Here is a 57,671-nt window from a genome sequence, read left to right as displayed (position 1 = left end):
ATTGATCCGGAGGATTTGAGCCCGGATGAAAATCTTGTGGAAATTTTCAAATCTTACTTCGATGTCCCGGAACTTAATTTCGGGCTTATGCTTTTTGATAAGAAAGATCAGAAACTCGGCAGACTTCCGATCTACGAAAATGTTTTCACCCATCATGTCCTGGATTTCTGGATCAATGCATTTGACGAGGAAACCCGGAAAAACACTTTTACCAATTTAAATCACAATTCCAAACCAATCGTCATCTCGAATGTTGATAACCTGGATGACAGCATCAAACAACTTCCTTCTTTCAGTATTTTAAGGGACAACAATATCAACAGCTTCATGGTAATTCCTATCATGAAGGATAACGAGCTTCTGGCCATTATGGAATTTACATCTCCGCAAGCCAACAGTTTCAACGGTTTAAAGCTGAAAAAAATGGAATTTTTCACGGATATGATCCTATTTTCCCTGAACAGATTCAGCTTTGAAAAAAACTACCAGATAGAAGCTATCATCCAGCGTGAATATACTTCCATCCACGACAGTGTAGTGTGGAAATTCAGAAATGAAGCCGAAAAATATTTCAATGCTTCACTGGGAAAAAAAATGTACACACTGAAACAGATCTCCTTCAAAAACCTGACACCACTATTCGGGTTCTCGGATATCCGTTCCTCTTCAGAGAAGCGCTTTAATCTGATGCTTGAAGACCTCAACCAGCAGCTTGAAAGCCTTCATGATATTTTCACACTGATCAATTCCGATTCAGAAAAATACCTTCTGGCTCTTGATGTTTTTGAAAATGAATTGAACAACGAAATCAAAGCTGATACGGAACAACGCCTTCAGAGACTTTTGAGAGAGGAAGTCCATCCTTATCTGCAGGGAAAGCTGGAACTGAAAACCGACAGGGAAATAAAAAATAAAATCAAAGATTATTTTGTGCAGGTTTTTGCTCAAACTGATCTGTTTTATGCCAACAGAAAAAATTTAGATGATTCCATAACGCTGGTCAACAGAAAACTTGCCGACATGCTGGATGAAAGCCAGGTCAAAGCCCAGCAAATTTTTCCGCATTATTATGAGAGGTTTAAATCTGATGGTGTAGAGCACAATCTGTATATCGGACATAATATTGCTCCGGATCTCAGCTATACATCCAAAGTGGTTCACAAATTAAGATATTGGCAGCTGAAGACGATCTGCAGTATGGAGCGTGAATTCCAGACCTTTAAAAAAGATCTGCCGATACAGCTTGATATTGCCTCACTGCTTTTTGTTTATAACGAAAAGATAGATATCCGCTTCAGAATGGATGAAAAACGTTTTGATGTAGATGGTGCCTACAATTCGTATTATGAGATTGTAAAAAAACGTCTGGATAAAGCCCATGTCAAAGATTCTTCAGAAAGAATTACCTGTCCCGGAAAAATTACCATCGTTTATTTCGGTATGGAAAACCAGAAAGAATACCTGGAATACATCAACAAGCTTCAGAAAAAAGGAATTCTGCAGAATGATATAGAGTTTTTAAAAGTTGAGGATTTGCAGGGAATTACGGGATTGCTGGCGTTGAGAGTTTCTCTCACCCACGATTAATCTATAAAATAAGAATCCGGCTTTTTCAACTATTTCATCATCGAAAATTTCTCTTTAAAAAGTTCACTGTCTTACAATCCCATATTTATTTTATTAAAGCGAAAGAAAAGCATAGGCGAAAGAAAGTACGGAAATAATAATTCCTGCCATAAAGATCTTATACGTTATAGATAAAAGCTTGTATTTTCTGTCAAGGACCTTCCCCAGGAAATAAAGGTCTTTCACCATAGAATCGTAGATATAATCTCTATCCTTGATGAGATCTTTCATGGCATCTTGAAAATCTCCAAATATCATTTGATGAAAGTTTCCAAAAAACAGCAGGTTTACTTTTCTATCTGTAATATCCTGCGCCGTAAAATTGGTTTTCGTTACATTCGGTTTTGTGGACAGGATCGCAAATATGATAGTCAGAACACTTGAAGTAAGCAATACAAAGCTAGGAATGATCAGGTGTGCATTCTTTGGGGTATCCAATTTAGGAACCAGCACAGAAAGACAAACTGAAATAATGATAGCATTAACCGAAAGAAGAATATTCGCCTTACTGTCAGCAATATCACTCAGCCTAGTATGATTGTTCAATGTTACCCTGAACAAAGTATCTACACTTCGGTCAGGCTTTGTCTCTTTTGGTTCTTTCTTATTGTCTGAATTTTCTTTTTTATCCTCTTCTTTTTCAAGTTTTTTTTCTATTTTCTTGATGTTTTTCTTTTTCAGAGGCTCCCAGTTTTCTTTTGCATATTCTGTGTAATAATGATGCTTGTTTTTAAGCATTTCAAGATTTCCGGCGTTCCATTCATCATTGGAGAAGCATTTTACATTGGTAAGCTCCCATTCTTTTCTCAGCGCATCGGAAATATCATTATAGTCGTGGCTGGCAAAATGACTGCAGTCCGCATCTTTTACAATCTTTTCCAGAAGGTTCTGCGGTTCATAGGTTATTTTAGTGGCCAGGATCAATTGAGAAACATCCTGAATAAAGCTTTCAGGATAATTTTCCTTCTTCAGAAAATCGGTCAGGATGGCTACTCCTTTTTCTTCATGATTCTGTGCACATTCTACGTAACCCGTATCGTGGAACCAGAGTGCCAGAAGCACCTTCTCCTGATCCTCTTTGGAAACAGGCGTATTTCGCATGATCTCTTCGGCCTTGTTTACCGTATAGGTCGTGTGAATAAAATTATGATAAAAGTATACAGAAGATAACTTATCTTTGAATAAGATTTCTACATAATCTTTAGCTTTGTGTAAAATATTCATCCCTGAATTTTTGTTAATGTAAATTTATGAATTTATCCTTTAAAACTCATTTAAAAAAAACCTCTATTGCCTTTCGGACAGTATTATCTGCAGGAGTTCTCTATTCGTGCGCAACATATAACGTAAAAAAGGGTAAAAACTTATTTGAAATAAACAATTCTGATGTAAAATCTGAAAATGATTTTAAAATTTTTCTGATCGGGGATGCCGGAAATGCAGATGAGCCTCAGGCGCAGAACACCTTAAATTTACTCAAAAACAAACTGGATTCAGCAGACAGCAACTCCATGCTGATCTTCCTGGGGGACAATATCTATCCCAATGGATTGCCTAAAGAATCTGATAAAGAGTATGCGTTGGCTAAGCAAAAACTGGAAAACCAGCTTGCCATTGCCAAAAATTTTAAGGGAAAAACACTGGTTATTCCGGGAAATCATGACTGGAACAGCGGCCTGGACGGATTAAAAGGACAGGAAGATCTGGTGAAAGCCTATTTCAATGATAAGAAAGCTTTTCTTCCTAAAAATTCCTGCGGAATTGATGACATCAATTTATCAAAAGATATTAAACTTATTGTCTTAGATACCGAATGGGCGCTTGCAAACTGGGATCAATATCCCGGGATCAATAAAAACTGTACAATTAAAACACGTGAAGATTTCTTCACAGAGTTTAAAGATCTTGTTACCAAAAACCAGGATAAAAAGATTATTGTTGCCCTGCATCATCCTGTGATCAGCAGCGGAACGCATGCAGGATTCAATTCTGCAAAAGCACATCTTTACCCGTTGAAAAGTAAGATTCCTTTTCCCATTGCAGCAAGTTTCATCAATATATTAAGAAGTTCTTCAGGAGCAAATCCGGAGGATATTAATAATCAGCACTATGCAGATCTGGCCAACCGTTTAAAAAGCATTGTTCAGGATAAGGAAAATATTATTTTTGTTTCCGGACATGATCATAATCTGCAATATCATGAAGAAAGGAATATCAGGCAAATTATTAGCGGTGCAGGTTCTAAAACGGATCCTGCCACTATTGCTGAAAAAACCGATTTTTCATACGGAGGAAGTGGATTTGCCGTTCTGAATATCAGAAAAGACCAGAGCACAGATGTAGAATATTTTTCAACAAAAGATAACAACATTAAAAGGCTTGCCCATATTTCTGTGATCTCAAAACCGGATGCTTTTGTGAATAATTATCCGAAAGATTTTCCGGCCACTGCCACTTCAAGTATTTATCCGGTAAAGCTTACTCAAAAAGGACCTGTTTACCGTTGGCTGTGGGGCGAGCATTACCGGAAATATTATGGCATTCCAATTGAGGCACCTACGGCAGATCTGGCTTCCCTGAATGGTGGCTTTACTCCTTTCAGAGAAGGCGGAGGCAATCAGTCGAACAGCTTAAGGCTGAAAGCGGCAGACGGACAGGAATTTGTAATGCGGGGCGTGAAAAAAAGCGCCGTCCGTTTTCTGAATAATATGGCTTTCAAAAAGAGCACTTTCGGGAACGAGCTGAACAATACATTTCCTGAAAAATTTCTGCTCGATTTTTACACGACCAATCATCCATTTACCCCTTTTTCAGTAGGAAATATGGCTGATAAGCTCGGTATCTTCCATAGTAATCCGAAATTATATTACATTCCGAAGCAATATGCTTTAGGAGAATATAATAAAAATTATGGTGATGAAATGTACATGATTGAAGAACGCTTTTCTTCTGACCCTAAAACACTGGCTTCGCTGGACAATGCTAAAGATATTGTTTCTACGGATGATGTTCTGAAAAATTTCACCAAAAATTATAAGTATTCCGTAGATCGTGAATCGTACATAAGAGCAAGGATATTTGATATGCTGATCGGTGATTGGGACAGGCATTCAGATCAATGGAAATGGGCGGAATATCAGGATGGCGACAATGTAGTTTATAAACCGATCCCGAAGGACAGGGATCAGGCTTTCAGCCGGTATGACGGTGCCGCCTTCAAGCTTATTATGAATGTTCCGGCTATCCGTCATATGAAGACTTTTAAAGAGGAGATCAAAAATGTAAAGTGGATCAATATGGAACCGTATCCGCTGGACCTTATCTTTTTAAAGGGTGCTTCACAGGAAGAATGGACTGTGCAGGCAAAGTATATCCAGGAACATCTTACTGATGCGGATATTGATGATGCATTCAGCAATCTTCCTAAAGAAGTAAAAGATGAGACCATTGCCGATATCCAACGTAAATTAAAAATCAGAAAAACAAAGCTGCAGGATTACGCCGCCCAATATTATGATGTCCTGCAGGAAAAAGTTCCTCTTGCCGGGACGGTGAATCCGGATAAGTTCGTCATTACAAAAACGGCACATTCCATCAATGTAAAGCAGTATAAATTAGACAAAAATAAAGAGAACCCTGAACTGGTTTTTGAAAAAACGTACGAGGATTCCCAAACAAAGGAGCTCTGGATTTATGGTCTTGAAGATGATGATATTTATGAAGTATCAGGAGAAGGAAGACCTAAAACGAGTATCAGGCTGATTGGCGGTTACAACCATGATGTCTACAATATTGCAGACGGAAAAAGTGTGAAGATTTATGATTTTAAAAGTCAGAAAAACACTTACAACGGTTCCGGAAAGAAAAATATTTCTGATGATTACGATATCAACACCTACAATTATAAGCATCCGAAATATAATTTCTTTGCCGGCTATCCAAATGCAGATTACAACCCGGATGACGGTGTGATCTTAGGAGTTCTGGCTAATTATACGGTGAATAACTTCATCCGCGATCCTTATACTCAAAAGCATAGTCTTAAAGTTAATTTTTATACTGCAACCGGAGGATTTAATGCAGCTTATAAAGGAATTTTCAAAAAAGCAATATCCGGATGGGATTTCAATCTTGATGCGGCTTATACAACACCCCGGTTTTCCGAAAATTTCTTCGGACTGTCCAATGAAAGTAAATACGACAAGGAAAATACGGAGAGGGAATACAACCGGGCAAGGATTTCTAAGTTCAATTTTGCCCCTTCTATCTCTAAGAAGAGCTGGATGAACCTTCAGCATCAGTTTCAGTTGACCTTTGAGGATAATAAGGTACAGAGAAACGGTGACCGTTTTATAGATCAGTCACCGGACGTGAGACCTGAAGTTTTCAAAAGCCAGCAGTTTGCTGGGGCCAATTATACCTTCAGCTTCAAAAACCTTGATAATAATGCCTTCCCGACTTTGGGACTGGAATTACTGATGAATGCAGACTGGAAAACCAATCTGTCCAATACCAAGAAAAACTTCTTCACCCTGAACGGAACACTGACGATAGACCACAGACTTGACAAAAGAGGAAATTTTGTGTTTGCGAATTCCAGCAATGCCATGTGGATCAGCAATAATAATTTCGAATTCTACCAGGCAGCAAGCATAGGCGGCAATAATGGGATGAGGGCTTTCCGGAATGACAGGTTTTCAGGTAAATCTTATTTCACCAACAATTCTGAGATCCGCTGGGATTTTGGGAGAGTAAGAAACAATATTATTCCTGCCAATATGGGTGTACTGGTTGGATATGATCTTGGACGTGTCTGGAACGATGGTGAGGATTCTAAAAAGTGGCATCAGTCTGTAGGAGCAGGATTCTGGCTGAGCGTTGTAGAAATGTTTTCTGCAAGACTGAATTACTTCTATGGTTCTGACGGAGGAAGAATTTCTGCCGGAGTAGGAATGACTTTTTAAATTTTATCGCTTTCTTATATTTAATTCTATATTAATTATACAAAAGAGGGACAATTTTTTGTCCCTCTTGTTTTGTATTAATGCCGGATTTAAGCTTTTGCATCTGTCATTATTTAGTTTTGGAGTCAAATTCAAACCTATATACATTTCCGCCTGTTTCCTTATCTTTTTCGTCCGCGATCAGCAGAGTTTTATCATCCAGGAAAACAACAGCTTCTTTCTGCGAATTATGATTTAAAGATACTTTCTCAATTTTCGCAGTATTAAAATTATCAGTTGTGAACCCGGAAAGTACATGAATGTTTTTATGGGTAAGCAGAACGATTTTATCATTGGTACTGTTGATGGCGGCAGAAGTGATGGCAGCATCACTGTATTTCCCTGCAAGCTTAAGTTTTCCTATCAATTTGGCTTCAAAATCCCCTTCTTTATTAGGAATCTGAAATACAAGGAAAGTTCCGTCAAAACCTTTGCTTCTGTTTTTGGTGAAAAGATAGAAGTTTCCGTTCATTTCTACGAAAGCTTCACAGTCATACAGCCAGTTTGATTTCTTTGGAGGAAATTCAGTCTGCCCTTCGTAATGAAATTTTGTTGTCTGAACAACTTTTGTTGTTTTCTGGGAAGCATCCTTTAAATCCAGCTTTAAAATAGCCAGATTCTGTCTGTTGTTATCATTATTTCCAAAATCACCGAGGTAAATATTTCCCTGGGCATCTTTGGTAATATCTTCCCAATCGTTGTTTTCAGCATTTTCTACCAAAACATCCGTTACCAGCTTGCCCTGCTTATCCAAACCGTAAACTACATTTTTATTTCCCTGATCTTCTATCGCCCAAATGGTATTTTTATCCTGAGACAGAACGATTCCTGAAACTTCTTTCAATTTTTTCGGAAGGGAAAATTCAACTTTGATTTCGTCGGTTTTAGGAGAATCCTGTGCTTTTGGATTACAACTCCATAATAAGAGTGCAGATAGGGTAAGAATACGCAGCATAGCTATTTTTTTAATTTTTAAAACTGAAAATACGGATACCGTATATTTTTCTCTAAGGTATTAAATAATCTTGTTGATAACGAGACTTGTTTTTGGGTTCCATCAATCGTAATAAGAATTAATCGGTTTGCAGGATCAAAGAACACGATGAGCCATGCAAAACCTATTCCAATAAGGATTCTCGGAATACTTCTATGTCAGGGCTTTATTTATGACAGCAGTTTTGCTTTTTCCCACAATACGTCCATTTCTTCCAAAGACAGGTCGGCCAGCTTTAGATTTGATTCCTCTGCCAGCACTTCCATTTTCTGGAATCTTGAGATAAATTTTAAATTGGTTCTTTCCAATGCAGAATCCGGATTCAGTCCTGAAATTCTTGCATAGTTGATGAGTGAGAAAAATACATCGCCCAACTCCAGCTCTTTTTTATCTGAATCGGTTTCTGCATGAAATTCCTGAATTTCTTCATCTACTTTTTTCCATGCATCTTCTGCATCGTGAAATTCAAATCCAATTCCTTTTACTTTATCCTGAATCCTGTAGGCTTTTACCAAACTTGGAAGACTTTTCGGTACACCACCTAAAATCGATTTATTCCCTTCTTTCAGCTTCAGCTTCTCCCAATTCTGCTTTACTTCTTCTTCATCTTTCACTTCTGTATCACCATAAATATGGGGATGACGGAAAATCAGTTTCTCGTTTAAAGAATTGATGACATCTGCAATATCGAAACTTTCTTTTTCAGAACCAATTTTGGCATAAAAAACAAGATGAAGCAGAACATCACCCAGCTCTTTTTTGATTTCCTGCAAATCTTCCTGCAGAATAGCATCTGAAAGCTCGTAGGTTTCTTCAAGGGTTAAATGACGGAGGGATTGCAGGGTTTGCTTCTGATCCCATGGGCATTTTTCGCGCAGATCATCCATGATGTCCAATAATCTTCCGAAGGCTTCTAATTTTTCTTGTCTGGTATTCATAATTGAGGATTCAAAGTGATGCAAATTTAGGGTAAATCTTTATTTAATTAAGTTCTGTCTTGAAACAAAAGAACGGAAAATAAAGCTTAGGAGTTTGTGTTTAAAATAAAAACCCTGTCAAGATTTTTGACAGGGTTCTGTATTTACAATCGGGATAAATTATCCCTTCTTAGTATGTGTACTTTTTGGAGTGGCTTTAGCTGCAGAAGTAGCTTTTACTTTTGGAGCTGCAGGCTTTTCTGCTTTTAAAGCTGCTTTTTTAGGAGCTTCTTTTTCAATGCTCACTTCTTCCTTTGCACCATCCAGTGTTTCAGGCTCTGCTTTTACGAAGCTCTCAGGAGTAATGTATCCTGCTTTCTGAAGAAGGTTATACCACTGAGCCAATTTTTTGATATCTGAAGCATATACTCTTTCTGTATCATAGTTAGGAAGAGAAGCCGTCATGAATTCTTTCAGAACATCATCGGAAGATTTGTGAGAAATCGTTTCTTTATAATCGTAGTTTTTAGCAATATTTTCAAAAACCTCGAACAAAGGAACTTCTTTATCAAATGTAAACATAGCGATATTATCCAATAAACTCACCTGACTTGAGTTTCCAATGCTTACTTTTTTCTTAGTCGTAACATCTTCAATGATAAAACCGTTTCTTAGTTGAGAAACTAATTTGAAAAGTCCTGGCTTTCCAGAAATTGAAATTATTTTTTCTAACAGCATAATTTTATTTTTTGTAAATTCTGCAATAGGCACGGGGCTTTTTGCTGTTTATTATTTTGTTTTTTAATCCTTGTTTAAATTACTTTGGAAATCTCATTTTATAGCTGATGCTTACATCACCCTGTGAGATTTTTGCCAGCTTACCTTTTACGAGTTTCTTCTTCAATATACTCAGATGATCGGTAAACAGCACGCCTTCAATATGATCATATTCATGCTGAATTACGCGGGCTCTAATATCGGAAAAAGTTTCTGTATGTTTCACAAAATTTTCGTCATAATATTCAATAACGATTGTTCCTTTTCTCTTCACATCTTCTCTTACGTCCGGAATAGAAAGGCATCCTTCATTGAATTTCCATTCTTCACCAGATTCTTCAAGGATTCTTGCGTTAATGAAAACTTTTTTAAACTCAGCCAGCTCGTCTTTGATGTCTTCATAATCTTCGTCATCTGCAAGTGGCGTTACATCAATCACAAACAATCGCAGGTCCAAACCGATTTGTGGTGCTGCAAGCCCTATGCCATTCGCACTGTACATCGTTTCGAACATATTATCTATAAGTTCCTGTAAACCGGGATAATCTTTGTCTATATCTTTCCCTACTTTTCTTAAAACAGGATCCCCAAAAGCTCTTATCGGTAAAATCATCTTATTCTTTGTTCTAAAAAATTCTGCAATATAATTGTTGCACTTACTTTATCTATTAATCCCTTTTCCTGTCTCTTTTTTTTACTTTTCCCGCTTTGGGAGATAAAAAAAGAAGCCATTTTAGAGGTAAATCTTTCATCTAAACGGTGGACCGTGATACCGGAAAATTCCTTCTGAAATTCTTCAATGAATTTTAAAATATCTGTCTCCACTTCGGAAATATTTCCTTTCAAATCTGTAGGAAGGCCTACTACCACATCATCCACTTTGTTTTCTGTGAAATATTTTCTCAGAAACTCCATCAAAAACCGGGTTTCGATAGTATCCAGACTACTTGCAATAATCTGCATATCATCTGTTGCAGCGATACCGCAGCGTGCCTTTCCATAGTCTATTGCAAGGATCTGTCCCATAAGTGTGCAAATTTAGTAAAATTTAATGATTTTATTCATAACGCAGTTTTTTTATAAAAATCATGTTTTATTCCATTATTTTTTTTATAATTTTAATCTTCCAAAAAACGAAAATATGAAGAAACTCATCCTCGTAAGACATGCGAAAAGCGACTGGCCGGAAGAAACGGAGGACTTCGACAGACCTTTGGCAGACAAAGGATTGAAAGATGCTATGAACATGTCCAGATTCATGAAAAACAATAATATTTCTATTGACCAGTTTGTTTCCAGCCCGGCTGTGCGTGCCCTGAATACGTGTAAAATCTTTAACCAAGCCTATCAGCTTAATGTCTCTACGGAGGATAAGCTTTATAATCCCTCGGAAAGAAATTTTGAATCTGTGATCTATGACCTGGATGACAATGTGAACTCTGTAGCTTTTTTCTCCCATAACAATGGAATTTCCAATTTTGCGAATTCCATTTCAGAAGATATTTTCCATTTCCCCACCTGTGGAGTTGCCGGTTTTGAAATAGACTGTAATTCATGGTCTGAATTTGATGGCGCCAAGAAAAGACTCCTGTTCTTTTATGAGCCAGGGAAAATTTAATTGTATCTTTTTGACTATCCTACTCCTTTTTTCATGTGCTAAAAAGGATAGGACCTATATTGAAACTATTGTGGTAAATGATGTTAAGCTTCCCAAGGCAAGACCTGGTGACTGGCGATATTCCCGTGATGAAAAATTCCAGACTTTTGAGGATTTTCAGAAACTAGAGAAAATAAAGCCGGAGCCCCAAAAAAACACAATTTATCTTCAGCCTATCGGAGAATTCAATGAGCTGCAGAAAAAGGAGATAGACCTTACCAAAGAATATTTAAGCAAATATTTTCAGCTTAAAACAAGGGTTCTTCCTGTTTTACCCAACAGTATTTTTCCAAAAGCAGCAAGAAGAATCTTTAAAGACGGTCAGGAACAGATTCTGGCAGGTTATGTACTGAACAGTATTCTGATTAAACAAAAACCTAAAGATGCGGTAGTTGTTATGGGAATTACTGAGAAAGATCTTTTTCCAAAACCTGAATGGAATTATGTATTTGGGCAGGCTTCTTATGAAGACGGTGTTGGGGTAACTTCTATGTATCGGTTTTCTGATGGTCATCTGTCTGATCTTAACTTCAATGAAAGCCTTAAAAGACTGATCAAAATAAGTTCACATGAAATCGGGCATATGTTCGGAATCAGTCATTGCCTCAATGCAAATTGTGTAATGAATGGAACCAATAGCCTTTCTGAAACTGATTATCATTTTGCAAGAGCATGTTCACTTTGTCAGCAGAAATTAAATTCAAGCCTCCATTATAATCATAAGAAACGACTTTTGGATCTGAAAGACTTTTTTGAAAAACAGCATTTGAATTCTGAATATTCACTTGCCAAAGAGGATTTTAATTTGCTCAGATAATCTAAAAAAATCCTTATATAATGTTTTGGCTAGCCAAATGTATTATTCATAAAAAAGCGGGCTAAAGCCCGCTCCTATTGAATTTTATATTTTTTGTGATTGATAATTTTGCTCAGCAATTATATTTTATCCCAATTTACTTTCTTTTGAGATCCAGATCATCAAAGTCAAAACTGAAATCTGTAACATCCGAAATAGGCTTTAGCTTTGCAGACTCTGCCTTTCCATTTTCATCATAGCTGAAAATAATATAAGCATCAGCGTCATAACTTCTGTCGTCCCATTTTACAATAAAAGAATTACTGGAATAGGGAAGCAGTTCTCCTTTCAGTCTTGGAGAGTTTTGGCAGGAAATTCTGTATGTATTTCCCTGTTGAGAAATTTCTACATCGCCAAACCATTGGTCACTGTATTTTCCTGCAAATTGTTCGGCTTTCGGCTGAAGATTTTTTTCTTTTTTAAAGGCTTCTGATTTGGCGTAAGCTTCTTTTTTCTGCTTATCATATTCGGCATTTACTTTTGCCATTCTTTCACCATAGGTTTTCAGCCAGTTTCTGTCTGCTACTCCCAGGTAAGAATCTTTTACCGTGTTGGTAATTGTATTAAAAGCGGCTCCGGACTGTTGGTTCGTTAATACTACGATTCCCAATTTCAGATCCGGAATCAGTGTAAATTGGGTAACAGTACCTATTAATCCTCCCGTATGCTGAATCTGCTTGTGTCCTTTCACATCACTTAAAAACCATCCTAACCCATATCCGTAAAAGCTCGTATCGTAAGGATTTTTTAAAGCAACTTTATCCGGGATCTGCAGACTCCATAGCTGCTGTACATTTTTATCTGAAACTAATTTTTTACCGTCTTTGGTTGTGAAATTATTTAAAAGAAAATCTGCCCAGGTGGTCATATCCTTAATATTACTCATGATTCCTCCTGCTGCATTCCCTGTTTCATTCCAATCGTGCGGAACGGCAACAGCTTTCCCGTCTACAGGAGCATAGGCATCAATTTTGTTTGATACGGCTTTAGCTCTGCTGTAGCTTCCAAAACTGGAAGTCATTCCAACTGGCTTCATAATTCTCTGCTCAATAAATTCGGCCCAGCTCAGCCCGGAAATCCTGTGGATCACTTCTCCCGCTACAATAAACATAATATTGTTATAATCCAGTGTCGTTCTGAAAGGGTTTTCAGGTTTCAGATATCTTACATTGTGAACAATATCATTTACCGTCAGGTTCCCACCTTCAGGGAAGAACATCAGGTCACCCTGTCCCAAGCCTAATCCAGCTCTGTGGGTTACAAGATCTTTAATGGTTACGTTTTGGGAAACATAGGGATCATACATCTGAAATTCCGGAATATATTTTGAAACTTTATCGTCCCAGCTCAATTTTCCTTCATCGGCTAAAATAGCCAGTGCAGTGCAGGTAAACCCTTTTGAATTAGATGCAATTCCTACCAATGTATTATCATCCATCGGCTGTTTGGTGGTTAAAGAACGTTGTCCGAAACCTTTGGAATAAATCACTTTTCCGTCTTTTATGATTCCTACTGACATTCCAGGAACATCAAAAGTTTTTAAAGTACTCTGGATCAGTTCATCCAATTTTTTTTCTTCAACCTGGGCATTGAAAAGCCCTATGGCTAAAAGAAAAAGTAAAAGAGAAAATTTCTGCTTCATTTTTTTTAATTTTCTCAAATTTAGTAAATATTAGGCGATGCAGGCTTCTCCTGTAAAACTTTGTGTATTTAAAAATAATCTGACCCTTAATAGAAAATAAATCTTTCCTAAATTTGTAAAAATTTCAAATCTTCATGACGAAAATTCTTCTTCTCTCCGATTCCCATTCCTATATAGATGACAGGATTTTAGAATATGCCCGTCAGGCGGATGAAATCTGGCATTGCGGGGATTTCGGAAGTATAGAAGTGATTGAAGAACTGGAAAAAATAAAACCTTTAAAGGGTGTTTACGGAAATATAGACAATGCGAAGATCAGAGCTGAATTTCCTGAAGTGAACCGTTTTTTCTGCGAAGATCTTGAAGTTTTAATGATCCATATCGGTGGATATCCCGGAAAATATACGCCGCTGACAAACAGAGAAATTTCTGCAAAGGCTCCAAAGCTGTTTATTTCAGGACATTCCCATATTTTAAAAGCCATGTTTGACCAAAAGAATAATCTCCTTCACCTGAATCCCGGAGCCTGTGGAAAACAGGGATGGCATAAAACGAGGACCATGATGCGTTTCGTAGTGGAAGGTGAAGAGATCAAAGATTTGGAAATCATTGAACTGGGACCTAAGATTTAATTTTGAAAACAATAAAAGAAGGAGTACAATACATGAAAATCGGGGACAAAGTTTCTGTAGTAGATGAGGATTTAAGCGGGATCATTACTTCCGTGAACGGCAATATTGTTGTTTTCAAAGATGAGTATGGTTTTACCTATCAATATCCGAAAGAGAAACTGGTTCCGAAAAACGCAGAACTTTATGAAAATATCCGGGTAGTGAGAAAAGCAGAACCGAAGAAAGTGACTTCCAAAAAACATCAGAAAAATCATATGGTTCTGGATCTGCATTTTCACAATCTCGTCAGAAATCCCAGTGATTATGACAGTTTCGAAAGACTCTTTATCCAAAAAGCGAAATTAACGGAAGTTCTTGATTTCTGCAGAAAGCATCATCTGAAGAGGCTGGAGATTGTTCACGGTATTGGTGACGGAACGCTGCAGAGAATGGTTATGGATGTTTTGGAAAGCCAGAGAGATATCGATTTTTATAATAAGGAAATACTTCACCATCAATCCGGTGCCGTTATGATAGAATTTCACTAAATTTGCAGCAATTGAAATATGAACGTACTTAATTTACTTTTTACCAAAGACGGATTAATCTACCAGATTGCAAAAAACAAAGGCATTCAGGAAGAAAAGTCTTATTTCGTTACTGAAGAAACTCCAGAGAATCTTATTGAAGATAAGCTTGATGAAATTCTTCTTAAGCAGAGGTTTGACGAAATCCATGTGATCTCGGCACTAAATCACTTTACCCTGATGCCTGAAGGATTTTCTGAGCATGAGGCAGGATTTGAGCTGATTGCTTTCAATGCTCCGGCTGACAGGGAAAAAGAGGAGCTCATGCTTTCTGTCAATAAAAAGTTCGGGGTACAGTTTTATTATACATTCCCTAAAAACTTTTACAAAAAAATAAAGGAGCTGGCCATTCCGGTTCATTTTAATTTTTCAGGGGAAAAGTTTTTGAATTCACTCAACAATAAAAACAGTAAGGAGATTCACATCAACCTGTACCATAACCAGTGTGAGTTTTTTGCTATTGATAACAAAAAAGTTATTTTATACAACAACCTGGATGTGAATTCTGAGGTTGATTTTCTGTATTTCGTGATGTTTACGCTCAGTAAAATAGGCTTTGGAATCAATGAAACCAATTTTTACGCCTATGGCGAAACTACTGAAAATGAAACCTTTATTTCCGAACTTCAGAAATTCGTCAAAAATATGAGAATTGTTTTTGACAATATTCCCAATAAGAATTTTATACTTAATTAAAAGGGACCAAGAATTAGGGATGAGGGCTTAGGCCCGACATACTTCCCTGATCCCTAATTCCTACCACCTAAACCCTAAAAAATATGTTCAGAATAATCTCAGGCAAGTGGAAAGCCAAAAAAATAGCCGCTCCTAAAAATTTTGATGTAAGACCTACTACAGATTTTGCCAAGGAAGCGCTTTTCAGTATCCTGGAAAACAAATATGATATGCAGTCGGTTTCTGTGCTTGATCTTTTCGCAGGTATTGGCTCTATCACTTTCGAATTTGCGTCCAGAGGATGCCAGGATGTTACTTCGGTTGAGCTGAATCCAAAGCATACAAGTTTTATCAATTCTACGGCCTCAGAGCTTGATATGTCACTGCAGATCAATGTTCAGAGAGGTGATGTTTTTGACTGGCTTAAAAAATTCAGAAATAAGAAAAGCTTTGAAATTGTATTTTCCGATGCTCCTTTTGAAATGGAAGAGAAGAAATACTATGAGCTGCTGTCTCTGGTTTTAAACAATAAATTTGTTAAACCTAACGGAGTTTTAATCGTAGAACATCAGAGCAGAATGAAACTGGAACATCCTAACTTAATAGATACCCGGAAATACGGAAATGTAAGTTTCAGTTTTTTCGAAGCAAATAAAGAAGATAATCAGGAAATTTAATTCCTGATTATTTTTTTTACGGAAAGACCCGGTGCAGCTTTTCCCCAGTTTGTAATAGCTTCTATAACAGGTTGGAGAGTCTTTCCAAAATCCGTCAGCGTATATTCTACCATCAGTGGAGGCTTTTCGGTGTATACCTTTCTGTTGATGATGTGATCTTCCTCAAGCTGTTTCAGCTGAAGACTCAATGTTCTTTCTGTGATGGTAGGAATTAATTTCCTAAGTTCATTATACCTTTTGGCGCCGTCTGTAAGATGGAATAAAATAACGGCTTTCCATTTTCCTCCTATAAACTTCATGGTGACACTGGTGCAGCACGGGTATTCTTTGTTATCTATCGTGTACATTTTTATACTATCCTTTTTTACCGTTATTGCAAAGATATTAAACTTAAATTACTTTTGTAACTATAAAATTGATAGTATATAAATTATGAACTTTTTAGAACAAATGAAAAAAAGGTATACGGTAAAAAAGTATAACCCACAGGAAAAAATCAGTGCAGAACAGATTGCAGAATTGAAAGAGATCCTTAATCTAAGCCCTTCTTCAATCAACAGCCAGCCATGGAATTTTATTTTCATTAATAAGTCTGAACTCAGGGAACAGCTGGCAGAAGCATCATATTTCAATAAGGGAAAAGTATTAGACAGCAGCCATATTATTGTATTCCAGGTGATAAAGAATCCCGAAGACTTTGAAAAACAGATCGAAGAAAATCTTCCTGAAGGTTCCGTTAATTACTACAGAAGTATGGTAAAACCACACGGCGAGGCTTCCATTCGGGCATGGATGGGGCATCAGGTGTATCTTTCGCTGGGCGTTCTTCTTTCTGCTTGCGCTGCTATGGGAATAGATTCCACTCCGATGGAAGGTATTGAAACTGAAAAATATGACGAAATCCTTAAAAATGATTCTTATGAAACGCTTTTTGCAGTAGCCATCGGGAAAAGAGATGAAAACGACAGCAATCATCCTGAAACGACTCCTAAAAGAAGGCTGAAGAGTGAAATGGTTATTTTAGAACCATAACTTTTCAAAAGTTTTCATAAAATAAAAGCTGTTTCGGGCGAAACAGCTTTTTGTATTATAGTACTTTCAATTCCAGATCTATCGTCTTTCCAAAGAATTTCTTAGAGATTTTTTCAAAGTTCTTCGTCAGGTCCGAAAGATAAAAATGATAATTCGGTTTTGGATTATTGTCATTCAGAAGATGGTATTTATCCAGGATGATCTTAAGGTGATTGGCAACAATATTGGGTGAATCGATCACGCGAACTCTGTTTCCATAATACTGCTTAATCTCATCGATCAGCAAAGGATAATGAGTGCACCCCAGAATAAGGGTTTCAATATTCTTGAGCTTGTTATTGCTTAAATAATTATAAATGATGGCATGCGTAATCGGATGGTTTTTGAATCCTTCTTCAATAGCAGGAACCAATAACGGAGTCGCCAGCTCATCAACTTTGATCCATTTATTCTGTTTCCTGATGCTTTTCTTATACAATCCGGAATTGACGGTTGCTTTTGTAGCAATGACTCCAACATTATTGTGGATCTCATACGCTACTTTTTCAGCAACGGGATTAATAACGTCTATGACGGGAACTTTTCCATTCACAGATTGCATCACTTCGTTTAAAGCATTGGCTGTAGCCGTATTACAGGCAATGACAATGGCTTTACAGTTCTGCTGAAGCAGAAAATTGGTGATCTTGGTAGAATATTCTATAATCGCATCCTTCGACTTTTCACCGTACGGAAGGTGTTTGGTGTCTCCAAAATAGATCAGATCTTCGTGGGGAAGAAGTCTTTTGATCTCTTTAGCTACGGTAAGTCCTCCCACCCCACTATCGAAAATACCGATAGGCTGGCTTGGTGAAAGATGTGAATAATCTTGCTTTTTAGTTTTCAAGTGAACTGAAATTTTATACAAAAATAGTGAATAATCGGATATTTAATTAAGATTACTTATTGAAAAATCTTTTGGATATCTTACTTTATAGCTTACCCTGAATTTTTTGGTTTCTGATGAGGAGATTTTAACGTTCCACAGTAAGAATCCTTTTTCTTTATCGAGTTCAGCATTATCACTTTGAAGAAGCTCAATTTTTACAGTTTCATCCTTACTCAAAGGAATCTGATCCCGTATCTCGATATTAATTGCTTCTTTTTTGTTATTCCGGACAACCAGATCGTAAGTAATGGTTTTTTCCTGATAGGAAGAAAATAATTTTTCACTTGCCTTATCATTTACCACTTCTTTGCGGATGCTAATCTTTTTGTCATCACCAAGAGTAATGCTCATTTTATCATTCGTCTGGTTGGGATTGATCCTTGTTTCGCCTACATACATATTTTCAAAGATCACGCTGGCAGCCCCTGAAATCAGATTATATTTATTAAAATCTTTAATATCTGCAACCAAATAGGCAGTGGTATTGTATTTTGGAACGGTGTAATATTTGTATTCAGCTGGAAGCTTTATCTGTTTCAGATTAATAAAATGATCTTCATCATTTGACAGAATATCATAAGGAATATCTGTATCAAAACTTACATTCAATTGATTTTCATTAATTTTAATTCCATAACCTGTCATTACAACTTCTTCAATCTCCATCGTGCGCATAGTATCTCTTTTACCAGAATATCCAATGTTTGTCCTTTCTTCATTCTTATAAGAATTCAAAAACCAGGGATTCATAACTGGAGCTTCGTTATTTCTTGAAGATCTTGAATTGATCAGCGAAAGCTTCACTCCTTTCCAGTCAAGTCCCGTATCCTGTCTTACTTTTGCTTTAAAAGTGACATCCAAAGGTTCAGTAAGCTTATTGCCCTTCACTTCATAAAATGGTTCCCAGGAAACGTTTTCTGCCAGATATCCCAGATCCATTTTTGCATTTCCTCCCCCACTGCTTGCAATTCTCAGAACAAGAACGCCATCAGAAAAAGTTTCCTCAGCTTCTGTATTAGCTTTCAAACGATTTTTTAAAGCTTCAAGTTTCTGCACAGTTTGTGTATATTTTTTATTAATATCAAGCTGTGCTATGCTTATTTCATTTCTTTTCGTCTTATAATATTCTGTCAGCTGCATCAGCTGGGCCACACTGGAAGTATTACTGCCAATTAAAAGTCCTTGATTCTTGTCTAAAAGTTCCAATGTTTTTTCATTCGTCTGACGCTCGATATTGATTTTTGTACTGAGATTTTCTAAAATAGCGATGCTGTCCTTAATTCTTTTTCCGTTAGGATTATTATTTTCAAAATAATTCGAGTTGTAGCTGTCTCTGTATTGCGCAGAAAGAATTGAGACATCTTTATTGTTGGTATTAATCTGTATAGATTTCTCCACAATTTCGTCCGAAATATTGGTCACAACAACCTCAGAAGTTCCTGCAGGAAGTGAAACACTCACAGAATTATGGAGTTCAGCAGAAGTTCTGTAAACATTTACAGCATTAACTTTTGCTTTTGTAAAGATTGGTTTTTGAGAGAAATGTAAAGCGCTTAAAAAAAGAAAAAATAGGAGTAAGTTTTTTCTCATAGTTCATGGTTTTTATTTAGAGTATGATCTCAAATATACATTAATAAACGTTACACCAAAAATAAATCTGAAGCAATTCCATCCGCCATAAACCAATGTTTTTCCGGTATTTTCAGATGATTGTTCTCCTGGATTAAAATACCTTCTTCTATTTTAGATTTTACCTCATATTGGAAATGTTCAAGAATTTGATCACTGAATTTACTTTTCAGGCTTTCAAGATCTACTCCCCAGATTGTCCTCAAGCCAATCATAATCATTTCATTGAATTGATCATATTGTGAGAGAATCTCTTCTTCTTTAGCCAGAATTCCGGCATGAAGCTTTTTAATATACTGCTGATTGTTGGCCACGTTCCAACTTCTGACATCAAATCCGTTGTACGAATGTGCGGAAGGACCGATTCCAAGATACTCTTTGTACTTCCAATATGCAGAATTATGCCTTGAATAAAAGCCAGGTTTTGCAAAATTGGAGACTTCATAATGCTCAAATCCGTTGCCTTTTAAGAAATCTGACATATAATAGAACTCCTTATTCTGTTCTTCTTCTCTAGGACTGGCAACTTTTCCTTTTGAAATCCAGTTTTCTAAAGCTGTTTTGGGCTCAACTGTCAATGCATAAGATGAAATATGCGGAACTTCAAGGGCTATGGTTTTGTTTAAATTCTCCTTCCAGATCTCCAGATTCGAGGTTGGAGAGCCATAAATAAGGTCTATACTTAAGTTTTCAAACCCAAAATCCTGTGCTCTTTTGATTGAACTCTCTGCTTCAGAAGCATTATGGGCACGGTTCATGAGTTTAAGATCTTCCTCAAAAAAACTTTGGGTACCGATGGAAAGCCTGTTGACCGGAGATTGAGCCAGTTGTTTTAAAAAGTTTTTATCCAGATCGTCGGGATTGGCTTCCAGGGTGACTTCAATATCAGTATCAAAACTGAAGTATTTCAGGACTTCATCGATTAAAGAATTGATTTCATCTGCTGAAAGAATGGATGGTGTTCCACCTCCAAAATACAGAGATTTCAGATTTTTATTCTGCAGTTCATCTTTTCTAAGCCGGATTTCGGTCTTCATAGCACGGGTCATCTCATCTTTAAAATTCAAAGAGGTAGAAAAGTGAAAGTTGCAGTAGCTGCATTTCTGCTTGCAGAATGGAATGTGAATATATATCATAAAAAAGCCCTGAAAATTTCAGAGCTCAAATTTATTTAAATTAAATCAAATTAATATCTATATCCTCTATGATTAATAAAGTTATCAAAGTTATAACCTAAGCTCAGCATAAAGCTGTTTCCACCATACGTCTGGATATCAGACATTCCGATGTTATAAGTTGCTCCGATCATTAATTTATTAATTCTCACTTTAACAACTGGTGCAACCTGTAACTGTTGGCTGTCAAATCTATTCTGTACCGTTCTGTAGCTTACACCGGCAGAGAATGAGTTGATATCATTAAAGAAAGTCGCCATTAAGTTGTAGTCGATCATTCTTGTTGAATTGGTATTCAGGTTAATCAACGCTGATGGCGTTACGAAGATATTGTCAGCAAAATGCCAGTCATATCCTAGGTTTAAGAAAAATTTAATTGGTGAAGGCTCAATTCCGTTTACTATAGCCTTGTCATTGCTTAATGCAATATCGTTCACAGATACTCCTGCAAAGATATTTCTATAGGTAGCAGCTGCACCAAAGTTGGCGTAAGCCATAAAAATATTCCCTTCTTTTCCAATCAACAATGGATCGTAACCATCTTCAACGTTCACTGAAGTATAGTCGAAGTTCATATTATAAAATGAAACACTGGTACCGAAAGAGAACTGGTCTTTTCTGTCTCCCTCACTACTTAGTGGAATAAAGTATGAAGCTCCCGCTGTAATACCGCCTGCAGAAATAGGGCCATTGCTGTCTCTGAAAATAGAGAGCCCTGCTCCCACTCTGTCGAAAATGTTCCCGTTGATTCCTATAGACTGCGTATTTGGAGAATCGCTGAACTTGTCAAATTGTTTGTGGTAATTAGCATTAAGCTGTACGTAATCGGTCTTTCCGTACTGAGCTGGGTTGAACAGGAATTCACCATCCAAAAGATATTGCTGATAGTATGGTAGTGATTCTTGTGCTTTGTATGCATTTGACAAAAGAGCTAAACATACGATAGCATATAGTTTTCTCATAACAAATCTTGATTTCAATTCAACAAATATAAAAAAATTCTCAATATATTTTTAGTTTTCTAAATAATTTCTCCATTTTTTTACAGCATCCGCCATATCTTTGGGCATTGGGCTCTCAAAATATAATTCCTTTTTAGTAGTTGGATGTATAAACCCTAAAGTATGGGCATGGAGTGCATGTCTTGGCAGAATTTCAAAAACATTTTTTATAAACTGCTTATACTTAGGTAGATTCACTCCTCTTAAAGGTGTATGGCCTTCATATCTTTCGTCATTAAACAAAGTATGGCCGATATGTTTGAAATGTGCACGGATTTGGTGTGTTCTCCCTGTTTCAAGTTTACATTCCACCCAGGTCATATATTTAAACCGTTCTAAAACCTTATAATGCGTCACCGCGTGCTTTCCGTGGCTTCCGTCCTCGTAAACGGACATCTGCATCCGGTTCTTGGGATGCCTCCCGATATGCCCTCTTATGGTCCCTTCATCTTCCTGAGGATTCCCCCATACGAAAGCCCAGTATAATCTTTTTGTAGTTCTGTTAAAAAACTGTTTGGCTAAAAAGCTCAATGCATATTCGTTTTTTGCAATCACCAAAAGGCCTGAGGTATCTTTATCAATCCTATGAACAAGTCCTACCCTGTCCAGGTCAGATTTCTCACCGCTCTTTTCAAAATGGAAGGCCAATGCATTCACCAATGTTTTGTCCCAGTTTCCATGGCCTGGATGCACAACCATCCCCGGTTCTTTGTCTACCACTACCAGATCATCATCTTCATAAATGATATTCACAGGGATATCCTGAGGAATAATCACATTTTCCCTCGGCGGATGGGCAAGAAGCACCGAGATCTGGTCACCGGGTTTTACACGGTAATTCTGTTTTACCGGAGCACCGTTTACAACCACATTTCCGGCTCTGCAGGTCTGTGAAATTTTATTCCGTGAAGAGTTTTGTCTGTATATTAATAAGAACTTATCAATTCTTAACGGCTCCTGGTTTTTATCGACTTTGATATTAAGATGCTCATACAGTCCCTTATTTTCCTCATCAATATCGATGTTTTCCAAACTGTCGGAATCTAATAATTCTTCATCTAAAAAGTCTTCGTTATCTTCTGCCATTATTTTATTTTTTTACGCAAAAGGCCTCAACATTTTGCAGTTGAAGCCTATATTTTATATAATAAACTGTGATTATTCTACCACTACTTTTTTAGCCTTTGGCTTTTGGACCGGCTGCTGTGTTGCATTTCCTGTCGTTGTTGCCGGCTTATTTCCTGAACTCTGGCTGTTTGTTATAGCGGATTTAGGTTTTTCTGTTCCGGTTCCGGCAGGTTTGGCTCCAGTTGCTGCACTGCTCGTCTTTGCCGGCTCTGTTTTAGCAGGTTCAGATTTAGGAACTTCTTTTTTGGGTACAGGTACTGCTGCAGGTGGATTATAACTTGGTTCCGGATAGTTGGGAACTTCATCATAATGTACCGGAGGCAGTGATGTATCTACTTTCATTCGGTAGATAGAATTCAGCTGTTCTACTTTGGCCCTAAGCTCGGCAGGTGTTCTCTTACTTGCCCAAAGATCAATCTGCATTCCCTGATCTCGTACATCTCCGGAGGCCGGATCCTGATAATAGATAATATCAGATTCATCTTTACTTCCGTCTTCATGTTCTACCAAACCTACTTCAAATAAGCTTCTGGCGATTACAGCTCTTGCTTCTTTTACCGAAAGCCCTACCACGTTAGGAATAGAAATATTTCTCATAGGTCCTGAACCTACTACAACATCAATCACGGAGAATCTCGGAAGACGCGATCCGGGATTAACTGCATTACCTTTATATAATACTCTTAAAAGAGCATCTTTCTGAATACTCGGCTCATAGATGGTATCGCCGATCTTAAGACCAACCTGATCCAGTCTCTGAAAAGCCAGCCCTGAATATTTATTGATCACATCCGGAACCGTAATAGGAGCCCATGTTCTGGGATTAACTACAATTCTTACCAGCGATCCCGGTTTTACACGTGAACTGGATAAAGGGTGCATCTTCAAAACCTGGAAAGGCTTATATTTAGGGTTATATTCAGCACTGTCTACTTCATATTCCAGTCCGGTATCCTCTAATATTTTTACGGCATCATAAACCGATTTATTAATAACATTGGGCACAGGAATTTCCTGACCGTGATTGGTATGGTATTCCAGCCAGCGGAAAGTAAGCCACACTAACCCCACAAAAATACCGATGGCTACTGCTAAATTCAGTAAAACTTTCCAATTGAAAAGTGATTTAAGCATACTTAAAAATACTTTAATTATAACGGCAAATATAGCTAATAATTTTAAATGTGCTTTTATTTAACACAATTCATTTCAATTTTAAAATTTCTGAATTTCCCTTATTGCATTACATAAAATGATTAAATTTGCCTTAATTGATACTATAATGGTTATGAGCAAAAAAAGTGTTGCCGTTGTCATGGGAGGCTATTCGGATGAATATGTGGTTTCCTTAAAAAGCGGTCAGTTGATCTACGATTCTCTGGACAGAAATCTATATGATGTATATAAAGTAGTCATTCTTAAAGATGAATGGTATTTTTTAGGAGAAAACGATCAAAAATATGAAATCAACCGCGGAGATTTTTCAGTGACTTTAGATAATCATGAAACACTGAAATTCGATGCCTGTTTCAACATTATCCACGGAACTCCGGGTGAAAACGGAATCCTGCAGGCCTATTGGGACGCTATCGGACAGAAATATACCGGTTGTGGTTTCTACCAAAGCGCTTTAACCTTCAATAAAAAAGATACATTGGCTGTCTTATCAAAGTATGGAATTCCTTCTGCCAAAAGCATTTATTTAAGAAAAGGAGAAGACATCAATACAGACGAAATTATTGAAAGTCTTGGCCTTCCGGTTTTCGTTAAGCCCAACCAGTCCGGTTCATCTCTAGGTATTTCAAAAGTAAAGGAAAAGTCAGAATTAATTGCTGCAACAGAAATTGCGTTCAAAGAGGATGATGAAATTCTTATCGAAAGCTTCCTGGACGGAATGGAAGTTTCTGTAGGGGTCATAGATTTCAAAGGCGAAACCATCGTTTTAGGAATCACTGAAATTGTACCGACCAATGAATTCTTTGATTATGAAGCTAAATACGAAGGAGCTTCAGAAGAAATTACCCCGGCAAGAATTGACGATGCAACAAGAATCAGAGTGGAAGAAATTTCAAAAAGAGCTTACAATTCCCTTGGCATGAGCGGTTTTTCAAGAAGTGAATTCATCCTTATGGATGGTATTCCTTATATGCTTGAAATGAATACCAATCCGGGATTCTCTCCTGCCAGTATTCTTCCGCAACAGGCCAAAATTTACGGAATATCCATCACAGACCTTTGCGGAAACGAAGTAGAAAAAGCATTGAATAAATAATAATAGAAGTTAGAATCTAGAGGTTAGAAGTTAGTTGTTAATGAATGGAAGTTTGAAGATGGAAGAAAACCCGGTGAATAGTTCACCCCGGCAACCTAAATCTCGCAACCGAAACCCGAAATACAGACCTCGTAACCCATAACTCATCATAACACGTAAAACATGAAAATTGCTGTTTTCCCCGGATCCTTTGATCCTATTACTCTGGGACATTATGATATTATTGAAAGAGCGGCTCCGCTTTTTGACAAACTGATTATTGCGATCGGACAGAATTCCCAAAAAAAATATATGTTTCCCCTGGAAAAAAGAATGGAATTTATTCAAAATTCCGTCGCTGAATTCCCCAATGTAGAAGTGGACTTTTTTGAAGGATTAACGGTGGACTACTGTTTTGAAAAGGACGCGCAATACATCCTGAGAGGCTTAAGAAATCCCGCTGATTTTGAATTTGAAAAAGCAATAGCCCACACCAACAGAACTTTGGCCCATAAAAAGCTGGAGACCGTATTCTTATTAACCTCATCCGGAAAATCTTTCATCAGCAGCAGTATCGTAAGGGAAATCATCAACCACAACGGAGAATATGAATTGCTGGTCCCGGAAGCCGTCAGGGTACAACGATAAGTAATGAGTAATAGGTAATGAGAATTTGGGAAATATGGATTACAATCAAATTTTTCTACTCTTGTGATTAAACCTCTTTCATCATTACCTTATTCAGATGATGTGTCGGTCATAAGAAAGCAAATTATAAGATCTTCTACTTCAGTAGCCGCAAATTACCGAGCTGCTTCAAGAGCAAGATCTGAAAAAATGATTCATTTAAAATCAGAATGTGAAGAACTTGTAAAGGTTATGACTAAGTATAAATTTAGATTATTCCAGCTTTAAATGGCATAATTTTTATTACTCATTGCCCATTACCTATTACTCATAAATTATGCACGAACAGTTCAATTTTGCCATAGAGGTGCTCGGAACCATTTCCTTTGCGATGTCGGGGAGTTTTGCAGCGATGCAGAAACGCCTTGATCCGTTCGGGGTACTGATTATTGCATTCGTCACTTCTGTGGGAGGAGGAACTGTAAGAGATCTCCTGCTGGATATTCCGGTTTTCTGGATGCATGATCTTTTAACGTGCGCCCAGATTTTGGGTACCAGCATTTTTGCCATGGTCTTCAAGTCTATTGAAAAGAACTTCAAGGTAACCTTATTTATTTTTGACAGCTTCGGACTGGGGTTATTTACCATTATCGGGGTTCAGAAAGGGCTCAATGCTGATATTCATCCGCTTATATGTATCGCACTGGGAACCATAACCGGGTGTTTCGGAGGAATCATACGGGATATCCTCCTCAACAGGATTCCACTGATCTTTAGAAAAGAGATCTACGCTACAGCATGTATTGTTGGTGGATCTGCATTTCTCCTGATGACAAAGTTTATCCCGCTTTCCTATACATTTATACAGATATTCACTATTATATTAATTGTTTCCATTCGAACTCTTGCTGTAAAATATCACTGGCAAATACCTAAGTTCTATGGCTATGATCAGAATTCTGAGATGTAGCGGTCATGTATTCACATAACAAAAAAAGCACCTGGATCAGGTGCTTTTTCAGTTTCGTATATTGTCTTAGAAGAATTTCCCTCTCTGTCTCATATTCGGGTTGTGCATATGCTTCTGCATAGAAGGCATTTTCAGCTGATCTTTCATCATTTTGATCTGATCCGTCATCATTCCTGCCGAGTCTAATCTTTTAGCCTCGTCCAGAAGCCTCTGTCCTTCCTGTTTTCTTCCTTTAGAAATGGCTGCTGCTGCAAGATTCAATGTTGCCATCGCTCTGTCGTGCTTCATATTCAGGCCATATTCCAAAGCTTTTTTCATCAGCGGTTCCACTTTTGCAGGATGCTCCTGAGCCTGGGTCAGTCCCTGTAAATAGTGGAAATATCCATATTGGGATTTATGAAGCTGCGCCTGGTAATTGGTGATTCCGTTTAACCATTCTGCGGCTTTTTCCATATTCTGCTTTCTCAATTGCCAGAAGGCAAGGAGAATGTATTCATTCTTGATGAAAAGTATAATAGGCAGTGCTGCAAGAAGGAAAACTACGATCCCCCAGCCCAGACTTCTTGTGAAAATCATCATATAAAGTCCTAAAAGGATAAGAACTGCTGCAATTACAATTTTTATGTACTTATTCATTGTTCAATTTTAGAAGTGCAAAGATAGAAAATTTACAGGTTAGAAGCTAGAGGTAAAAAGTTAGAATTTTCACAACTATTCGCTCTTGATTCGTTCAAATGTCTGAAAGCAAAAATCGTATTCATTCTTTTCATCCTTTTCATGACAGGTCTCTTCAGTTTTTTTCCAGACTTTCGGATTGATCTTTGGAAAAAATGTATCGGCATCAAGATCAGCCTTAACTAAAGTAACTTCCAGTTTATCAACAATTTCTATAGTCTGCTCATAGATATTTCCACCACCGATAATGAATACTTCCTCATCGATCTTTTTGGCGAATTTTACTGCTTCTTTAATGCTTCCAACGATCAGGATTCCTTCTTCAAACCAGTTTTTCTTTCTGGAAATTACAATATTGGTACGGTTAGGCAGCGGTTTCCCTATACTTTCATAGGTTTTTCTTCCCATAATAACAGGATGTCCGGAAGTAATATCTTTAAAGTGTTTCAGGTCTTTAGGAAGATGCCACAGCAGTTTATTTTCAAAACCGATCTCGTTTTTCTCTCCCATGGCCACCACTATTGTTGTCATTCTAATAATTTTTTACAAAATTAGCACATAATTTGTATATTTGATTAGCACAAAAAATTAAAAAAAAATAAACTATGAAAAATAAAGGCTGCCTTAGTGCAGGAACTATCGGTATTGCACTGCTTATTATTGTAGGTGTACTATTCTTCTGGGGGAAAAACGGGTATAATAATTTTGTTTCGAAAGAACAGAACGTAAACTCCAAATGGTCTAATATAGAAACTGTATATCAGAAAAGAGCCAATCTTATTCCGAATCTGGAAAGAACCGTTAAATCGTATTCAAAATTTGAGCAGGAAACATTGACTAAAGTTGTTGAGGCGCGTTCCAAAGCAACTTCTATCAACATCGATCCTACGAATATGACAGAAGCTGATATGGCTAAATTCCAGGCAGCACAGGGAGAATTATCCGGAGCACTAAGCAGGTTAATGGCTGTAGTGGAATCTTATCCGAATTTAAAAGCGGACCAGCAGTATATTAATTTTCAGAGAGAATTTACGGCGATAGAAAACAGCATCAGAACCGAAACGGTTTATTATAATGATGCGGCCAAAGATTACAACACAACAATCAAAACATTCCCGAATAATATTCTGGCGAATTTTACAAACTTTAAAGAAAAACCTTTCTTCAAGGCTGAAGCCGGTGCAGAAAAAGCACCAGAAGTATTTAAATAATGAGCCGTTTTCTGACAAATCAGCAGATCACTTCCCTTGTGGAAGCTATACAGTCGGCAGAAGAACATTCTACAGGCGAGATCAGAGTACATATTGACTCGAACACGGAAACGGAGAATGCACAGACTGCATTTGAGGTTTTTAAAGAACTGTGTATGAATAAAACTGCAGACAGAAACGCTGTGCTTTTTCATGTCAATTTTGAGCAGAAATATCTGACCATTATTGGCGACATTGGAATCCATGACAAGGTACACCAATCGTACTGGGATCACCTGCACGACTATATCACTGCTGAATTTGCCAAAGGAAATTATTATAAAGCTTTAAAAAGCGGCATTCTGGAAACCGGTCTTGAATTAAAAAAACATTTTCCTGTAGAAGGAGAAAACCCCAATCAGCTGTCTAATGAAATTACGTTCTCTTAAACTGGTATTTTCATTTATACTCTTCTGCTTTTACACTTTTGTATCGGCACAGTATACAATCCCGCCCAAACCGGCGGTTCTATATCCTGTGTTTGACGAGGCAGGCCTGCTCACACAGCAGCAAAAAGACGAACTGAACAATAAGCTGATTAAATTTGCAGATTCTACTTCCACGGAAATCGAAGTGGTTATTATCCCTTCTACCAAAGGAGAAGATGTGAACTTTCTGGCAACCATGTTCGGAGAAAAGTGGGGAATCGGAAAAAAAGGAGTGGATAACGGCGTTGTTTTCCTGATCGCTACAGAAGACAGAACCATGTCTATCCAACAGGGAAGAGCAGTAGAACAGTACCTTACCGCTTCTGTTGCAGGACAGATCCTTGATTATATTGTCACTCCCAATTTCAGACAGGGGCAATGGTATGACGGCATCAACCGTGGCACCTCAGCGATCATGGAGGCTGTTCAGGGAAAATTCAAACCTATGGAAACCTCAGCACCTTCAGGTAATGGAAGTGCTTTTAAGATCCTTATTATCGCATTTGTCATCTTTATCATTCTGGCCTTTATCTTTGGAGGCAGAGGCGGAGGACGTGGCGGCGGTAATAATGATGACGACGATGTGATCATTACCAGAAGAGGACGCAGAAATTACCCCGGTGGATTCTTTCCATTCCCTGGCAGCTTCGGTGGAGGCGGTTTTGGAGGTGGAAGTTCCGGAGGAGGCGGTGGATTCGGCGGTTTTGGTGGCGGAGGAAGCTTCGGCGGCGGTGGCGCTTCAGGCGGATGGTAATTTAAAAGATAACAAAAATTCAATATAATCGGGCCCAGTGCCCGATTTTTTATTTAAAACACTAAAATCCTGTCATTTCTTTGTTTTATTTTAATATTAAATTCAATTTTCCATAGTAAAAAATTAACAAAACCATATAAAATCCGTCTTTTATCCAATTTTTTTTCATTATATTTACTGAAAACAGGTTTATGAAAAAGACGCTGGTAGTTTTTGCACATCCCTATTTAGAGCACTCCAATTCAAATGTGGAGCTTATCAATTTCTATGTCCGCCACCAGCACTTTACCCTCAGAGATCTTTACGAAGAATATCCGGATTTTCACATTGCCGCATTCAGGGAGAGGAAAAGATTAAGAAGCTATGACCGTTTTATTTTTCAGTTTCCGCTTATCTGGTTCGGAATCCCTCCTTTATTAAGATTATGGATCGATGAAGTGTTCGACAGGGACTGGCTCAGAGAAGGTGAAACCAATCCACTGGAAGGGAAAGAAATTTATATTCTGATAACGACCGGTGGAAAGGAAAGATCATTCAGTAAAAACGGAACGTATCAGTATACAGTGGAAGAACTGATCAGCGGGCTGATCGTATCTTTAAAGGTTTTCAAAGCGAATATAAAACATATCAAAATCGTTTATGAAGCCAATAAACTGAGCAAAAAAGAGATTATTTTACATAAAAAAGAATTTACAGAACTACTCAACCAATAACATATGGAGTCCAGCTTAGCAATGAATACATTACTTTTCTTAGGTGTAGCCATTATTATGGTTCCGCTGGCGAGAAAATTTGGATTGAGTTCAGTTATCGGATATATATTAGGAGGCATCATCATCGGCCCATATGTTCTAAGGCTTACCGGGAAAGATGTTAACGACATCATGCATGCCAGTGAGTTTGGAGTGATCATGCTCCTTTTTTTGGTAGGGCTGGAACTGGAACCCCGGAAATTCTGGGAAATGCGGAAGAAAATTATGGGCCTTGGACTTACACAGATGCTTCTTTCTATTTCACTGCTTTTTCTGGTTTTTATCAGTGCCGGATGGAGAATAGACAAAGCCATTGCTATCGCGATGTGTTTTGCTCTTTCTTCTACTGCCATCGTGCTACAAACCCTTCAGGAAAAAAACAATTTTAAAACTATGGCTGGAGAAGCCTCGTTCTCTACCCTCCTGTTTCAGGATATTGCGGTGATCCCTATCCTGGCTATCCTTCCACTTATTGCTAATTATAAAGCAAATCATCACGATAACGAAATCCAAATTATTATTCAGAAACTTCCGGAATGGATGCAGGCCGGAACTGTGATTTTAGGGGTTGCTATTCTGATCCTTCTGGGAAGATATGTATTTGTTCCTTTCTTAAGATATGTTTCAAAGTCGGGAATGACGGAACTCCTCACCGCCTCCTCTTTATTCTTAGTGATTGGAGTTTCGGAACTTATGGCTGCCATTGGTCTGTCTCCTGCACTGGGTGCTTTCTTAGCCGGTGTAATGCTTGCCAACAGTGAATTCCGCCATGAGCTTGAAGCGCAGATCAATCCTTTTAAAGGGCTGCTTTTAGCTGTATTCTTTGTGAGCGTAGGCTCTACAATTAATTTTAACATCATTCAGCAGGATCCCATCTTTATCTTCTCTACTGTTTTTGCAGTATTGACTGTAAAATTTGTAGTTCTGTATGCTATTGGCAAGTTTTTTAAGATTGATACATCACAGAGTTTATTTTATGCGTTTGCTCTTTCGCAGGTGGGAGAATTTGCTTTTGTCCTGATCAATTATGCTTCAGATCTTTATCTTTTAAGTCCTGAACTCAATGCACAAATGATGGCCGTTACTGCAATCACAATGTGCATCACTCCTATTCTCCTGATCATTAACGACCGGCTCATTACTCCTAAATTTATTAAAGAAATCCCTGATGAAGAGAATGATTTTAATATCCTGGACAATAATGTAAGCCAAAAGAAGATCATTATTGTAGGTTTCGGGCATTTTGGAAGTACGGTAGGGCGTCTTTTAAAAGCCAATAAAATATCGGCAACAGTTCTGGACAGAGACTCTGACCGTGTAAAACTGCTGAGAAGCTATGGTTTTAAGGTTTATTACGGTGACGCCACAAGAATTCCCATTTTAAGGGCTGCAGGAATTGAAGATGCAGAAATTCTTGTTCTCTGTCTTGATGATCCTGATGACAATAAGTTCATAGCGGAACTGGTGCGGGAACATTATCCTAAAGTGCGGATTTTTGTAAGGGCTAAAAACAGAATCGATGCTTATAATTACCTTAACAACGGTATTGAAAACATTTACCGGGAAACATTGGGAACCGCAGTAGATATGGCTGTAGATGTCCTTCATGAAACCGGGATGAGAAAATATGCGGCAAGACGACTCGGACAAAGGTTTATGGCCATAGACAAAGCTTCTATCAGAAGGCTGGCCAAAGCAAAGGAGGATGACGAGATTTTATTGTTCACCACAAAAGAAATCCTCCAGCGTGAGGAGGAATTACTGGCTTATGATAACCTTAATTTTGATAATAAGAATTGGGAGGGTTCCTCGTCAGTAGGTGAAGAAAATGACGAGGAACCTCCTAATTAATTTATTGAATACTGACGCTTCCGCCACTGCTTTCCTGCTTGGTTATGCTTTTCAGTTCACCTTTTTTAGAAACATCTATGCTCCCGCCGGAAGAAGCTTCTGCATTCAGTGAAGAAACAGCACTGATCTGAATGCTTGCGCCGCTGGACGCCTCAGCTTTTACATGATCGGCAATAACTTCTTTTGCTGAAATACTGCTGGCTGATGAAGAAGTAATCTCTGCATTTTTAGTTTTTCCTGAAATATTAATGCTTGCTGCCGATGAGGCATCAACATCAAGGTCCACCGCCCAAACTTTACCGCTGAAACTGCTGCTGCTGTCTGCCGAAAGATCAAAATCATTAGCTTCCAGATCGCCGGAAACGCTTGATGCGCTGGAGATTTCAACATTCATTTTTTCCTGTGTGAATTTATCTTTTATGGTAACACTTGCAGCAGAATTAGCAACGAGCTTAGAAAAATCTTTGGTATAGATCTTAGCCTTCACATTATGGCTGTTCATAACCCTGATACCACGCTTATAATGGATATGAAGCTTTCCGCCACTGTTTTCCACAAGAATTTCATTGAGGATATTTTCAGGCGCAGAAATAACAACCTTTTCAGTTTCGGATTTGATTATCTCAGCACCAATAGCCTGGGAAACTTCTATTTCATCAAAATCTCCGTTAAATACTTTTTCTTTAACCGGACCACTGTCTTTGTCGATCACTTTGTCTACCCAACCGTTATCGTTATTACGGTCATTATTTTCATTGTTTCTTTTATCATGCCTTTCATTGCATGAGGTTATCAGCGAAAAGGCTGAAAGTACAAAAAGAGTTGTCGATTTCATGTTTACTGCTTTTATAAATTAAGTTTTAATATCTTTATACTTTAATAACAACTAATTTATGAAAAATATTTCATCGGTATTGTTAATTTCTGCCCTGGCACTTAACCAATCTTGTACTACAATGAAGAAAACCGATACTCAACAGGAGATTCCTGTTACCGATCCATCCTTATCTTCAAACCCTTTTATGAAGAAAAGCAAGCTTCAGTATGAAGCTCCGGAATTCGATAAAATTAAAAATGAACATTTCAAACCTGCATTTGATTTCGGACTTAAACAGCATGATGCTGAGATTCTGAAGATTGCAAATAATCCGGAAGCTCCTACTTTTGAAAACACTATTGTTGCCCTTGAAAAAAGCGGTGAAGTTTTAAAAAGAGCCACTATTGTATTTTCTAATCTTACAAGCGCTAATACAAATCCTACCCTTCAGGCTTTGGATGAAGAATATGCTCCTATTTTTGCAGCTCACTCTGATAAAATGTACCTGAATGAAAATTTATATAAAAGAATTAAGTCTATTAAAGAAGACGGTTTAGATCCTGAAAGCAAAAAACTGGTTCAGTATTATAAGCAGAATTTTGAAATTGCAGGAGCCAATCTTTCTTCTGCTGATAAAGAAAAACTAAAGCAGATCAATCAGGAACTCGCTTCACTTTCCACTCAATATGCCAATAAGCTATTGGAAGCCAGAAAGCAGGGAGGCGTATTTTTTTCTGATGCCAAAGAACTTGACGGACTTTCTGCTGACGAGATTGAAGCCGCAGCAACTGATGCTAAAACTGCAGGACAACCAGGAAAATATCTTCTTGCCCTTCAGAATACTACACAACAACCTCTTCTTCAAAATCTTAAGAACAGAGCTACAAGAGAAAAACTGTTCAAAGCATCGTGGCTCAGAGCTGAAAAGGGTGACGGAAACGATACCCGTGAAACGATTGAAAAACTAGCTAAACTGAGACTTAAAAAAGCTCAGACTTTAGGAAAAGTAAGCTTTGCTGAATGGAAACTTCAGGACCAGATGGCCAAAACACCTGAAGCAGCTACAAAACTAATGAACCAAATTGCTACACCAGCAGTAGAAACGGCAAAACGTGAAGCAAAAGATATTCAGGATCTGATCGATCAGCAGAAAGGTGGTTTCAAAGTAGAGCCATGGGACTGGAATTTCTATGCTGAGCAGGTAAGAAAAGCAAAATATGATCTTGATGAAAACCAGATCAAGCCTTATTTTGAAGTAACTACTGTTCTGGAAAAAGGAGTTTTCTATGCTGCTGAAAAGTTCTATGGACTTACTTTTAAAAAGAGAACCGATCTTCCGGTTTATCATCCGGATGTAGTAACCTATGAGGTTTTTGACCACGATGGAAAATCTATCGCGATTTATTATCTTGATTTCTATACCAGAGATTCTAAAAACGGAGGTGCATGGATGAGCAATTTTGTTGAGCAGTCTTATCTTTTAGGAACCAAACCTGTGATTGTAAACTGTTATAATTATCAGAAGCCGGCTCCAGGAAAGCCGTCACTAATTAGCTACGATGATGTTTCCACAATGTTCCACGAGTTTGGACATTCAATCCACGGTATGTTTGCAAGTCAGAAATACCCGTCACTTTCAGGAACAAGTGTTCCTAGAGATTTCGTGGAATTCCCTTCACAGATCAATGAGCACTGGGCTTTAGATCCTGTCGTTCTTAAAAATTATGCGCTTCACTACGAAACAAAACAACCAATTCCTCAGGCCTTAGTTGAAAAAATTAAAAAGGCAGCTACATTCAACCAGGGATATATGACGACAGAACTTGTTTCTGCAGCAGCTCTGGATATGGACTGGCATACCGTGACGAATGAAAGTCAGTTGATTCCTGTTCTGGATTTTGAAAAACAGTCGTTAGCCAGCCATGGGTTTACTTTAGCTACAGTACCACCAAGATATCATACTCCTTATTTTGCCCATATCTGGGGCGGAGGGTATTCAGCCGGATATTATGCTTACTTATGGTCTGAAACCCTTGATAATGATGCATGGGAGTGGATTAAAAACAATGGAGGCCTGACAAGAGAAAATGGCGACCGTTTCAGAAAATATATTCTTTCTGTAGGAAACTCTGTAGACCTTAACCAGGCATTCAGAGATTTTACAGGACATGATCCTGATATCAAACCTTTATTGAGAAACAGAGGTTTTATTAAATAAATTGTATTGAGAAGCATCCGATTGGGTGCTTCTTTTTTTATGTAAATGGGCTAAAGCCCATTCCTATTGATAAAACTTTTACTTTTGCTGTTCAAAAAAAATAAATAAAAATGGATTGTCCCTGCTGTTCAGGAAAACTTTACGAAGAATGCTGCCGACCTTATCACATCGGAGAAAAATATGCTCCGACTGCGGAAGCCCTGATGCGTTCCAGATTTTCTGCATTTGCCATTCCGAACGGAAAATACCTGATGGAAACTACATCTCCGGCAAAAAGAAATTCCACAACATAGAAGATCTGCAGGAATGGGGAGAGATTAACGAATGGACAAAACTGGAAATTATAGATAAACCTTCTGTCAGCAAAGTTGAGTTTAAAGCCTTTTATACTGATGAAGAAGGACATGAGCAAATCCATCATGAATTATCAAAATTCAAAATGATTCAAAACCGTTGGTTTTACGTGAGTGGGGAATTTTTAGAATAAAAAAAATGTCCGAAAAAATCCGGACATTGATTATAGTTTAGTGGGCTTCTGTTCCGTCAGCTCCATGAACGTGACCATGTGCCAGTTCTTCTTCCGTCGCAGGACGAGTATTTACAATTTCTACCTGGAAATCTAAAACTTTCCCCGCCATTGGATGGTTAAGGTCTGCCACTACTGCTTCAGGGGTTACCTCTAACACAAATGCCTGGAAATTATTTCCCTGCCCATCTGATAAAGGCAAAATAGCACCTAAAGGCGGAGTACCTGATTCCTGAAACATATCGATAGGCAACTGCACGATTGAATTAGGATCTTTTTCTCCGTAAGCTTCTTCAGGCTGAATAACAAAAGCTGCTTTATCACCAGCCTTCAGGCCAAGGATATTTTGTTCAAACTTTGGAATCATCATTCCTACACCATATAAAAATGTAAGTGGGCTTTCTGCTGTTGTTTCTTCTACAAGAATTTTACTTCCATCTTCTTCGATCGTGTGAAGTACGTAACTTACTGCTACAACATGGTTGTTTTCAATTGTCATATTTTATCTTTTTTTTCGTGATTTTTTTCACGATTAACGGCACAAATATACTATTTTTGAAATGATTGACTTTGGAAAAGATGTTAAAACAAAAATATCAAAAAGAGCACCTTTTTATTTCCCTTTCTTTGTTTCATCTCGCTTTTTCTGTCTCAATACATAGAGATACAGGCTTTCTACCTTTGCTCTGGCCCAATCTGTTTTCCTCAGAAATTTCAAAGAAGAATTAATACTTGGATTATCTGTAAAGCATTTTATATTGATCTGCTCGCCAAGTTTCTCAAAGCCTCCGTAATATTCTACCAGTTCTTCTAGAATAGCATCTAGCCTTTTCCCGTGTAACGGATCTTTTGACGGTTCCTGCATTATTATTTTTTTTTGTAAAAGTAGAATATTATAAGCTGATATGGAAATTTCCTCCTGTATATCCCACACCAGAAACTGTGAATTGAATTGAAATTATTTTTCTTTTCCTTTATTAAATAACAGAAAAACAGGTAATACCTTTCAATGAATAATCATTTGTCTGTTGACAATAAAAAAACTCCGCCAAACAATGAGCGGAGAGATTTTTATAGTTTATAAGTCCTGAACAGCCGGTTTTACTTCGTCCCCGAACAGTTCAATAGATTTCATCATAATATCGTGAGCAGGATCACCGATGTCCATATGCCCGATAAATCTGGTGATGCCAAAAATCTCCTTCATGTAGGTAATTTTATCAGCCACTTCTACAGGGCTTCCGATGAACAGGGCGCCTTCTCTAGCTCTTCCGCCGTCATACTGCATTTTCGTATAAGGAGCCCAGCCTCTGGTTGCCCCGATTCTGTCCATCTGAGATTTATAATTATTGAAATATCCGTCCACTACAGCCTGATCATTACTTACAAACGTGTGTGAATGAATTGCGATCTGCATTTTGGATACGTCATGCCCTGCTTTCTGATACTCTTGCTTGTAAAATTCAACCAGATTTTTAAACTGTACCGGCATCCCTCCAATGATGGCTACCACCAAAGGCATTCCTAATTTTGCTGCACTTAAAACAGATTGCGGAGTTCCACCTACTGCTCTCCAGATCGATAATTTTCCGTCGTTTTTAGCTCTCGGATAAACAGTCTGGTTTTGCATTGGCGCACGAAGTTTTCCTGACCAGGTTACATTTTCTTCTGAGTTGATCTTTAGCAGCAATTCAAGTTTCTCATCAAAAAGTTCTTCGTAATCATTTAGTGAATAGCCATACAAAGGAAACGATTCGATAAAACTTCCCCTTCCGACAAATATTTCAGCTCTTCCGTCTGAAATCAGGTCCAAAGTTGAAAAATCTTCATATACTTTCACGGGTTCTGAAGAACTTAACACCGTAACTCCGCTTGCCAGCTTTATATTTTTGGTAATGCTCGCTGCTGCTGCCAATACCATTTCAGGCGATGAAACTGCATAATCCGGACGGTGATGCTCTCCCATCGCAAAAACATCAATGCCTACCTCATCCATTAATTTTACCTGATCCAGTATTTCACGGATCTTCACGCCTGCATCTCTATATTTTCCGGTAGCCTGATCAAAAGCCAGGTCCCCAAACATTCCTATTCCTAATTCCATATTTTTAGATTTTAGATACACAAAATTACGAATGAAAAAGCTCAGAAACATTGATGTTTGTTAAGAACGGATTTGCTATTAAAGAATACTGTTACCAGTAAAAAATCCAGCCTAAAGGCTGGATTTCACTATTATTTCTTAAGATACTGATCAAAATAATCTGTCACTTTCTGCATCAGGTGAACCCTGTCTTTCCCGATCACATTATGCGGATGTCCGGGATAAACAAAGTAGTCCAGCTGAACTCCATTGTCTACCGCGGACTTTATAAATTTGATGGAATGCTGCCATACCACCACATCGTCCTGGGCACCATGGATCATCAGTAATTTTCCTTTTAAATTCTGAACTTTATCCAATAGATTAGCCGTGGCATACCCCTGAGGGTTTTCCTGAGGTGTATCCATATATCTTTCACCATACATGATCTCGTACATTTTCCAGTCGATCACCGGACCTCCGGCAACCCCCACTTTGAAAGCATCAGGCTGACGAAGCATGAAACTTGTCGTCATAAATCCGCCAAAGCTCCATCCGTGAATCCCCATTCTCTGGGCATCTACATAAGGAAGAGATTTTAAATAGTTCACTCCTTTCATCTGGTCGTTCATTTCTGTTGTTCCCAGGTTTCTGAAAACAGCCTGCTCAAACTTCATTCCACGGTTGGCAGAACCTCTTCCGTCCATGGTGAAAATGATGTACCCGTTTTGGGCCATATATTCGTACCAAAGGTTTCCTGATGCAGGGAATGTATTGGTTACCAGCTGCAAGTGTGGCCCGTTGTACAGATAAACAATTACCGGATATTTTTTAGTGGCATCAAAATCTGTAGGGAGAATGATCTTTCCGTAAAGCGGTGTTCCATCATCCGCTTTTAATTCCACATTTTTAATTTCAGGCCTTTGATAATTTTTTAATGTATTTTCTGCAGTAAGAATATTGATTGACTTAGCAGTATTGGTATTGATAATATTCACAGACCTTGGTGTGCCTGCATTGCTGTAGGTATCATACAGATAATTCCCGTCACTGCTCAGGATTCCTGTATGTACACCAGATGCATCATCCATTCGCTGCATTTTAAAGTTTGTCCAGTTGATCTTATATAAATGCTTTTCAAGCGGTGTCTCTTTGGTAGATGTAAAGTAGATCTCTTTTTTCTTTTCATTAAAGCCTAGAATGTCAGTTACCAGCCAGTCTCCTTTCGTAATTTGGGCAACAAGACCTTTTTCAAGACTGTAGTGAAACAGGTGATTATAACCTGTTCTCTGGCTTTGCCAGATGAAATCTGTATTGGAGTTCGGGAAGAAAGTAAGCGGATGCTGAGGCTCCACATATTTATCGCTGGTTTCTTCAAATAAAGTTTTTACCAGATTTCCTGTAGCAGCATCGTACTGGTTCATCTTTAAATGATTCTGTCCGCGATTCAGAACGCCTACAAAAACATATTTTGAATCTGGACTCCACGTAACAGCTGTTAAATACTGATCTTTTTCACCTTCAATTTTTAGAAAAGTAGTTGACTGATTTTTGATATTATAAATTCCCAAAGTGACTTCATGAGACTTCTGCCCTGCCATAGGATACTTGATATTATGATTTACAGCAGGCGTTATCGACCAGTCAATAACAGGATAATCTGCCACCATCGTCTGATCCATTCTGTAAAATGCTACAGCATCAGAATTAGGAGACGGGAAAATTCCTGTATCAATTCCAAACTCATTTCTGTGAACCGCTGCACCTCCATTGATGATATTTTCATCAGAATCATTAGTTACAGCAATTGTTTTACCGTTTTTATTGATATATAAATTATTCTTTATGGTAAAGGCAAAGGTCTGGTTATCTCCGAACATTTTCATATTGGAAGCATTTTCATCAACTGCAGCTGTTGTCTTTATCTTCCAGTCGTTTCCCGATTTTTCGATCCAGAACATTTTATCGTTCGCGTTGAAATAACCGCTTGAACCTCCGATAAATTTGATTTGAGGAACTGCCTTTAGCTTAGCATCCGAAAATGACCTGTTCAGTTGGGTCAAAGAAACTAAAGTATCCTGTTTATTAGTCTTCAGATCAGTAATCAGATAACCGCCTTTTACAGCCTGAATATATGATTTACCATCTGCAGCCCATGAGAACTGGGATATATTTTTTATGGCAAGATTCGTTCTGAGTCCATTTACTGCCTCCGCCATTGTAAATTTTTGGGTCTGCGCGATTGCAGAACTGCCCAAAACCAGCATCAATAAAGAAAATCTATGTAATTTCATTGTATAAAATTGAATCCTTCAAAAATAAGAAATAAAAATCATCCGTTAATAAATGTTAAATAAAACATTCATAAAACAGGATTAATGCATTGATAAAAATAAATTCTTAACTTAATAGTTGGGAAATTAGGTGAATGGTGAAGTGTCAATAGTGAATTTTATAGGCATAAACAATTGACATTTCACTTGCGAAGCAAATTGACGATTCACATTAAAATTAGGGTGAATGGTGAAGTGTCAATAGTGAATTTTATAGCGTAAATAATTGACATTTCACTTGCGAAGCAAAATTGACAATTCACATTAAAATTAGGGTGAATGGCGAATGGTCAATAGTGAATTTTATAGCGTAAATAATTGACATTTCACTTGCGAAGCAAAATTGACGATTCACATTAAAATTAGGATGAATGGCCAATAGTGAATTTTATAGCGTAAATAATTGACATTTCACTTGCGAAGCAAAATTGACAATTCACATTAAAATTGGAGTTATTTCATTTCTTAACCTAAATCAATGATTTGTATATAATCTCCGCCCTACATTTGCAGTATTAATAACAAACAAAAAATACAATACAATGGCAACAAAATGGAACCTAGACCCAACACATAGTGAAATTACTTTTAAAGTAAAACACATGATGATCTCTAATGTAAAAGGAAGTTTCAGAACTTTCAACGCTGAAATTGAAGCTGAGGACGATAGCTTTGCAAATGCTAAAACGACAGCTACTATCCAGACTGATTCTGTATTCACCAATAACACAGACAGAGACAATCATTTAAAATCCGGAGAATTTTTCAATGCAGAACAATATCCTTCCATCACATTTGAATCTCAGGCTTTAAATGATAAAGTAACAGGAAACCTTACCGTAAATGGTATTACAAAACCTATTACTTTGGATGTAGACTTCGGAGGGATCAATGTTGACCCATGGGGAAATACGAAAGCTGGATTTTCTTTTGAAGGAAAGATCAACAGAAAAGATTTTGGTCTGAACTGGAATGCAGCTCTTGAAGCTGGAGGTGTAATGGTAAGCGACGAAGTAAAAGTTGCCGGAGAATTACAGTTTGTAAAACAGGCATAATAAAAATTGAGTTTTGGGGAGATTCTCCAAAAATATCTATACCAATTAAAACATGAAAGGTTCAGGGATTTCTAAAAGCCTTGGACCTTTTTAATTATATTCTTATCATGAACCTTAACGATCTGCAAAATATCAGCAACAATTTTGGTAACACTCAAAGAATGCCCGTTTTATTTCTCGGGCACGGCTCACCGATGAATGCCATTGAAGAAAACCAGTTTGTACAGGGATTTCGAAAGGCAGCACAGGAGATTCCTAAACCTAATGCTATTCTGTGTATTTCTGCACACTGGTATACGCAGGGCACTTTTGTAACTGCGATGGATATGCCGAGAACGATTCATGACTTCGGTGGTTTCCCGAAAGCATTATTTGATGTACAGTATCCTGCTCCGGGCAGCCCGGAACTGGCGAGAGAAACAGCTGAGCTTTTAACCCCTGTTTTGGTAGAGGAAGATCACAATTGGGGACTTGACCACGGCGCATGGTCGGTGATCAAACATATGTATCCGGAAGCTGATATTCCCGTGATCCAGCTGAGCATAGATTATACCAAGCCACCACAATATCATTTCGATCTGGCCAAAAGACTGAATAAGCTCCGTGAAAAAGGAATCCTCATCATAGGAAGTGGCAATATCGTCCATAATCTCCGGCTGATCGACTGGAAGAATATCGATACGGTAGGCGCCGGATGGGATTGGGCTGTGGAAGCCAGGGAAAAAACAAATAACTGGCTTCTGGATGGGAATTTCCAGAATATCATAGACTATCAGAAGCAGGGAACATTTCTGCAATACGCAGTTCCTACACCAGATCATTATCTTCCGCTGATTTACACCTTAGGCTTAAAAGATCAGGCTGAGAATCTATCTTTATTTAATGACGAACTGATTGGCGGATCATTAAGCATGACCAGTGTAAGGATAGGATAAGCCTTACCTCCTGAAGGCAAGATATTGGAGGTTTCAAAAAAAGGGAATATCACCAATCTGTATCAGTTGATCATCAAGGAAGATAATTTTTCAAAGAATTGAAATATAATTCTGCCTGTTGATCAATTAGGAGACTGAGATATTCCCTGGTATTTTTACTTAAAATTATTGCACAGCTGCTAGGACATTGATATTTCCATAGCCGTAGCTTGAATTCACTGTGGGATAATACGTAGCAGACTGTCTCATTTTATTGAGTACCTGATCTCTTGTCCATGAAGGGTTTTTAGCCCAGACAAGAGCCGCAATTCCAGCCGTGGCAGCTGTTGCTACGGATGAACCGCCTACATAATCTGCCTGATTGTTATAATAGCTTAAAACAGGAACTGTATTTCCGTTGGCTCTTTCCATCTGGAAAGTAAAATCGATCTGGCTTCCGGAATGGCAAACGTCACATTTCTGGTTGGATGTTCCTTCTTTTACTCCGGTTACAGCCTGTGTTTCAGACATGCTTGCCGGAAAAATAACACCCACAAAATTGGTAAAACTGGTAGAGGTTCCTCCTGCACAGAAGATTAGTTTTCCTCTTGAATAAGCGTATTTCACTCCATCTTCAATCTTTCCTACCGAGAAAATATGTCCCATTGACATGGAAATGATCTTTACACTGGTATTATTCGCCAGATCCGTAAATGCTGTTTTTACTCCATTTTGCTCACTGGAAGTTTCCAGCACCACATTGGAAGCTGCGCGGTAAGTGATGAGATTGGCATTGTAGGCAACTCCTACAGGAAGTCCTGCATTATTTTTCGGGGCCGCCATCACGGAAGCCATTTTTGTTCCGTGCCCGCACTGATCTGCTGGTCCGTCTGTAGTAGATCCGTTGACATATGATCCAAATTTACTAATTGTTCTTCCGGAAGACGCTCCAGTATTAAAACTGCTTCCCAGCAATGTCTGCTCCGGTGAAACTCCGGTATCAATAAGCCCTATGGTAACTCCTGCTCCTGTGCTATAGCTCCACGCATTTGGAATATTATGTTTCGTAAATGCCCATGGTACCTTGGCATTGGGAGCAGTAATGGTATAATCTGCAGCATTTAAAGCCGTAGATTCAAATCCGCATCCTGATGAGCCACTGGAGGACTTTGCATTGGAATTAAGGCTGTTTTCTATTTCAAAATAATGATAATCCCCCGGCTCCACATACCGGATGTTTTTCATCTTTCTTAATGCTGTGATGGTTTCTTCTTTGTCTATGATAACATCCATCTGATTAAGATACTGATCGGAAGAAATCAGAAATCTCGTCTGCTCAACACCTTCATATTGCTGAATCAGTCCTAAAATTTCGGCTTCCATTGCTTTGTTGTCAGGAGAAAGACTTCTGTCAAAATCATCCTTTGAAGAACCAAATCCGATGGACACCATCCTGTTTCCTCTGAAAATCGCACTCCAAAGCAGATGATCTGAAGCATTTTTCCAGTTAAAAGATCCGGTGTTCTTGATCGTGTTATTAATTTCTGCATTGATCTGCTTTCCCGTCAAAGGGTCTTTCTGAACAGCTTCAATGATAGGATTTTCGTTTTGCAGTTCATCTCTGGTACATGAATTCAAAACAAAAACCAATGCCAAGAGGTAAAATACTCTTTTTTTCATAGTTTTAATTTTATGGTTTGGAACCACAATATAACACTTTGACGTGATTTAAAAGCTTAGAAAAAATGAATTTAGTATTACCTGAATATTAATAGTTATCTCTAATTTTTGAAAATTTTACAATATTTTCTCATAGCATACACTATTGTTAATCCCAATATACTGACCATAATTGGGAATTCTCTTATACCCAGATTTTTCATACAATGCAATAGCTTCGGGTTGTTTGATTCCTGTTTCCAGAACGCATCTGTTGTATCTTTCTTCTTTGGCCCAGATTTCCAGCTCATTCAATATTTTCGAAGCAAAACCTTTGCCTCTTCTTTCTGGATCCGTATACATCCTTTTTATTTCTACCGTATCTTCAGAAAAAGGTTTGAAAGCACCACAGCCCACCGCCGTATCATCAAAGTAAACTATTACACAGTTTTTGAGCATGTCGATTGAGTTGAACTGGTGATAAAATTCATGATCTTCTCCATCCCGTACTGCAAGATCGGCATCCAGGAGTTTGACTAAATTCTTGAAATCTATATTGGAAGAATCTGTTCTTTTAGTAATCATCTTTTTGTTTTACGAATTAAATAAATATTTAAAGATTATTATTTCTGTTGATTTTTAAACTTTTACAGACACAACAAATTTAATAAATGATTACCTTATTGAAAACTATCTCCACTTCTATTTACTTTCTTGAATAGAATTAAATTCAGCGGTACGATAAAGTTCTTCCGGGATCTGGGCTAATGTAGACTCATGAAGCTTCATACCAAGTCCATAAAATTGTTGAAAGCTCATGATAAGCGGGCGCCATTTGTCCGGGTCAACCCGGTTAGGAAGGCCGTCCATCAGTATGGATTCTTCCATATGCACCCTTACTATTTTCAGTTCAGCATAGATAATATTTCCGCGCTGGATCTCATTATCCTCTGCCAATAAGTTTACTTTAATAAGACGGGCTTCCATTTGTACCGGACATTCTAATATTCTGGGGGAATTAACCAATGTAGATTCAACAGGCGTCATTCCGGCAATTTCAAATTTTCGGGATTCGTGACGGTATCCTTTACTTTTCTTTCCTTGAGGAACAGGACTAGAACCCGTTGTCAGAGCAAGCTTATTAACCATTCCCACCTGATCTTCTGAAGGAAGATTAATGACACACTCACCGGTTCTCAACAAATTTTCACAGGTTTTAGATACTGCAGAGATACCAATTACGCAACGCCAGCCTAACCAGAAAATGGATGAAATAGGAGCAGCATTGAAACTGCTGTTCTCATTTACTGTTGAAATAAGTATTACCGGGGTACCAAAGTATAAAATAGAAGGTGTACATATCTTATGCATAATCTTATTTTTACAGGCAAAGGTATTTCGTTGACTTAATACAAAAAATCTGTTTCCTGCTGTATTTTAATTGATCTAATCTGCAAAAAAGCGGTTTATGCACTTTATTGAACAAAAAAAGCTTCCATTTCTGGAAGCCTTATATTTCTTAATTCAAATTAATCTACTTTAAATTCTCTGTTATTGATCAGCTCTGCAATCGCCAGCATATCTTTTCCTATCAATCTGTCGTCTTCCAGTTTTTTAACTTTAGAACGGATCACCGCATAGTTTTCTTCAATGATTTTCGAACATTTGGCAGGTCTTCTGAATTCCAGTCCCTGCGCGGCAAACATTAATTCCACAGCTAAAATATTGACCAGGTTTCCTAGCACCTGATTGAATTTTCTACCGGAAATACTTCCCATAGAAACGTGGTCTTCCTGTCCTAAGCTTGTCGGAATAGAATCTGCTGATGCCGGGAAGCATAATGTTTTATTTTCTGTAACCAAAGCTGCTGAAGTATACTGAGGAATCATAAATCCTGAATTCAGTCCAGAGCTTTCTGTCAGTAATCTTGGCAGTCCATATTTCCCTTCTAATAATAAATAGCTTCTTCTATCTGAAATATTTCCTAATTCGGCAGCAGCCAACGTAGCATAATCTAATGGAAGAGCCATCAGCTGTCCGTGGAAGTTTCCTCCGGAAATAGACTCTTCAGCACTTAGGACGATCGGGTTATCCGTTACCGAATTCAGCTCTGTTTCAGCCATCAGCTTAAGATGTTCAAAAGCATTTCTGCTGGCACCGTGCACCTGTGGCACACATCTCATGGAATAAGGATCCTGAACTCTTTCACAGTCCTCATGAGCTTTCATGTTTTCAGAACCTTTTAAAAACTTAACCATTCTGGCTGCTACTTTTTTGCTTCCCTCAAAAGGTCTGATGTCATGAAGTTCTTTTTTGAATGGGCTTTCAGAGCCTCTATACGCCTCAATACTCATTGCGGCAGTCATATCCGCTAAGTTTAATAAGTATTCGAATTTTTCTAACCCTTTAATAGCGTGGGCCAGAATAAACTGAGTTCCGTTGATCAGTCCTAAGCCTTCTTTCGGACCTAAAGCTAGTGGCTCAAGACCATGTCTGTCTAAAACTTCCATCGTTTCGAAAATCTGATCTCCTTCCCAAACCTGCCCCAATCCAAGTAATGGTAACACAAGATGGGCAAGAGGAGCTAAATCTCCTGAAGCCCCTACGGAACCCTGCTCAGGTACTACGGGAATGATATCTTTTTCAAGCATCAGGATCAGTCTTTCAATCACTTCCAGAGAAACCCCTGAAAATCCTTTGGACAATGCATGTACTTTAGCAATGATCATGATTTTGGAAAATTCCTTGTCGATAGGCTTTCCTACTCCTACTGCGTGAGAAATGATAAGGTTATATTGCAGCTGAGCCGTTTCGTCAGCTGATATCTTAGTATCACAAAGAGGTCCAAAACCTGTATTGATCCCATAGACACATCTATCGGATTCTACTATTTTCTGAACATTTTTCTGGGATTTTAGGATCTGTTCTTTAGCTACTTTATTAAGTTTAGCTTTATTTGGCTTTTTACAGATTTCCAAGACATCATGGAAAGTAAAAACATCTACACCGTATATCATTTCTAAAAATTTCCTTAAAATTACACATTTAACCATAATTGGAAAAGCTAAATTTTATCGTCTCATATTTTTCTGATTATTGGTAGATTATTTTGCTATTTTTACTGCCGAAATTAAAAACAATAATACATGAAACTGAAAACTCTACTCCTTGCTGTATGTGTAGCAAGCACAACAGCTTTCGCCCAGAAAGTAAAATATTCTAAAGAAGAAAGAAAAGAAATGAATCGTTACCTGTTTAACGAAGGTTTCAATACTGCATCTGATAAAAAAGTTTCTACTATCATTTTAAAAGACAATACTGAATACCAGGGTTACAGTAAATCATGGGAAAAACAGAGGGGACAGATTCTTTCCATTACAATTGAAGATGTTGATACGGGAAAGCCCATGAAATTTGCAGCGGCAGATATTGCTGAAATGTATTTGTATGCGACAGAGATGGAAAAATCTATGAAAGCAGGTAAGTTTATTTCAAACATGAGAAATTACAGCACTAAAAAATACAATAAATCTGTAACCAATGATGCAATCCCATATGAAAACCAGATTGTTTCTTTAAAAAACAAGAAAGAGCCCAAAGCTTTTTTAATGCAGGTTATTAATCCTGAGTTTAATGAACTTATTACAGTTTATCATGATCCGTTTGCTTCAGAAACCATATCTACAGGTTTTGGTGGTGCTCCTGCATTTGGCGGCAGTGTCATAAAATCTTATTATATAAAAAAGGGGGACAAAGTGATGTGGCTTCATAAAGATGATTTTGAAGATCACTACGATTTCCTGTTTGGAGACAATGCCGAGTTTATGAAAAAATATCCTAAAAATTCTGTAGAATGGGATTATCTAAGCTTTTTGATCTATCAATATACTGAAATGAACCACGGATAAAATACTTTGAACAATAAAATAGGCCTGTAGAGTCATCTGCAGGTTTTCTTTTTTAAATAGGGAAAGTTTCCTTAATTTTGTTATATGAATCCTTCTTTAGAATTACAGCTCAAAACTTTACCATCAGAACCAGGCGTTTATCGTTATTATGATAAAAACGACCAATTACTGTATGTAGGAAAGGCCAAAAATTTAAAGAAAAGGGTTCTTTCCTACTTCAACAAGAATCTCCCGGGTTACCGCATCAAAATAATGGTAGGAAAGATTGTAAGGCTTGAAACAACAATTGTCAACAGTGAATATGATGCCCTTTTACTTGAAAACAACCTGATCAAGGAACACCGTCCTTTTTATAATGTATTATTGAAGGATGATAAAACGTATCCGTGGATCTGTATTAAAAATGAAAGTTTCCCAAGGATATTCCTCACAAGAAATGTAATCAAAGACGGATCTGAATATTATGGGCCTTATGCTAAGGTGCGTCCTGCAAAGATTTTACTGGATACCATTAAACATATTTACAAGCTAAGAACATGTAATCTTAATCTTTCACCTGCTAAAATTGCAGAAGGAAAATACAAAGTCTGCCTGGAATATCATATTAAAAACTGTGAGGGACCTTGCGAAGATCTGGAAAGCAAAGAGGATTATGATGAAAAAATCGATGCCATCCGCGGAATTATCAAAGGGGATTTCCGGAAAGCAAAAGAGTATCTGGTGAATCAGATGATGAAAATGGCTTCCAATCTTAAGTTTGAAGAGGCACAGATCATTAAGGAAAGGCTGGATATTCTGGAAGATTATCAGGCCAAAAACACGGTCGTGAATCCAAATATTGACGATGTGGATGTTTTTGGAATGATCAGCGATGAAGCTGCCGCTTATGTGAATTTTTTCAAGATCAGAAACGGAAATATCATTCAGAGTTTTACCACGGAGATCAAAAAGATCCTTGAGGAAACGGATGAAGATATCATGGAAGAAGCTTTGATCGAAATCCGCCAGAAGTTTAGCTCGGATTCTAAAGAAGTATTGTTACCATTCCATCTTTCTGTAGAAATCCCGAATGTAAAATTGATCGTTCCAAAAGTAGGTGATAAAAAAAGGATTGTAGAACTTTCGGAGAAAAATGCGAAAGAATACCGTTTAGAAAAATTAAAGCAGGTCCAGATTATAGATCCGGAAAGGCATACAAACAGAATCATGTCCGAAATGCAGAAGCTGCTTCGAATGCCAGTGGAGCCACGACATATTGAAGGTTTTGATAACTCAAATATCCAGGGAACGAACCCTGTTTCAGCATGTGTTGTTTTTAAAGACGGAAAACCAAGTAAGGCTGACTACAGAATTTTCCATCCGAAAACAGTAGAAGGAGCCAATGACTTTGCTACGATGGAAGAAGTTATCTACCGCCGCTATAAAAGAATGCTGGATGAAGGGGAAAACCTGCCGCAACTGATTCTTATAGATGGAGGAAAAGGTCAGCTTTCCTCCGCCGTAAAAAGTTTAAAATTATTAGGTCTTTACGGCAAAATCACGATTGTAGGGATCGCAAAAAGGCTTGAGGAGATCTTCTTTCCTGAAGATTCTATTCCTTTATATCTGGATAAAAAATCGGAAACATTAAAGATTCTGCAGCGGGTAAGAGACGAAGCGCACCGTTTCGGGGTAAAGCATCACAGAACGAGAAGAAAAAATTCTACCATCAAATCTGAGCTGGAAGAGATTCCGGGCGTAGGAGAAAAAACGATTGAGCTTTTGCTTTCCAAACTGAAATCTGTAAAACGGATCAAAGAATCGAACCTGGAAACTTTGGAAGAGATTCTTGGGAAAAGTAAAGCAAAGGTAATCTGGGAGTTTTTCAACAGCCATTAGGAAATAAAAAATCCTTAATTCTAATTGAATTAAGGATCATTATTATGTTATTTTATAATCTGTTATTTTGCTGAAAATACTTCCTTAAAAAATTCTCCGTTAGATTGCGGTATATCAATCACTATATTTCCGTTTTCATAATATCCGATAGTATAAGTTCCATCCGAAAGTTTTACTCTAAACACATCTCTTTTTGAAGTAGTTTTAAAAACAGCAAATGGCACAGAACTTCCTCCGTCTGCCAGGATAAACTGATTGGTATCTACCTGGATTTTCTGAAGGTTTACCTTACCGTTAGTATATTTCCCGGATTTATTTTCTGTAACAGGTGCAGATGAACTCTCTTCACTTTTTGTCACAACATTTTCTTTTGGGCTTTCCTTTATAACCTGAAGAGTTGCCACAGGATTTGAAGCTGGAAGTGAAACCAGAGACAGTTTAAGAGCATCCTGATAGCCTTCTTTATATTCTTTAATGTTCGAACTTCCTTTTGATGAAAATAATACCTTTCCATTACAATCCTTGAACTCAAGCTCTACTTTATTTCTTAGAAAACTGCTTTTATTAAGTATGTTGCCTGTAGCAAAGCTGCAAGAGCTTTTCTCTATTTCCGAAGGCCACTGGCTTTTACCTTCCTGGACAACCGTATATCCTTTTGATTTTAGAGCCTTTGCTAAAGAATCATCAAGACCATAGGATTCTTTCTCGAAATCTTTAAAGGTCTGAGGAATAGAAATATATTTATAGTCAGAAACTTTCTGCCCGAAAACAGCAGTTACTGCCAGCATAAATGTAAGTATTGACGTCTTTTTCATTGTTTTAAATTTAATCATTTCTGAATGCTCCCATATCTAATTTAAGCGAGAAAAAATTAGAATAGAAATTAGATCCTCCGATCCCTGAATTGGTGATTGCATAATCCAGTGTAAGTCCTCTATATCTTATTCCAAGACCGGCACTCGGCTGGAAAGAAACTTTTCTTTTCAGGTCTTCAATATCGGTAATGGATTGGAACCTGTTTATCCCAAGTCTTACAAAGATCATTTTCTGATACCCAAGTTCTGCCCCTGCATAAGGTGTTATACTTGCAAAATCTGTAGATATCAAAGCTGCTGTTTTAGCAAAATCGACATTGATTCCAGCTTCCGGCAATACATACACGCTGCTGTTGATATTGAATATTTTACTTGCCCCAACGTTCAGCTTAGGCATGGTAAGCTCCATTTTATCTTTAGGTGCCGGGTTGAACTCTTCACCGTTTACTACAGTTGAAAGTTCTCCCTGATTGATGCTCCAGAAGTTTACCGTAGTGGTTGCATCACGCAGCATTCCTCCGAATTTCCATCCGTTGTCAGCCTTATAAATAGCCCCGATATCAAAACCAAAACCATAACCGCTTGCAAATTTACCTACATTCCTGTAAACAATTTTAGCATTTACTCCCACATCCAGCTTAGGATTGCCTGCCGGATTGAAAGCATAAGAAAGAATAGCCGCATAATCAGACTGTGAAAATTTGGTGATTTTATCATAGTCGATATTACCTTCGGCATCGATCATTTGAGTTGTGTTCAGGATATTGTCTACTCCCAATCGTACTATTGACACTCCAAATACTCCTTCTTCCAGGACTTTTGCGTACGCCAGATAGTCATACTTCGCAATAGATTCAAAATATTCTGCGTGCATTGCTGCTCCCTGCCAGTCTTTCTCAATAGCCATTAAACCGGCCGGGTTCCACATCGGTGAATACACATCATCCTGGTTGGAAATTACAGCCCCACCCATGGCAAGCCCTCTTGCCCCGGCTCCGATATTCAAAAATTCATTGGAGTATTTTCTTATAATCTGAGACTGGGACAGCCCAAACAGTAGTGAAAATGCAAGTAAAAAGTATTTTTTCATCATATAAAATTTGATGCTTAGTTAAAGTTTTTTTGTTTTCTGGCTTTTATTAATCCATTTACAATGATAGCCAATATCATAACGCCTGATGCTGCATAAAATATAGGACTCATTTCTTCTGATTCTCCAAAGATAAAAAAAGCTAGTATAATTCCGTAGACAGGTTCTAAATTAACTGTTAAAATTAGAGTAAAAGGCGAAATATACTTCATAAGCTTCACCGATTCCAGCATTGGAAAAGCTGTAAAAACACTTGCCAATAAGCATATTAACGCCAGATCTCTGTAGTTTATTTCATTCATCTGAAAAATCTGTCCTGTAAACATATAAAATACAGTCAGAACAAACCATCCACAAAAAATTTCATAGAATATAATATTTCCTGAACTTGTTTTTCCAAACATTTTACCGTTAAAAACAGAGAAAATGGTACCGAATACTGCACAGAGAATCCCATAGATGATACCTTCTTTAAAATGAAACTCGGTTTTAAAAATTAATAATATGCAGGCAACTATTACTACGCCCATTACAACTTCTGATATATCAATCTTTCTTTTAAAAATAACTGGCTCCAATATGGAAGCAAATAAGGTAGAAAGTGACAGGCAGCTTAATGCTATAGAAACATTGGATACTTTAATGGAATAAAAAAAACAATACCAGTGAAGTGCCATAGCACAACCTATTCCGGCAAGCTGAAAAAATATTTTTCTGGATACCTTGATACTTTCCTTTTTATAAACCCTGATAAAGACAAATAAAAACACAGCTGCAAACAGCATTCTGTAAAATACAAGGATCTGCGCATTAGCATGAATCAGTTTTCCTAAAATTGCAGTGAACCCCCATAAAAAAACAATTAAATGCAGCCTGAAAAGTGCTAATTTTTGCATATTCTGAATTGTGTAAATTTTTAACAGGCAAATTTACAAATAGCTTTTAGAAATACTGATAAAAAGATAAATTAAGTCAAAGAAAATTCAGAAAATGTAAAATTGAATTCATCTGCACATAATATGGCATAAAAAACCCTGAAAATTTGTTCAACGTTCAGGGCCTTCAAATAATAAACTATTAAAAAAATAAACTAGGAACTTAGAGTAATTAACAAGGAATATCATTCCTTTTACTCTGTAGTAAAGTTAGAAAAAATATCAGTAATTTAAAAATATTTTTTTGTTAAAAATTTCACAATTTTCTGAGAACCAATATATTAAACACCTGTTTTACTTCAAACGCCATTCATTATAAAAATAGTATCTTTAGCCGTAAAAAATTAAAATTTTATGGACCTTGAATTTAATAAACGGGAAGATCAAAATAGATTAAAATTATCTGATATCAATCAATTGCTCGCTGAAATAAAAAAGGGAGGCGGTGAAAAGAGGCTTCAAAAGCTTCGCGATGAGGGAAAAATGACAGCAAGAGAAAGAATTGAATATCTTCTCGACAAAGGTTCAGATTCCATAGAGATCGGTGCATTTGCCGGCTACGAAATGTATGAGGAACATGGCGGATGCCCTGGTGGTGGAGTTGTAGTCGTAATGGGATATGTCTCAGGAAGACAATGTCTTGTTGTTGCTAATGATGCTTCTGTAAAAGCCGGTGCCTGGTTTCCTATTACCGGAAAAAAGAATCTAAGAGCACAGGAAATTGCGATGGAAAATAAGCTTCCTATCATTTATCTTGTAGATTCAGCAGGAGTGTACCTTCCTATGCAGGATGAGATTTTTCCTGATAAAGAACATTTCGGCCGAATTTTCAGAAACAATGCTAAAATGAGCGCTATGGGAATTATCCAGATCTCGGCTGTTATGGGCAGTTGTGTGGCTGGAGGTGCCTATCTTCCTATTATGAGTGATGAAGCGATGATTGTTGATAAAACAGGCTCTATATTCCTTGCCGGAAGTTATCTGGTAAAAGCTGCTATCGGGGAAAGCATTGATAATGAAACCCTTGGTGGAGCGACTACACACTGTTCAATTTCAGGCGTTACAGATTATAAAGCTAAAGATGATAAAGATGCCTTAGACAGGATTAAAACTATCATGAAATCTATTGGAACTTATGAAAAAGCAGGATTTGATAGAATAGAAAGTTTCCCGCCAAAGGAAAATCCTGATAATATTTTTGGAATTGTTCCCGTTTCAAGAACAGAGCAGTATGATACATACGAAATCATTAAATGTTTGGTTGACAATTCAGAATATGATGAGTATAAGCCGGACTATGGAAAAAGCATCATTTGTGCCACAGCCAGGATTGATGGTTGGTCTGTAGGAATTGTAGCCAACCAGAGAAAGCTTGTAAAAAGCGGTAAAGGTGAAATGCAGTTCGGTGGTGTTATTTATTCGGATTCTGCCGATAAATCAACGAGGTTTATTGCCAACTGTAACCAGAGAAAAATTCCTTTAGTTTTTCTTCAGGATGTGACAGGATTTATGGTGGGTTCAAAGTCTGAACATGGAGGTATTATTAAAGATGGTGCTAAAATGGTCAATGCCGTTTCGAATTCTGTAGTTCCTAAGTTCACAATTATTACAGGAAACTCATACGGAGCCGGAAATTATGCAATGTGTGGTAAAGCCTATGATCCTAGATTAATAGTAGCATGGCCTTGGGCAGATCTCGCTGTAATGGGTGGGTCTCAGGCCGCAAAAGTTTTAGTTCAAATCCAGGAATCTACTTTAAAGAAGCAAGGTAAAGAGATTACCGAAGAAGAGCATAATGAGATTTTAAATACTATTACAAAAAGATATCAAAAGCAGACAGAAGCTACCTATGCTGCAGCAAGACTTTGGACAGATGCAATCATCAATCCTACAGATACAAGAAAATGGATTTCTATGGGTATTGAAGCTGCCAATCATTCCCCTATTACAGAGAAATTCAACCTGGGAGTTATCCAGGTTTGATCATATTGATTTTCCTAAAAATAAAAAAGATGTGGAATTGATTTTCCACATCTTTTGTTTTTATCCTGTTGAAATTTTTGAATTCTAAGAAAAGAACACTCCCGTTCTGAATCTCTCTTTATTCAGTTTTTTATTAACTGCCAGCCCCCAAAGAATAAATTCTTTTAAGAATAAAATATCTTCTGGTAACGTATCCGGTTGATATTTTTCAATGATCTGGTCAAGAGGAGCAATTCTGTTAAGAGATTTTGCATAGACTTCATCCGAAGATTCGTCAGTAATTTCCAAAGAGCCGTCGTCTTCCAAAAACCAATCCGTAATCTGACTAAACGGTCCATCAATACTCTTTTTTTCCAGCTTTTCCACTTTCGGAAAATAAAATGCAAATAAAGTTCTGATCGCATTATCAATTAATAGCTGGGCAACTGCTTCCGCACCTTCCTGTTCGCCTTCATATACCAACTCCACTTTCCCTGTAATCGCAGGAATTACACCTACAAAATCACTTAATCTTACAGACGTTGTTTCATCACCCGTTAATAAAGATCTGCGTTCTGCAGTACTCAATAGATTTTCAAAAGCAGTGATACTCATACGGGCGCTCACTCCGCTTTTTGAATCTACAAATTCGCTGTCACGAGCCTCAAAGCCAATCTGCTCCAAAAGATCTTTCGCCAAAGAAGGAACATATACTCCATCTTTCTGACGTCCGTCTAAGCTGGATTCATGCCTTGTAATTTCCCTTGCAATATTGATATTTTCAGGATAATGTGTCAAAATCTGCGATCCGATACGGTCTTTCAGCGGAGTCACAATACTTCCTCTGTTTGTATAATCTTCAGGATTCGCTGTGAAAACAAACTGAATATCCAAAGGCATTCTCACCTTAAATCCACGAATCTGTACGTCTCCTTCCTGTAAAATATTAAACAAAGAAACCTGTATTCTCGCCTGAAGATCCGGCAATTCATTGATGACAAAAATACAACGGTTCGCACGCGGAATCATTCCAAAATGAATCACACGGTCGTCTGCATAAGAAAGTTTCAGATTGGCAGCTTTAATAGGATCAACATCACCGATCAGGTCGGCAACAGTCACGTCCGGAGTTGCCAGTTTTTCGAAAAATCTTTCATCGCGGTGAAGCCATTCTATCGGAGTATTATCGCCTTCTGCTTCAATTAACTCTTTTGCAAAGCGAGAAATTGGGTTGAATGGATCGTCATTTATTTCACTTCCTGCAACGAAAGGGATCCATTCGTCCAACAATGAAGTCATCATTCTTGCCAGCCTGGTTTTTGCCTGACCTCTTAATCCTAATAAATTAATATTATGCCGGCTTAGAATGGCATGCTCCAATTGAGGAATAACCGTATTTTCATATCCGAAAATCCCTTCAAATACAGATTCTTTATTGCGAATTTTACTTTTTAAATTATCTCTTAATTCGTCTTTAATATTTTTTGATAGGTATCCTGATGCTCTTAGTGAGCCTAGTGTTTTTATAGTTGGCTTTTCAGTCATTTTATTTAAAATCTGATTTATTAACTTCTTGAAATATATCTTTATGAATAAAGAATTTTAGCGGATTCTTTTCTTACGGTTAGTTTCATAATCTTCAAAAATCATGTGCCCTAATCCATTAAGCCCTGTATAAAAAGCTTTCCCTTGATTGGCTTCTGTAAATTCACTCACAAATTGCTGTAAATAGGGATCCTGCGCAATCATAAAAGTAGTAATCGGAATATGCAGTCTTCTGGCCTGAGACGCCATATTATAACATTTCTGAACAACATATTCATCTAGACCATAAGAATTCATGTAGTATGTACCATCCGGCTGACGAACGCAACTTGGTTTCCCGTCAGTAATCATGAAAATCTGTTTATTGGTATTTCTTTTTCTGCGTAAAATGTCCATCGCCAGTTGAAGTCCTGCAACCGTATTTGTATGGTAAGGCCCAACCTGCAAATAAGGCAACTCCTGAATTTTAACAGGCCATGCATCGTCTCCAAAAACGATAATATCCAAAGTATCTTTCGGATAACGTGTTGTAATAAGTTCTGCAAGCGCCATAGCCACTTTTTTGGCTGGAGTGATACGGTCTTCCCCATATAAAATCATACTGTGGCTGATGTCGATCATCAAAACCGTACTCATCTGAGATTGGTGAATACTGTCTTCAACAATTAAATCATCTTCAGTAAGATGAAAATCTCCGATTCCGTTATTGATCTGGGCATTCTTAAGACTTTCGGTAATAGAAATTTTTTCTACCGGATCTCCAAAGTTATAACTACGAAATTCCCCTGTTGTATCTTCTCCCGTTCCGCTTTTATTGGTTTTATGATTTCCATTGCCACTTTTTCCAAGGTTCCCGAATATTTGATTAAGCGCTTGTTTACGAATATTTTGTTCCATTTTTGCGCTCAGGCGAATTCCATTTCCACCATTAGGATCAACTTCTTCACGGATATATCCTTTCTTTTTAAGATCTTCAATAAAATCGTCAATAGTGTATTCCGGAGTAGTAAGTTGGTATTCTTCATCCAACATTCGAAGCCAGTCAATCGCTTCATCAAAATCTCCCGAGGTATGGGTTAACAAATCTGTAAAAATTTCCAGCAGCCGATCAAATACAGATAACTCTGGTGCCTTGTAAGTTTCAAATCTGAACCCTCTCACAATATGCTCTTTCATGAAATAAAGTTACAACATAAATAAAAGGCCTTTAAGAGATTTAATCTATTTTAATCTTTATGAATAAAAATAATCTTGATTAATATTTAGAATAAATGGGGATAAATAAGGTAAATTACAGATTACACAGATTTCTACAGAGGTTGTAGATAGAATTTATTGCTTATTTAAAGATAATTGGTATTTTTTGGTTGATAGGTATAAACAAAAAAAAGTCTCATACAAACTGTGTTGTATGAGACTTTTAATAAAAACTGGCGGCGGCCTACTCTCCCGCTTTCGCA

53 protein-coding genes and 2 pseudogenes (1 of these 55 running past the window's edge) are annotated in these 57,671 nt (G+C 37.6%); 25 read left to right on the top strand and 30 right to left on the bottom strand.

Annotated features, from left to right (window positions below; translation table 11 throughout):
* Positions 1–1,587: the 3' portion of a GAF domain-containing protein gene (locus ACTJIV_RS19740; RefSeq protein WP_440629215.1), read on the top strand. The gene continues 720 nt to the left of window position 1, outside the view; 1,587 of the gene's 2,307 nt are visible here — the last part of the coding sequence; its start codon lies beyond the left edge, outside the window; the stop codon is at positions 1,585–1,587.
* 93 nt (positions 1,588–1,680) lie between these two features.
* Here ACTJIV_RS19740 and ACTJIV_RS19735 read toward each other — a convergent pair whose 3' ends face one another.
* Complete coding sequence (locus ACTJIV_RS19735) at positions 1,681–2,850, bottom strand: Pycsar system effector family protein (RefSeq protein ID WP_440629214.1); 1,170 nt, start codon at positions 2,848–2,850, stop codon at positions 1,681–1,683.
* Positions 2,851–2,876: 26 nt separating this feature from the next.
* On the opposite strand from ACTJIV_RS19735, the gene ACTJIV_RS19730 reads away from it, so the two are divergent.
* Positions 2,877–6,590 (top strand): metallophosphoesterase, encoded by a 3,714-nt coding sequence (locus ACTJIV_RS19730; RefSeq protein WP_440629213.1) that lies wholly within the window; start codon positions 2,877–2,879, stop codon positions 6,588–6,590.
* A gap of 109 nt (positions 6,591–6,699) precedes the next feature.
* Here the strand turns inward: ACTJIV_RS19730 and ACTJIV_RS19725 are convergent, their stop codons facing one another.
* The 5 genes from ACTJIV_RS19725 to ruvX form a co-directional block, all read right to left on the bottom strand.
* Positions 6,700–7,584, bottom strand: a complete 885-nt coding sequence (locus tag ACTJIV_RS19725; RefSeq protein ID WP_440629212.1) for a hypothetical protein — start codon at positions 7,582–7,584, stop codon at positions 6,700–6,702.
* A gap of 209 nt (positions 7,585–7,793) precedes the next feature.
* Positions 7,794–8,561 carry a nucleoside triphosphate pyrophosphohydrolase gene (gene mazG, locus ACTJIV_RS19720; protein WP_336379821.1) on the bottom strand — a complete coding sequence of 256 codons (768 nt, stop codon included), beginning with the start codon at positions 8,559–8,561 and terminating at the stop codon, positions 7,794–7,796.
* 159 nt (positions 8,562–8,720) lie between these two features.
* Positions 8,721–9,278, bottom strand: a complete 558-nt coding sequence (locus ACTJIV_RS19715) for a DUF5606 family protein (protein WP_440629211.1) — start codon at positions 9,276–9,278, stop codon at positions 8,721–8,723.
* A gap of 79 nt (positions 9,279–9,357) precedes the next feature.
* Entirely contained in the window at positions 9,358–9,930 is a 573-nt protein-coding gene (def, locus tag ACTJIV_RS19710; protein ID WP_111960029.1) for a peptide deformylase, read from the bottom strand.
* Positions 9,927–10,343: a Holliday junction resolvase RuvX gene (gene ruvX, locus ACTJIV_RS19705; RefSeq protein WP_111960026.1), complete on the bottom strand. Its 417-nt coding sequence runs from the start codon at positions 10,341–10,343 to the stop codon at positions 9,927–9,929. The genes def and ruvX overlap by 4 nt, the downstream gene beginning before the upstream one ends.
* Before the next feature lie 115 nt (positions 10,344–10,458).
* Between ruvX and ACTJIV_RS19700 the strand changes: the two genes are divergently transcribed.
* On the top strand, positions 10,459–10,935 hold the full coding sequence (locus tag ACTJIV_RS19700) for a SixA phosphatase family protein (RefSeq protein ID WP_111960217.1): 477 nt from the start codon (positions 10,459–10,461) through the stop codon (positions 10,933–10,935).
* Between the two features lie 10 nt (positions 10,936–10,945).
* The gene (locus tag ACTJIV_RS19695) at positions 10,946–11,791 is read left to right on the top strand and encodes a Zn-dependent protease (protein ID WP_440629210.1); all 846 of its coding nucleotides are present in this window, start codon (positions 10,946–10,948) and stop codon (positions 11,789–11,791) included.
* Positions 11,792–11,927: 136 nt separating this feature from the next.
* Here ACTJIV_RS19695 and ACTJIV_RS19690 read toward each other — a convergent pair whose 3' ends face one another.
* Positions 11,928–13,472 (bottom strand): serine hydrolase, encoded by a 1,545-nt coding sequence (locus ACTJIV_RS19690; RefSeq protein WP_440629209.1) that lies wholly within the window; start codon positions 13,470–13,472, stop codon positions 11,928–11,930.
* A 134-nt stretch (positions 13,473–13,606) separates the two neighbouring features.
* On the opposite strand from ACTJIV_RS19690, the gene ACTJIV_RS19685 reads away from it, so the two are divergent.
* The 4 genes from ACTJIV_RS19685 to ACTJIV_RS19670 all read left to right on the top strand — a co-directional run bounded on the left by ACTJIV_RS19685 (position 13,607) and on the right by ACTJIV_RS19670 (position 16,022).
* On the top strand, positions 13,607–14,104 hold the full coding sequence (locus tag ACTJIV_RS19685; protein ID WP_440629208.1) for a metallophosphoesterase family protein: 498 nt from the start codon (positions 13,607–13,609) through the stop codon (positions 14,102–14,104).
* Between the two features lie 32 nt (positions 14,105–14,136).
* Positions 14,137–14,631, top strand: coding sequence for a Smr/MutS family protein (locus ACTJIV_RS19680; protein WP_111960019.1), 495 nt, complete (start codon positions 14,137–14,139; stop codon positions 14,629–14,631).
* 18 nt (positions 14,632–14,649) lie between these two features.
* Complete coding sequence (locus ACTJIV_RS19675) at positions 14,650–15,366, top strand: DUF3822 family protein (protein WP_111960016.1); 717 nt, start codon at positions 14,650–14,652, stop codon at positions 15,364–15,366.
* An 83-nt stretch (positions 15,367–15,449) separates the two neighbouring features.
* A complete protein-coding gene (locus ACTJIV_RS19670) occupies positions 15,450–16,022 on the top strand; it encodes an RsmD family RNA methyltransferase (protein ID WP_111960014.1) in 573 nt (190 codons plus the stop codon).
* Here the strand turns inward: ACTJIV_RS19670 and ACTJIV_RS19665 are convergent.
* On the bottom strand, positions 16,019–16,369 hold the full coding sequence (locus ACTJIV_RS19665; RefSeq protein WP_111960012.1) for a winged helix-turn-helix transcriptional regulator: 351 nt from the start codon (positions 16,367–16,369) through the stop codon (positions 16,019–16,021). The two genes, ACTJIV_RS19670 and ACTJIV_RS19665, sit on opposite strands and share 4 nt — an antisense overlap.
* A gap of 85 nt (positions 16,370–16,454) precedes the next feature.
* Between ACTJIV_RS19665 and ACTJIV_RS19660 the strand changes: the two genes are divergently transcribed.
* Positions 16,455–17,054, top strand: a complete 600-nt coding sequence (locus tag ACTJIV_RS19660) for a nitroreductase family protein (RefSeq protein ID WP_440629207.1) — start codon at positions 16,455–16,457, stop codon at positions 17,052–17,054.
* 55 nt (positions 17,055–17,109) lie between these two features.
* On the opposite strand, the gene murI is transcribed toward ACTJIV_RS19660, so the two are convergent.
* The 6 genes from murI to ACTJIV_RS19630 all read right to left on the bottom strand — a co-directional run bounded on the left by murI (position 17,110) and on the right by ACTJIV_RS19630 (position 24,049).
* Positions 17,110–17,940, bottom strand: a complete 831-nt coding sequence (gene murI / locus ACTJIV_RS19655; RefSeq protein ID WP_048502928.1) for a glutamate racemase — start codon at positions 17,938–17,940, stop codon at positions 17,110–17,112.
* A gap of 42 nt (positions 17,941–17,982) precedes the next feature.
* Positions 17,983–19,572: a DUF4139 domain-containing protein gene (locus ACTJIV_RS19650; protein WP_440629206.1), complete on the bottom strand. Its 1,590-nt coding sequence runs from the start codon at positions 19,570–19,572 to the stop codon at positions 17,983–17,985.
* A gap of 50 nt (positions 19,573–19,622) precedes the next feature.
* Positions 19,623–20,747, bottom strand: coding sequence for a radical SAM family heme chaperone HemW (gene hemW, locus ACTJIV_RS19645; protein WP_440629205.1), 1,125 nt, complete (start codon positions 20,745–20,747; stop codon positions 19,623–19,625).
* 50 nt (positions 20,748–20,797) lie between these two features.
* Positions 20,798–21,748, bottom strand: coding sequence for a PorP/SprF family type IX secretion system membrane protein (locus tag ACTJIV_RS19640; RefSeq protein ID WP_111960004.1), 951 nt, complete (start codon positions 21,746–21,748; stop codon positions 20,798–20,800).
* A gap of 51 nt (positions 21,749–21,799) precedes the next feature.
* Positions 21,800–22,873 (bottom strand): RluA family pseudouridine synthase, encoded by a 1,074-nt coding sequence (locus ACTJIV_RS19635; RefSeq protein ID WP_223560467.1) that lies wholly within the window; start codon positions 22,871–22,873, stop codon positions 21,800–21,802.
* A 72-nt stretch (positions 22,874–22,945) separates the two neighbouring features.
* Positions 22,946–24,049 carry a PASTA domain-containing protein gene (locus ACTJIV_RS19630; RefSeq protein WP_440629204.1) on the bottom strand — a complete coding sequence of 368 codons (1,104 nt, stop codon included), beginning with the start codon at positions 24,047–24,049 and terminating at the stop codon, positions 22,946–22,948.
* A 154-nt stretch (positions 24,050–24,203) separates the two neighbouring features.
* Here ACTJIV_RS19630 and ACTJIV_RS19625 point away from each other — a divergent pair, with 154 nt between their 5' ends.
* The 4 genes and pseudogenes from ACTJIV_RS19625 (at position 24,204) to ACTJIV_RS19610 (ending at position 26,763) form a co-directional block, all read left to right on the top strand.
* Positions 24,204–25,187, top strand: coding sequence for a D-alanine--D-alanine ligase (locus ACTJIV_RS19625; RefSeq protein ID WP_440629203.1), 984 nt, complete (start codon positions 24,204–24,206; stop codon positions 25,185–25,187).
* Positions 25,188–25,349: 162 nt separating this feature from the next.
* On the top strand, positions 25,350–25,814 hold the full coding sequence (gene coaD / locus ACTJIV_RS19620) for a pantetheine-phosphate adenylyltransferase (RefSeq protein WP_111959999.1): 465 nt from the start codon (positions 25,350–25,352) through the stop codon (positions 25,812–25,814).
* A 60-nt stretch (positions 25,815–25,874) separates the two neighbouring features.
* A pseudogene (locus ACTJIV_RS19615) lies at positions 25,875–26,081 on the top strand (four helix bundle protein); the annotation flags it as partial.
* Positions 26,082–26,130: 49 nt separating this feature from the next.
* Positions 26,131–26,763: a trimeric intracellular cation channel family protein gene (locus ACTJIV_RS19610; RefSeq protein ID WP_440629202.1), complete on the top strand. Its 633-nt coding sequence runs from the start codon at positions 26,131–26,133 to the stop codon at positions 26,761–26,763.
* 66 nt (positions 26,764–26,829) lie between these two features.
* Here ACTJIV_RS19610 and ACTJIV_RS19605 read toward each other — a convergent pair whose 3' ends face one another.
* Together ACTJIV_RS19605 and ACTJIV_RS19600 are read right to left on the bottom strand one after the other, a co-directional pair.
* Positions 26,830–27,399, bottom strand: a complete 570-nt coding sequence (locus ACTJIV_RS19605; RefSeq protein WP_223560469.1) for a DUF2892 domain-containing protein — start codon at positions 27,397–27,399, stop codon at positions 26,830–26,832.
* Positions 27,400–27,474: 75 nt separating this feature from the next.
* Positions 27,475–27,969 carry a dihydrofolate reductase gene (locus ACTJIV_RS19600; protein ID WP_111959993.1) on the bottom strand — a complete coding sequence of 165 codons (495 nt, stop codon included), beginning with the start codon at positions 27,967–27,969 and terminating at the stop codon, positions 27,475–27,477.
* A gap of 74 nt (positions 27,970–28,043) precedes the next feature.
* On the opposite strand from ACTJIV_RS19600, the gene ACTJIV_RS19595 reads away from it, so the two are divergent.
* The 5 genes from ACTJIV_RS19595 (at position 28,044) to ACTJIV_RS19575 (ending at position 32,473) form a co-directional block, all read left to right on the top strand.
* Complete coding sequence (locus tag ACTJIV_RS19595; RefSeq protein WP_111959991.1) at positions 28,044–28,649, top strand: LemA family protein; 606 nt, start codon at positions 28,044–28,046, stop codon at positions 28,647–28,649.
* Positions 28,649–29,077: a TPM domain-containing protein gene (locus ACTJIV_RS19590; protein WP_174772338.1), complete on the top strand. Its 429-nt coding sequence runs from the start codon at positions 28,649–28,651 to the stop codon at positions 29,075–29,077. The genes ACTJIV_RS19595 and ACTJIV_RS19590 overlap by 1 nt, the downstream gene beginning before the upstream one ends.
* Positions 29,058–29,870 carry a TPM domain-containing protein gene (locus tag ACTJIV_RS19585; RefSeq protein ID WP_111959987.1) on the top strand — a complete coding sequence of 271 codons (813 nt, stop codon included), beginning with the start codon at positions 29,058–29,060 and terminating at the stop codon, positions 29,868–29,870. Before ACTJIV_RS19590 ends, ACTJIV_RS19585 begins: the two co-directional genes overlap by 20 nt.
* 191 nt (positions 29,871–30,061) lie before the next feature.
* Entirely contained in the window at positions 30,062–30,583 is a 522-nt protein-coding gene (locus ACTJIV_RS19580; protein WP_111959985.1) for an NAD(P)H-dependent oxidoreductase, read from the top strand.
* A 3-nt stretch (positions 30,584–30,586) separates the two neighbouring features.
* On the top strand, positions 30,587–32,473 hold the full coding sequence (locus ACTJIV_RS19575) for a monovalent cation:proton antiporter-2 (CPA2) family protein (RefSeq protein WP_111959983.1): 1,887 nt from the start codon (positions 30,587–30,589) through the stop codon (positions 32,471–32,473).
* Position 32,474: 1 nt separating this feature from the next.
* Here the strand turns inward: ACTJIV_RS19575 and ACTJIV_RS19570 are convergent, their stop codons facing one another.
* Positions 32,475–33,308 (bottom strand): head GIN domain-containing protein, encoded by an 834-nt coding sequence (locus tag ACTJIV_RS19570; protein WP_223560471.1) that lies wholly within the window; start codon positions 33,306–33,308, stop codon positions 32,475–32,477.
* 58 nt (positions 33,309–33,366) lie between these two features.
* Between ACTJIV_RS19570 and ACTJIV_RS19565 the strand changes: the two genes are divergently transcribed.
* Both ACTJIV_RS19565 and ACTJIV_RS19560 read left to right on the top strand, forming a co-directional pair.
* On the top strand, positions 33,367–35,508 hold the full coding sequence (locus ACTJIV_RS19565) for a M3 family metallopeptidase (protein WP_111959978.1): 2,142 nt from the start codon (positions 33,367–33,369) through the stop codon (positions 35,506–35,508).
* 110 nt (positions 35,509–35,618) lie between these two features.
* A pseudogene (locus ACTJIV_RS19560) lies at positions 35,619–35,995 on the top strand (YchJ family protein).
* A gap of 37 nt (positions 35,996–36,032) precedes the next feature.
* On the opposite strand, the gene ACTJIV_RS19555 reads toward ACTJIV_RS19560, so the two are convergent.
* From ACTJIV_RS19555 to ACTJIV_RS19540, 4 genes are all read right to left on the bottom strand, one after another.
* Positions 36,033–36,533, bottom strand: coding sequence for an FKBP-type peptidyl-prolyl cis-trans isomerase (locus ACTJIV_RS19555; protein WP_111959974.1), 501 nt, complete (start codon positions 36,531–36,533; stop codon positions 36,033–36,035).
* Positions 36,534–36,647: 114 nt separating this feature from the next.
* Entirely contained in the window at positions 36,648–36,899 is a 252-nt protein-coding gene (locus ACTJIV_RS19550; RefSeq protein WP_440629201.1) for a VF530 family DNA-binding protein, read from the bottom strand.
* A 213-nt stretch (positions 36,900–37,112) separates the two neighbouring features.
* Complete coding sequence (locus ACTJIV_RS19545; protein WP_440629200.1) at positions 37,113–38,138, bottom strand: LLM class flavin-dependent oxidoreductase; 1,026 nt, start codon at positions 38,136–38,138, stop codon at positions 37,113–37,115.
* Between the two features lie 131 nt (positions 38,139–38,269).
* Positions 38,270–40,411 carry a DPP IV N-terminal domain-containing protein gene (locus ACTJIV_RS19540; RefSeq protein WP_440629199.1) on the bottom strand — a complete coding sequence of 714 codons (2,142 nt, stop codon included), beginning with the start codon at positions 40,409–40,411 and terminating at the stop codon, positions 38,270–38,272.
* A gap of 581 nt (positions 40,412–40,992) precedes the next feature.
* On the opposite strand from ACTJIV_RS19540, the gene ACTJIV_RS19535 reads away from it, so the two are divergent.
* Both ACTJIV_RS19535 and ygiD read left to right on the top strand, forming a co-directional pair.
* The gene (locus ACTJIV_RS19535; protein WP_111959966.1) at positions 40,993–41,505 is read left to right on the top strand and encodes a YceI family protein; all 513 of its coding nucleotides are present in this window, start codon (positions 40,993–40,995) and stop codon (positions 41,503–41,505) included.
* Positions 41,506–41,612: 107 nt separating this feature from the next.
* Positions 41,613–42,440, top strand: coding sequence for a 4,5-DOPA dioxygenase extradiol (gene ygiD / locus ACTJIV_RS19530; RefSeq protein ID WP_336379836.1), 828 nt, complete (start codon positions 41,613–41,615; stop codon positions 42,438–42,440).
* 165 nt (positions 42,441–42,605) lie between these two features.
* On the opposite strand, the gene ACTJIV_RS19525 is transcribed toward ygiD, so the two are convergent.
* From ACTJIV_RS19525 to hutH, 4 genes are all read right to left on the bottom strand, one after another.
* A complete protein-coding gene (locus ACTJIV_RS19525) occupies positions 42,606–44,099 on the bottom strand; it encodes a S8 family peptidase (RefSeq protein ID WP_440629198.1) in 1,494 nt (497 codons plus the stop codon).
* A 117-nt stretch (positions 44,100–44,216) separates the two neighbouring features.
* Complete coding sequence (locus ACTJIV_RS19520) at positions 44,217–44,663, bottom strand: GNAT family N-acetyltransferase (RefSeq protein WP_440629197.1); 447 nt, start codon at positions 44,661–44,663, stop codon at positions 44,217–44,219.
* A 117-nt stretch (positions 44,664–44,780) separates the two neighbouring features.
* Positions 44,781–45,449 (bottom strand): flavin reductase family protein, encoded by a 669-nt coding sequence (locus tag ACTJIV_RS19515; RefSeq protein ID WP_440629196.1) that lies wholly within the window; start codon positions 45,447–45,449, stop codon positions 44,781–44,783.
* Positions 45,450–45,607: 158 nt separating this feature from the next.
* Positions 45,608–47,095, bottom strand: coding sequence for a histidine ammonia-lyase (gene hutH, locus ACTJIV_RS19510; protein WP_111960209.1), 1,488 nt, complete (start codon positions 47,093–47,095; stop codon positions 45,608–45,610).
* A 129-nt stretch (positions 47,096–47,224) separates the two neighbouring features.
* Between hutH and ACTJIV_RS19505 the strand changes: the two genes are divergently transcribed.
* Together ACTJIV_RS19505 and uvrC are read left to right on the top strand one after the other, a co-directional pair.
* Positions 47,225–47,986, top strand: a complete 762-nt coding sequence (locus ACTJIV_RS19505) for a hypothetical protein (RefSeq protein WP_440629195.1) — start codon at positions 47,225–47,227, stop codon at positions 47,984–47,986.
* An 84-nt stretch (positions 47,987–48,070) separates the two neighbouring features.
* Entirely contained in the window at positions 48,071–49,864 is a 1,794-nt protein-coding gene (uvrC, locus tag ACTJIV_RS19500) for an excinuclease ABC subunit UvrC (RefSeq protein WP_440629194.1), read from the top strand.
* Between the two features lie 62 nt (positions 49,865–49,926).
* Here uvrC and ACTJIV_RS19495 read toward each other — a convergent pair whose 3' ends face one another.
* Genes ACTJIV_RS19495 through ACTJIV_RS19485 form a run of 3 tightly spaced genes read right to left on the bottom strand, consistent with a single transcriptional unit; the run spans position 49,927 to position 52,665 of the window.
* Entirely contained in the window at positions 49,927–50,679 is a 753-nt protein-coding gene (locus ACTJIV_RS19495; RefSeq protein ID WP_440629193.1) for a hypothetical protein, read from the bottom strand.
* 10 nt (positions 50,680–50,689) lie between these two features.
* On the bottom strand, positions 50,690–51,772 hold the full coding sequence (locus ACTJIV_RS19490) for a PorV/PorQ family protein (RefSeq protein WP_111959952.1): 1,083 nt from the start codon (positions 51,770–51,772) through the stop codon (positions 50,690–50,692).
* A gap of 14 nt (positions 51,773–51,786) precedes the next feature.
* Positions 51,787–52,665, bottom strand: a complete 879-nt coding sequence (locus tag ACTJIV_RS19485; protein ID WP_440629192.1) for a DMT family transporter — start codon at positions 52,663–52,665, stop codon at positions 51,787–51,789.
* A 393-nt stretch (positions 52,666–53,058) separates the two neighbouring features.
* Here ACTJIV_RS19485 and ACTJIV_RS19480 point away from each other — a divergent pair, with 393 nt between their 5' ends.
* Positions 53,059–54,687: an acyl-CoA carboxylase subunit beta gene (locus tag ACTJIV_RS19480; RefSeq protein ID WP_116014327.1), complete on the top strand. Its 1,629-nt coding sequence runs from the start codon at positions 53,059–53,061 to the stop codon at positions 54,685–54,687.
* 84 nt (positions 54,688–54,771) lie between these two features.
* Here the strand turns inward: ACTJIV_RS19480 and ACTJIV_RS19475 are convergent, their stop codons facing one another.
* Entirely contained in the window at positions 54,772–56,211 is a 1,440-nt protein-coding gene (locus ACTJIV_RS19475) for an AAA family ATPase (RefSeq protein ID WP_440629191.1), read from the bottom strand.
* Between the two features lie 57 nt (positions 56,212–56,268).
* The gene (locus tag ACTJIV_RS19470) at positions 56,269–57,387 is read right to left on the bottom strand and encodes a vWA domain-containing protein (protein WP_111959944.1); all 1,119 of its coding nucleotides are present in this window, start codon (positions 57,385–57,387) and stop codon (positions 56,269–56,271) included.
* Positions 57,388–57,671 lie beyond the last annotated feature (284 nt).

Origin of the sequence: Chryseobacterium sp. 22532 (assembly GCF_052044665.1) — a bacterium.
GTDB lineage: Bacteria > Bacteroidota > Bacteroidia > Flavobacteriales > Weeksellaceae > Chryseobacterium > Chryseobacterium lathyri.
The sequence above is the reverse complement of the archived record's forward strand: the minus strand, read 5'-3'. Positions and strand labels throughout refer to the sequence as shown.

Excerpts from the sequence above, each read along its gene's own strand:
- ACTJIV_RS19735 (WP_440629214.1), bottom strand. The coding sequence starts at position 2,850 with ATGAATATTTTACACAAAGCTAAAGATTATGTAGAAATCTTATTCAAA.
- ACTJIV_RS19730 (WP_440629213.1), top strand. The coding sequence starts at position 2,877 with ATGAATTTATCCTTTAAAACTCATTTAAAAAAAACCTCTATTGCCTTT.
- ACTJIV_RS19725 (WP_440629212.1), bottom strand. The coding sequence starts at position 7,584 with ATGCTGCGTATTCTTACCCTATCTGCACTCTTATTATGGAGTTGTAAT.
- mazG (WP_336379821.1), bottom strand. The coding sequence starts at position 8,561 with ATGAATACCAGACAAGAAAAATTAGAAGCCTTCGGAAGATTATTGGAC.
- ACTJIV_RS19715 (WP_440629211.1), bottom strand. The coding sequence starts at position 9,278 with ATGCTGTTAGAAAAAATAATTTCAATTTCTGGAAAGCCAGGACTTTTC.
- def (WP_111960029.1), bottom strand. The coding sequence starts at position 9,930 with ATGATTTTACCGATAAGAGCTTTTGGGGATCCTGTTTTAAGAAAAGTA.
- ruvX (WP_111960026.1), bottom strand. The coding sequence starts at position 10,343 with ATGGGACAGATCCTTGCAATAGACTATGGAAAGGCACGCTGCGGTATC.
- ACTJIV_RS19700 (WP_111960217.1), top strand. The coding sequence starts at position 10,459 with ATGAAGAAACTCATCCTCGTAAGACATGCGAAAAGCGACTGGCCGGAA.
- ACTJIV_RS19690 (WP_440629209.1), bottom strand. The coding sequence starts at position 13,472 with ATGAAGCAGAAATTTTCTCTTTTACTTTTTCTTTTAGCCATAGGGCTT.
- ACTJIV_RS19685 (WP_440629208.1), top strand. The coding sequence starts at position 13,607 with ATGACGAAAATTCTTCTTCTCTCCGATTCCCATTCCTATATAGATGAC.
- ACTJIV_RS19680 (WP_111960019.1), top strand. The coding sequence starts at position 14,137 with ATGAAAATCGGGGACAAAGTTTCTGTAGTAGATGAGGATTTAAGCGGG.
- ACTJIV_RS19675 (WP_111960016.1), top strand. The coding sequence starts at position 14,650 with ATGAACGTACTTAATTTACTTTTTACCAAAGACGGATTAATCTACCAG.
- ACTJIV_RS19670 (WP_111960014.1), top strand. The coding sequence starts at position 15,450 with ATGTTCAGAATAATCTCAGGCAAGTGGAAAGCCAAAAAAATAGCCGCT.
- ACTJIV_RS19665 (WP_111960012.1), bottom strand. The coding sequence starts at position 16,369 with ATGTACACGATAGATAACAAAGAATACCCGTGCTGCACCAGTGTCACC.
- ACTJIV_RS19660 (WP_440629207.1), top strand. The coding sequence starts at position 16,455 with ATGAACTTTTTAGAACAAATGAAAAAAAGGTATACGGTAAAAAAGTAT.
- ACTJIV_RS19650 (WP_440629206.1), bottom strand. The coding sequence starts at position 19,572 with ATGAGAAAAAACTTACTCCTATTTTTTCTTTTTTTAAGCGCTTTACAT.
- hemW (WP_440629205.1), bottom strand. The coding sequence starts at position 20,747 with ATGATATATATTCACATTCCATTCTGCAAGCAGAAATGCAGCTACTGC.
- ACTJIV_RS19640 (WP_111960004.1), bottom strand. The coding sequence starts at position 21,748 with ATGAGAAAACTATATGCTATCGTATGTTTAGCTCTTTTGTCAAATGCA.
- ACTJIV_RS19635 (WP_223560467.1), bottom strand. The coding sequence starts at position 22,873 with ATGGCAGAAGATAACGAAGACTTTTTAGATGAAGAATTATTAGATTCC.
- ACTJIV_RS19630 (WP_440629204.1), bottom strand. The coding sequence starts at position 24,049 with ATGCTTAAATCACTTTTCAATTGGAAAGTTTTACTGAATTTAGCAGTA.
- ACTJIV_RS19625 (WP_440629203.1), top strand. The coding sequence starts at position 24,204 with ATGAGCAAAAAAAGTGTTGCCGTTGTCATGGGAGGCTATTCGGATGAA.
- coaD (WP_111959999.1), top strand. The coding sequence starts at position 25,350 with ATGAAAATTGCTGTTTTCCCCGGATCCTTTGATCCTATTACTCTGGGA.
- ACTJIV_RS19610 (WP_440629202.1), top strand. The coding sequence starts at position 26,131 with ATGCACGAACAGTTCAATTTTGCCATAGAGGTGCTCGGAACCATTTCC.
- ACTJIV_RS19605 (WP_223560469.1), bottom strand. The coding sequence starts at position 27,399 with ATGAATAAGTACATAAAAATTGTAATTGCAGCAGTTCTTATCCTTTTA.
- ACTJIV_RS19600 (WP_111959993.1), bottom strand. The coding sequence starts at position 27,969 with ATGACAACAATAGTGGTGGCCATGGGAGAGAAAAACGAGATCGGTTTT.
- ACTJIV_RS19595 (WP_111959991.1), top strand. The coding sequence starts at position 28,044 with ATGAAAAATAAAGGCTGCCTTAGTGCAGGAACTATCGGTATTGCACTG.
- ACTJIV_RS19590 (WP_174772338.1), top strand. The coding sequence starts at position 28,649 with ATGAGCCGTTTTCTGACAAATCAGCAGATCACTTCCCTTGTGGAAGCT.
- ACTJIV_RS19585 (WP_111959987.1), top strand. The coding sequence starts at position 29,058 with ATGAAATTACGTTCTCTTAAACTGGTATTTTCATTTATACTCTTCTGC.
- ACTJIV_RS19580 (WP_111959985.1), top strand. The coding sequence starts at position 30,062 with ATGAAAAAGACGCTGGTAGTTTTTGCACATCCCTATTTAGAGCACTCC.
- ACTJIV_RS19575 (WP_111959983.1), top strand. The coding sequence starts at position 30,587 with ATGGAGTCCAGCTTAGCAATGAATACATTACTTTTCTTAGGTGTAGCC.
- ACTJIV_RS19570 (WP_223560471.1), bottom strand. The coding sequence starts at position 33,308 with ATGAAATCGACAACTCTTTTTGTACTTTCAGCCTTTTCGCTGATAACC.
- ACTJIV_RS19565 (WP_111959978.1), top strand. The coding sequence starts at position 33,367 with ATGAAAAATATTTCATCGGTATTGTTAATTTCTGCCCTGGCACTTAAC.
- ACTJIV_RS19555 (WP_111959974.1), bottom strand. The coding sequence starts at position 36,533 with ATGACAATTGAAAACAACCATGTTGTAGCAGTAAGTTACGTACTTCAC.
- ACTJIV_RS19550 (WP_440629201.1), bottom strand. The coding sequence starts at position 36,899 with ATGCAGGAACCGTCAAAAGATCCGTTACACGGGAAAAGGCTAGATGCT.
- ACTJIV_RS19545 (WP_440629200.1), bottom strand. The coding sequence starts at position 38,138 with ATGGAATTAGGAATAGGAATGTTTGGGGACCTGGCTTTTGATCAGGCT.
- ACTJIV_RS19540 (WP_440629199.1), bottom strand. The coding sequence starts at position 40,411 with ATGAAATTACATAGATTTTCTTTATTGATGCTGGTTTTGGGCAGTTCT.
- ACTJIV_RS19535 (WP_111959966.1), top strand. The coding sequence starts at position 40,993 with ATGGCAACAAAATGGAACCTAGACCCAACACATAGTGAAATTACTTTT.
- ygiD (WP_336379836.1), top strand. The coding sequence starts at position 41,613 with ATGAACCTTAACGATCTGCAAAATATCAGCAACAATTTTGGTAACACT.
- ACTJIV_RS19525 (WP_440629198.1), bottom strand. The coding sequence starts at position 44,099 with ATGAAAAAAAGAGTATTTTACCTCTTGGCATTGGTTTTTGTTTTGAAT.
- ACTJIV_RS19520 (WP_440629197.1), bottom strand. The coding sequence starts at position 44,663 with ATGATTACTAAAAGAACAGATTCTTCCAATATAGATTTCAAGAATTTA.
- ACTJIV_RS19515 (WP_440629196.1), bottom strand. The coding sequence starts at position 45,449 with ATGCATAAGATATGTACACCTTCTATTTTATACTTTGGTACCCCGGTA.
- hutH (WP_111960209.1), bottom strand. The coding sequence starts at position 47,095 with ATGATATACGGTGTAGATGTTTTTACTTTCCATGATGTCTTGGAAATC.
- ACTJIV_RS19505 (WP_440629195.1), top strand. The coding sequence starts at position 47,225 with ATGAAACTGAAAACTCTACTCCTTGCTGTATGTGTAGCAAGCACAACA.
- uvrC (WP_440629194.1), top strand. The coding sequence starts at position 48,071 with ATGAATCCTTCTTTAGAATTACAGCTCAAAACTTTACCATCAGAACCA.
- ACTJIV_RS19495 (WP_440629193.1), bottom strand. The coding sequence starts at position 50,679 with ATGAAAAAGACGTCAATACTTACATTTATGCTGGCAGTAACTGCTGTT.
- ACTJIV_RS19490 (WP_111959952.1), bottom strand. The coding sequence starts at position 51,772 with ATGATGAAAAAATACTTTTTACTTGCATTTTCACTACTGTTTGGGCTG.
- ACTJIV_RS19485 (WP_440629192.1), bottom strand. The coding sequence starts at position 52,665 with ATGCAAAAATTAGCACTTTTCAGGCTGCATTTAATTGTTTTTTTATGG.
- ACTJIV_RS19480 (WP_116014327.1), top strand. The coding sequence starts at position 53,059 with ATGGACCTTGAATTTAATAAACGGGAAGATCAAAATAGATTAAAATTA.
- ACTJIV_RS19475 (WP_440629191.1), bottom strand. The coding sequence starts at position 56,211 with ATGACTGAAAAGCCAACTATAAAAACACTAGGCTCACTAAGAGCATCA.
- ACTJIV_RS19470 (WP_111959944.1), bottom strand. The coding sequence starts at position 57,387 with ATGAAAGAGCATATTGTGAGAGGGTTCAGATTTGAAACTTACAAGGCA.